The 57671-nt window shown below is 42.9% G+C and carries 48 protein-coding genes; 40 read left to right on the top strand and 8 right to left on the bottom strand.

Annotated elements, in window-relative coordinates; genetic code table 11:
- Positions 1-747: 747 nt before the first annotated feature.
- The 14 genes from ndhC to BLR43_RS09270 all read left to right on the top strand — a co-directional run bounded on the left by ndhC (position 748) and on the right by BLR43_RS09270 (position 18039).
- Positions 748-1371 (top strand): NADH-quinone oxidoreductase subunit A, encoded by a 624-nt coding sequence (ndhC, locus tag BLR43_RS09335; RefSeq protein WP_093070712.1) that lies wholly within the window; start codon positions 748-750, stop codon positions 1369-1371.
- 137 nt (positions 1372-1508) lie between these two features.
- Complete coding sequence (locus BLR43_RS09330; RefSeq protein ID WP_058024548.1) at positions 1509-2177, top strand: NuoB/complex I 20 kDa subunit family protein; 669 nt, start codon at positions 1509-1511, stop codon at positions 2175-2177.
- Positions 2178-2320: 143 nt separating this feature from the next.
- Positions 2321-4096 (top strand): NADH-quinone oxidoreductase subunit C/D, encoded by a 1776-nt coding sequence (gene nuoC / locus BLR43_RS09325; RefSeq protein ID WP_093070710.1) that lies wholly within the window; start codon positions 2321-2323, stop codon positions 4094-4096.
- Between the two features lie 167 nt (positions 4097-4263).
- The gene (gene nuoE / locus BLR43_RS09320) at positions 4264-4773 is read left to right on the top strand and encodes an NADH-quinone oxidoreductase subunit NuoE (RefSeq protein ID WP_093070707.1); all 510 of its coding nucleotides are present in this window, start codon (positions 4264-4266) and stop codon (positions 4771-4773) included.
- On the top strand, positions 4770-6194 hold the full coding sequence (gene nuoF, locus BLR43_RS09315; protein ID WP_093070705.1) for an NADH-quinone oxidoreductase subunit NuoF: 1425 nt from the start codon (positions 4770-4772) through the stop codon (positions 6192-6194). The genes nuoE and nuoF overlap by 4 nt, the downstream gene beginning before the upstream one ends.
- A 10-nt stretch (positions 6195-6204) precedes the next feature.
- Positions 6205-9285, top strand: a complete 3081-nt coding sequence (nuoG, locus tag BLR43_RS09310) for an NADH-quinone oxidoreductase subunit NuoG (RefSeq protein ID WP_093070703.1) — start codon at positions 6205-6207, stop codon at positions 9283-9285.
- Positions 9286-9337: 52 nt separating this feature from the next.
- The gene (gene nuoH, locus BLR43_RS09305) at positions 9338-10330 is read left to right on the top strand and encodes an NADH-quinone oxidoreductase subunit NuoH (RefSeq protein ID WP_201587841.1); all 993 of its coding nucleotides are present in this window, start codon (positions 9338-9340) and stop codon (positions 10328-10330) included.
- 55 nt (positions 10331-10385) lie between these two features.
- A complete protein-coding gene (gene nuoI, locus BLR43_RS09300) occupies positions 10386-10934 on the top strand; it encodes an NADH-quinone oxidoreductase subunit NuoI (RefSeq protein ID WP_010198902.1) in 549 nt (182 codons plus the stop codon).
- Complete coding sequence (gene nuoJ / locus BLR43_RS09295) at positions 10931-11650, top strand: NADH-quinone oxidoreductase subunit J (protein WP_093070698.1); 720 nt, start codon at positions 10931-10933, stop codon at positions 11648-11650. The genes nuoI and nuoJ overlap by 4 nt, the downstream gene beginning before the upstream one ends.
- A 98-nt stretch (positions 11651-11748) precedes the next feature.
- The gene (gene nuoK, locus BLR43_RS09290) at positions 11749-12057 is read left to right on the top strand and encodes an NADH-quinone oxidoreductase subunit NuoK (protein WP_025653102.1); all 309 of its coding nucleotides are present in this window, start codon (positions 11749-11751) and stop codon (positions 12055-12057) included.
- A 4-nt stretch (positions 12058-12061) separates the two neighbouring features.
- On the top strand, positions 12062-13936 hold the full coding sequence (nuoL, locus tag BLR43_RS09285) for an NADH-quinone oxidoreductase subunit L (protein WP_071003289.1): 1875 nt from the start codon (positions 12062-12064) through the stop codon (positions 13934-13936).
- 5 nt (positions 13937-13941) lie between these two features.
- Entirely contained in the window at positions 13942-15564 is a 1623-nt protein-coding gene (gene nuoM / locus BLR43_RS09280) for an NADH-quinone oxidoreductase subunit M (protein WP_201587839.1), read from the top strand.
- A gap of 3 nt (positions 15565-15567) precedes the next feature.
- Positions 15568-17046, top strand: a complete 1479-nt coding sequence (gene nuoN, locus BLR43_RS09275) for an NADH-quinone oxidoreductase subunit NuoN (RefSeq protein ID WP_071003293.1) — start codon at positions 15568-15570, stop codon at positions 17044-17046.
- A gap of 177 nt (positions 17047-17223) precedes the next feature.
- Entirely contained in the window at positions 17224-18039 is an 816-nt protein-coding gene (locus BLR43_RS09270) for a ferredoxin--NADP reductase (protein ID WP_093070694.1), read from the top strand.
- Between the two features lie 100 nt (positions 18040-18139).
- Here the strand turns inward: BLR43_RS09270 and BLR43_RS09265 are convergent, their stop codons facing one another.
- Positions 18140-18919: a hypothetical protein gene (locus BLR43_RS09265; protein ID WP_227674292.1), complete on the bottom strand. Its 780-nt coding sequence runs from the start codon at positions 18917-18919 to the stop codon at positions 18140-18142.
- 332 nt (positions 18920-19251) lie between these two features.
- Here BLR43_RS09265 and BLR43_RS09260 point away from each other — a divergent pair, with 332 nt between their 5' ends.
- Positions 19252-20139 (top strand): energy transducer TonB, encoded by an 888-nt coding sequence (locus BLR43_RS09260; RefSeq protein WP_167669401.1) that lies wholly within the window; start codon positions 19252-19254, stop codon positions 20137-20139.
- 176 nt (positions 20140-20315) lie between these two features.
- Positions 20316-21191 (top strand): mechanosensitive ion channel family protein, encoded by an 876-nt coding sequence (locus tag BLR43_RS09255; RefSeq protein ID WP_071003298.1) that lies wholly within the window; start codon positions 20316-20318, stop codon positions 21189-21191.
- 11 nt (positions 21192-21202) lie between these two features.
- Here BLR43_RS09255 and ybeY read toward each other — a convergent pair whose 3' ends face one another.
- Both ybeY and BLR43_RS09245 read right to left on the bottom strand, forming a co-directional pair.
- Positions 21203-21808, bottom strand: coding sequence for an rRNA maturation RNase YbeY (gene ybeY / locus BLR43_RS09250; protein WP_093070691.1), 606 nt, complete (start codon positions 21806-21808; stop codon positions 21203-21205).
- Between the two features lie 285 nt (positions 21809-22093).
- Complete coding sequence (locus tag BLR43_RS09245; RefSeq protein ID WP_093070745.1) at positions 22094-23179, bottom strand: PhoH family protein; 1086 nt, start codon at positions 23177-23179, stop codon at positions 22094-22096.
- A gap of 550 nt (positions 23180-23729) precedes the next feature.
- Here BLR43_RS09245 and BLR43_RS09240 point away from each other — a divergent pair.
- From BLR43_RS09240 to BLR43_RS09230, 3 genes are all read left to right on the top strand, one after another.
- Positions 23730-25037, top strand: a complete 1308-nt coding sequence (locus BLR43_RS09240; RefSeq protein ID WP_093070689.1) for a UbiH/UbiF/VisC/COQ6 family ubiquinone biosynthesis hydroxylase — start codon at positions 23730-23732, stop codon at positions 25035-25037.
- A gap of 166 nt (positions 25038-25203) precedes the next feature.
- The gene (locus BLR43_RS09235; protein WP_093070686.1) at positions 25204-26463 is read left to right on the top strand and encodes an FAD-dependent monooxygenase; all 1260 of its coding nucleotides are present in this window, start codon (positions 25204-25206) and stop codon (positions 26461-26463) included.
- A 27-nt stretch (positions 26464-26490) separates the two neighbouring features.
- Entirely contained in the window at positions 26491-27183 is a 693-nt protein-coding gene (locus BLR43_RS09230; protein WP_093070684.1) for an OmpA family protein, read from the top strand.
- 36 nt (positions 27184-27219) lie between these two features.
- On the opposite strand, the gene BLR43_RS09225 is transcribed toward BLR43_RS09230, so the two are convergent.
- From BLR43_RS09225 to nadA, 3 genes are all read right to left on the bottom strand, one after another.
- Positions 27220-28131, bottom strand: coding sequence for a LysO family transporter (locus BLR43_RS09225; RefSeq protein WP_093070681.1), 912 nt, complete (start codon positions 28129-28131; stop codon positions 27220-27222).
- A gap of 196 nt (positions 28132-28327) precedes the next feature.
- Complete coding sequence (nadB, locus tag BLR43_RS09220) at positions 28328-30298, bottom strand: L-aspartate oxidase (protein ID WP_227674290.1); 1971 nt, start codon at positions 30296-30298, stop codon at positions 28328-28330.
- A 1-nt stretch (position 30299) separates the two neighbouring features.
- Positions 30300-31439, bottom strand: a complete 1140-nt coding sequence (gene nadA, locus BLR43_RS09215) for a quinolinate synthase NadA (RefSeq protein WP_071003308.1) — start codon at positions 31437-31439, stop codon at positions 30300-30302.
- Between the two features lie 369 nt (positions 31440-31808).
- Here nadA and BLR43_RS09205 point away from each other — a divergent pair, with 369 nt between their 5' ends.
- The 3 genes from BLR43_RS09205 (at position 31809) to BLR43_RS09195 (ending at position 34732) form a co-directional block, all read left to right on the top strand.
- Positions 31809-32840 carry an NUDIX hydrolase gene (locus tag BLR43_RS09205; RefSeq protein ID WP_093070673.1) on the top strand — a complete coding sequence of 344 codons (1032 nt, stop codon included), beginning with the start codon at positions 31809-31811 and terminating at the stop codon, positions 32838-32840.
- Between the two features lie 170 nt (positions 32841-33010).
- Positions 33011-33871 (top strand): carboxylating nicotinate-nucleotide diphosphorylase, encoded by an 861-nt coding sequence (gene nadC / locus BLR43_RS09200; protein ID WP_093070670.1) that lies wholly within the window; start codon positions 33011-33013, stop codon positions 33869-33871.
- 219 nt (positions 33872-34090) lie between these two features.
- Positions 34091-34732, top strand: a complete 642-nt coding sequence (locus tag BLR43_RS09195) for a MarC family protein (protein WP_093070668.1) — start codon at positions 34091-34093, stop codon at positions 34730-34732.
- 119 nt (positions 34733-34851) lie between these two features.
- Here the strand turns inward: BLR43_RS09195 and BLR43_RS09190 are convergent, their stop codons facing one another.
- Complete coding sequence (locus tag BLR43_RS09190; protein ID WP_093070665.1) at positions 34852-35454, bottom strand: LysE/ArgO family amino acid transporter; 603 nt, start codon at positions 35452-35454, stop codon at positions 34852-34854.
- Positions 35455-35633: 179 nt separating this feature from the next.
- Here BLR43_RS09190 and BLR43_RS09185 point away from each other — a divergent pair, with 179 nt between their 5' ends.
- The 3 genes from BLR43_RS09185 to BLR43_RS09175 all read left to right on the top strand — a co-directional run bounded on the left by BLR43_RS09185 (position 35634) and on the right by BLR43_RS09175 (position 37863).
- On the top strand, positions 35634-36383 hold the full coding sequence (locus BLR43_RS09185; protein ID WP_093070663.1) for a hypothetical protein: 750 nt from the start codon (positions 35634-35636) through the stop codon (positions 36381-36383).
- A gap of 206 nt (positions 36384-36589) precedes the next feature.
- A complete protein-coding gene (locus BLR43_RS09180; protein WP_071003319.1) occupies positions 36590-37258 on the top strand; it encodes a hypothetical protein in 669 nt (222 codons plus the stop codon).
- Between the two features lie 53 nt (positions 37259-37311).
- Positions 37312-37863, top strand: a complete 552-nt coding sequence (locus tag BLR43_RS09175) for a hypothetical protein (protein ID WP_093070661.1) — start codon at positions 37312-37314, stop codon at positions 37861-37863.
- Positions 37864-38004: 141 nt separating this feature from the next.
- Here BLR43_RS09175 and rluB read toward each other — a convergent pair whose 3' ends face one another.
- Positions 38005-38931 carry a 23S rRNA pseudouridine(2605) synthase RluB gene (gene rluB, locus BLR43_RS09170; RefSeq protein ID WP_093070658.1) on the bottom strand — a complete coding sequence of 309 codons (927 nt, stop codon included), beginning with the start codon at positions 38929-38931 and terminating at the stop codon, positions 38005-38007.
- 276 nt (positions 38932-39207) lie between these two features.
- Here rluB and BLR43_RS09165 point away from each other — a divergent pair, with 276 nt between their 5' ends.
- From BLR43_RS09165 to BLR43_RS09095, 15 genes are all read left to right on the top strand, one after another.
- Entirely contained in the window at positions 39208-40296 is a 1089-nt protein-coding gene (locus BLR43_RS09165; protein ID WP_227674288.1) for a polysaccharide biosynthesis/export family protein, read from the top strand.
- Positions 40297-40308: 12 nt separating this feature from the next.
- Entirely contained in the window at positions 40309-40740 is a 432-nt protein-coding gene (locus tag BLR43_RS09160; RefSeq protein WP_093070654.1) for a low molecular weight protein-tyrosine-phosphatase, read from the top strand.
- 58 nt (positions 40741-40798) lie between these two features.
- Entirely contained in the window at positions 40799-43003 is a 2205-nt protein-coding gene (locus tag BLR43_RS09155; RefSeq protein ID WP_093070652.1) for a polysaccharide biosynthesis tyrosine autokinase, read from the top strand.
- A gap of 104 nt (positions 43004-43107) precedes the next feature.
- On the top strand, positions 43108-44385 hold the full coding sequence (gene tviB, locus BLR43_RS09150) for a Vi polysaccharide biosynthesis UDP-N-acetylglucosamine C-6 dehydrogenase TviB (protein ID WP_093070649.1): 1278 nt from the start codon (positions 43108-43110) through the stop codon (positions 44383-44385).
- A gap of 39 nt (positions 44386-44424) precedes the next feature.
- Positions 44425-45462 carry an NAD-dependent epimerase/dehydratase family protein gene (locus BLR43_RS09145; protein WP_093070647.1) on the top strand — a complete coding sequence of 346 codons (1038 nt, stop codon included), beginning with the start codon at positions 44425-44427 and terminating at the stop codon, positions 45460-45462.
- 25 nt (positions 45463-45487) lie between these two features.
- On the top strand, positions 45488-46990 hold the full coding sequence (locus tag BLR43_RS09140; protein ID WP_201587823.1) for an MATE family efflux transporter: 1503 nt from the start codon (positions 45488-45490) through the stop codon (positions 46988-46990).
- A 62-nt stretch (positions 46991-47052) separates the two neighbouring features.
- Positions 47053-48597 (top strand): asparagine synthase-related protein, encoded by a 1545-nt coding sequence (locus BLR43_RS09135; protein WP_093070644.1) that lies wholly within the window; start codon positions 47053-47055, stop codon positions 48595-48597.
- Positions 48597-49697: a nitroreductase family protein gene (locus BLR43_RS09130; RefSeq protein WP_093070641.1), complete on the top strand. Its 1101-nt coding sequence runs from the start codon at positions 48597-48599 to the stop codon at positions 49695-49697. Before BLR43_RS09135 ends, BLR43_RS09130 begins: the two co-directional genes overlap by 1 nt.
- Entirely contained in the window at positions 49694-50845 is a 1152-nt protein-coding gene (locus tag BLR43_RS09125; RefSeq protein ID WP_093070638.1) for a polysaccharide pyruvyl transferase family protein, read from the top strand. Before BLR43_RS09130 ends, BLR43_RS09125 begins: the two co-directional genes overlap by 4 nt.
- A gap of 333 nt (positions 50846-51178) precedes the next feature.
- A complete protein-coding gene (locus BLR43_RS09120; RefSeq protein ID WP_093070636.1) occupies positions 51179-52114 on the top strand; it encodes a glycosyltransferase family 2 protein in 936 nt (311 codons plus the stop codon).
- A 74-nt stretch (positions 52115-52188) separates the two neighbouring features.
- Positions 52189-53229, top strand: a complete 1041-nt coding sequence (locus BLR43_RS09115; protein ID WP_093070633.1) for a glycosyltransferase family 4 protein — start codon at positions 52189-52191, stop codon at positions 53227-53229.
- Positions 53230-53424: 195 nt separating this feature from the next.
- Positions 53425-54777 carry a phenylacetate--CoA ligase family protein gene (locus tag BLR43_RS09110; RefSeq protein WP_093070630.1) on the top strand — a complete coding sequence of 451 codons (1353 nt, stop codon included), beginning with the start codon at positions 53425-53427 and terminating at the stop codon, positions 54775-54777.
- Between the two features lie 208 nt (positions 54778-54985).
- On the top strand, positions 54986-55972 hold the full coding sequence (locus tag BLR43_RS09105) for a hypothetical protein (RefSeq protein ID WP_227674286.1): 987 nt from the start codon (positions 54986-54988) through the stop codon (positions 55970-55972).
- A gap of 57 nt (positions 55973-56029) precedes the next feature.
- Entirely contained in the window at positions 56030-57190 is a 1161-nt protein-coding gene (locus tag BLR43_RS09100; RefSeq protein ID WP_093070624.1) for a glycosyltransferase family 4 protein, read from the top strand.
- A 203-nt stretch (positions 57191-57393) separates the two neighbouring features.
- Positions 57394-57671, top strand: a 278-nt coding sequence (locus BLR43_RS09095) for a transposase (RefSeq protein ID WP_208855957.1), incomplete at its 3' end; no start/stop codon positions are given.

The following is a 57671-nucleotide window of genomic DNA, read 5'->3' as shown; positions in this document are numbered from 1 at the left end:
GACAAAAGCAAAAAGAGGGTAGCGCTGATATAGCACAATTGATATCTTAATAATGTTTGTTATAAGGATAATAGAATTTAAGGTTTGATGATGACATATCGTAAAATTAGGTGGGTCATTATAAAGCAAAAACGGTCACTTTTGGGGAGGAGTTGGGTGATGAAAATAGGGTATGAGCGCGCTTGATTTTTGATAAATAGCGTGACAGCGTTTGCGCATCGAACAAAGCATGGATTTGGGGTTAATATAAGGTAACGTCTATATCATAATTTTTGGTAAAAAAAACACATTTTGTTTCATAGAAAATGACCGTCGAATACAGTTAAAAACTAGCTTTTAGGCACTGATATGCGTATAGTACATAAATAATTTATGCCAGTTGTCACGTCATTATTAACCACGTGTAATGAGCTATTAAATCAATTAAGTACGCAGTCAGATATGATATTGATTTAATACGTTGATCTTACGTTGTTAGAAGATGCGTTGGGCGACCAGCCTTTATCCGCGTGCATACCGGAATCTCTACCGTTGGTCAGGTCTGACATCGTCGTTAATAAGCTTGATAATTGGTTATTACCAGCAAAATACCTAACATGTGACTCAATGACAGTTACTTAAACACAGTGTCAGTGAATGACAACTGCTTTGTGTTTTCGTCTGCGTTATACCTGTCGTGAGGCGGCCTTAATGGGTCAGTGCCTGCGCTGTGTCTAACACTCGATTGGGTGAGGAGCACGTATTATCATGTCTGCTTTTAATTGGTCAGCAGTTGCTTTTATCTTAGCCGCCATTGGGCTAGTTGTCTTTATGCTGGTGGTACCGCGTTTACTTGGTGGTCGCTCTCAAGGCTTACAAAAAGAAGAGATATTTGAAGCGGGTGTTGTCGGATCTGGCAACGCCCGTATTCGTTTGTCTGCTAAATTCTATTTGGTCGCGATTTTCTTTGTGATTTTCGATTTAGAGGCGCTGTATCTCTACGCGTATTCTGTGTCAGTGCGAGAGGCCGGCTGGCTTGGTTTTGCCGCTGCTGCTACCTTTATCACTATTCTGATTATCGGTTTGATTTATGAGCTGAGCTTGGGTGCGATGAACTGGGCACCTGCTGACAAGCGCCGCAAAAAACCTCGGCTACATGCTGCGCCAGCTGGTTTTAATTTGGCAGACATCACCAAGTTTGATGGTGCTCATGAGCTGATGGTCGATCCTACTGGTAAAGTACCCGCGCAATCATCCGGTCAAATCAATGTCTCAAACAATATCGAAGCCAACCGTCGCCATCTACAAAACATTGATCATATCAATACCACAGGTAATGTGACGTCTGTGGACTTTGCGACGTCTGCACAAAACGACAAGCCTGCGCACTAGTGAGTACTGCTGGCTTTCGCTGATCGCATTTTGTTGCAACGATTGCTTGTGATTGGCCCCTTATTAATAACGAAATTTTTGGCGACAGCGTATACAAGATGAGTATGACGCCAAGCTTAATATAAAGGTTGTATGTTATGAAATACACATTAACAAAAGCCAACCCTGATGCAGATACCTACCCTGCACAGACCCGCCAAACGGTCAATGATCCTATCGAAGATGAAGTCAATAAAAACGTCTTTATGGGTCGTCTCGAAGACCTCGTTCATTCGACAGCAAACTGGGGGCGCAAGCACTCGCTCTGGCCATTTAACTTTGGTACGTCTTGCTGTTATGTTGAATACGCCACTACCTTAACCGCCGTTCATGATTTGTCACGCTTTGGGGCCGAAGTTATCCGCGCCTCACCCCGTCAGGCAGATGTGATGATCGTTGCTGGTACATGTTTTGTCAAAATGGCCCCTGTTATTCAGCGTCTTTATGAGCAAATGCTTGAGCCAAAATGGGTCATCTCTATGGGTGCTTGTGCCAACTCAGGCGGCATGTATGATATCTACTCGGTCGTACAAGGGGTGGATAAAGTGATCCCTGTTGATGTGTATGTGCCAGGCTGTCCGCCGCGTCCAGAAGCATTGATTCAAGGCTTGATGTTGCTACAAGAATCTATCACCAAAGAGCGTCGTCCGCTGGGCATCCATGTCAATGAGCAGGGTATCTATCAACCGCAGATGACGCCTGAGCGTGACCGTAAGCAAGCAGATCGTATCGCTGTAAAAAACCTGCGTAGCCCAGACAGCATCTAAGTTTAGACAGTATCTAAATTTAGATAGCATTTAGATTTAGCAACCTCAATATTTTATGCGCTCATCATGGTTTGGTTATGACTGACATAGCCTCACTTTGATTGACATCGCTCAGTTATGATTAATGAAGGAATACATCATTCATGGTCACGGTAGTCGAAAACACAGATCCTAAGATCAAGCCCGTCCCAGCCGTCATTACAGAGCTGGAGCAAAAGTATGCTGGTAAATTTGTCGTACAGCACACTGTGGATGAGATTCCAACAGTCTGGGTGGCGCGTGCAGATTTATTAGACGTGCTTTTATTTTTGCGCAAACTGCCCAAGCCCTACGTCATGCTATTTGACTTGTCAGCGATAGATGAGCGTCTGCGTCAGCATCGCGCAGGGTTGCCTGACAGTGACTTTACGGTGTTTTATCACCTGATGTCGCTTGAGCGCAATAGTGATATACGTGTCAAGGTCGCACTGAGCGAAGATGACCTCAATGTCCCAAGCGCGACCAATATTTGGCCAAATGCCAACTGGTATGAGCGCGAAGTGTGGGACATGTTCGGTATTGTCTTTACAGATCATCCGCATTTGACCCGTATTTTATTGCCAAAATACTGGGAAGGTCATCCACTGCGTAAAGAATATCATGCGCGTGCGACTGAATTTACCCCGTATTTCTTGAATACCGCCAAGCAGCAATACGAGCAAGAAAACCTACGTTTTGTCCCAGAAGAGTGGGGCATGAAGCGCTCAGGTCGTGATGAAGACTTTATGTTCTTGAACATCGGTCCTAACCACCCCTCCGCTCACGGTGCGTTTCGTTTGGTACTACAGTTGGATGGCGAGGAAGTCGTCGACTGTATCCCTGATATTGGCTATCACCATCGCGGCGCAGAAAAGATGGCTGAGCGTCAAACATGGCACTCATTTATTCCTTATACCGACCGTATCGATTATTTAGGCGGTGTGATGAATGAGCTGCCTTATATCATGTCAGTCGAAAAGCTCGCTGGGATTACCGTCCCACCTCGCGCCGAGACTATCCGTGTGATGATGAGCGAGTTTTTCCGTATTACCAACAATTTGCTATACGTCGGTACATTCATTCAGGATGCAGGTGGTATGACCCCTGTATTTTATATGTTTACCGATCGCCAAAAAGCCTATGACGTCATCGAAGCCGTGACAGGCTACCGTATGCATCCGGCTTGGTTCCGTATCGGTGGTACGGCGGCTGATCTGCCACGTGGCTGGCAGCGTTTGGTGCGTGAGTTCTTAGATTGGATGCCTAAGCGCCTGGACGAGTATGTCAAAGCAGCACTACAAAACAGCGTGCTCAAAGGTCGTACCCAAGGCGTCGCTCAGTACAATGCCAAGCAAGCATTGGCTTGGGGCGTGACGGGCGCTGGTCTGCGCGCGACAGGCGTGGATTTCGATATGCGTAAAGCGCGTCCTTACATGGGCTATGAGAATTACGATTTTGCAGTGCCAGTTGGTTACAACGGTGACGCTTATGATCGCTGTATGGTCAAAGTTGAAGAGATGCGTCAATCATTACGTATCATTCGTCAATGTATGGACAATATGCCACAAGGTCCTTACAAAGCGGATCATCCACTGGCCGTACCACCGCCAAAAGACCGTACGCTAAATGATATTGAGACATTGATTAATCATTTTATCTCAGTATCTTGGGGTCCTGTGATGCCAGCAGGTGAATGTACGACGATCGTCGAGGCGACCAAAGGTCTGAACAGTTATTACATCACCTCAGACAAGGCCACGATGAGCTATCGTACCCGTATTCGTACACCGACATTTGCGCATTTACAGCAGATGCCATCGGTCATTAATGGCTCACTGGTTTCTGATGCCATTATGTATTTGGCATCGATTGATATTGTGATGGCGGACTGCGATCGTTAAGATTTTGATCTTTAAGGTTAAACCGCTGCTTCATAAGTATTTGTTCATCAATATATTATTGCCTGATGGCACACCAAAATGCTGTCGCTTGTCGATATAACCACGGTTTTAAGCAGACTGATATTGGCTTGTGATAGAGCAGGATGAGTGAGGAAAGACAGAAGATTATGAAAATTGTTTCCGACAAAATGCCAAAAGTAGATGTGGAAAGCATCCTCACCACTGAGGAAATCGCTGCCATTCATGAATATATGCATCACTATCCCCATGCGCGCGCCGCCTCGCTAGATGCGCTAAAAATTGTGCAAAAGCGCAATGGCTGGGTCGATGATGCGCAAGCAAACGCTATTGCCAACATCCTAGACATCCCGATGTCAGACATGGATGGGGTCGCCACTTTCTTTAACCGTATCTATCGCCAGCCTGTCGGTCGCCATGTGATTCTCATCTGTGACTCCGTGGCTTGTTATTTGACAGGTTATGAAGCGCTGTCAGCTGAGATCAGATCACAGCTGGGTATTGAGTATGGTCAGACAACTGCTGATGGACGTTTTACGCTATTGCCAATTTGCTGCTTGGGCAACTGTGATAAGGGACCAGCGGTACTGATTGATGAAGACACTTACGGCCCTGTCCAGCCATCTGAGGTCGCGCAATTATTGGAGCTATACGCATGAGTTTAACGATTTCAGAGCAGATTGCTCGTCGCGGTCAAGGCCAAGCGCCAAGCCAGCTAAATGCACAGCGTGTTCCAATCTATGGTGATAAAGCGACAGCCACTAGCGAAACTAAGCCATTGACGTGGCGTTTGGCGCATCATGATGCGGTGCTTGATTTAACCACTTATGAGTCTCTAAAAGGCTTCACTGGTCTAAAAGAAGCGCTATCTAAATCGCCTAAAGACGTCGGCAATATGATTAAAGCGGCCAATGTTCGAGGTCGCGGTGGTGCAGGTTTTAATGCGGGTCTAAAGTGGTCATTTATGTCGCCGCCAGATGGTTTGCCTCGCTATCTCATCTGTAATGCGGATGAAATGGAGCCGGGCACGTTTAAAGATCGCCTCTTAATGGAGCGCCTACCGTTTCAGCTGATCGAAGGTATGCTGATTACTGCGCATGCTATCGGCGCGACAGACGGTTATATTTTTATCCGCGGTGAGTATATCTTGGCCGCTGAGCGTTTGGTCGCTGCTATCGAAGAATGTTTGGCCAACAACCTCATGGGCGACAATATTTTAGGCTCAGATTTTAGTTTTAATTTGCACGTGCATACTGGCGCTGGACGTTATATTTGCGGTGAAGAAACGGCACTGATTAACTGTCTAGAAGGCCGCCGCGCCAACCCCCGTACCAAGCCGCCGTTCCCACAAATCTCTGGGGCATGGGGTCGTCCAACCGTTGTCAATAACGTTGAGACCTTATGTAATATGCCAGCGATTTTGAATCACGGCGTTGAGTGGTATCAGTCATTATCTGAAATCAAAGGTAAAAGCAAAACGCCGGGCACCAAATTATTTGGCTGTTCAGGCTTGGTCAATGATCCAGGTCTCTGGGAGTTACCCTTTGGTTATACCGCTCGCGAAATCATTGAGGATTTGGCAGGTGGCATGAAAGATGGTAAAACGCTCAAAGCATGGCTACCAGGCGGCGCCTCGACGGACTTTTTAACCGCCGATCATTTGGATGTGGTCGTAGATTTTGACACCATTCAAGAAGCGGGTAGCCGTATGGGTACTGGGCTTATCATGGTCGTTGATGAATCGCAAGATATGGTGCCGTTACTTCGTAACCTTGAGATTTTCTTTCAGCGTGAGTCATGCGGCTGGTGTACACCATGCCGTGATGGTCTACCGTGGGGCGTTAAACTGCTTACCGCTATCAATAACGGTGAGGGACAAGTGGGCGATGTCGAAAAATTAGAGGGTCTGACGCGTGATTTATGGATTGGCAAGACGTTTTGTGCCCATGCACCAGGTGCGGTGGAACCCCTCATGAGTGCGATTAAATATTTCCGTCCAGAGTTTGATCAAAAAATCGCGCAGGCGGTTGGTGTCGATGTGATTGATGCGGCAGCCAACCAACAGCCAGCAGTGAAATAAGGAGAGCGGCATGGCAGTCATACATATTGATGGAACCACTGTCGAAGTAGATAGCGCAGACAACTTACTACAAGCCTGCTTATCACTCGGCATTGATGTGCCGTATTTTTGCTATCATCCAGCCCTAGGCTCAGTAGGCTCGTGCCGTCAGTGCGCGGTCAAGCAATTCCAGAATAAAGACGATATGGAAGCAGGTCGTGGTCGTCTCGTCATGTCATGTATGGTCGCCCCTGGCGATGACATGTACATCTCTGTGACTGACGATGAAGCCAAAGCATTCCGCAAGTCGATGGTTGAGCTACTCATGACCAACCATCCACATGACTGTCCAACCTGTGAAGAGGGTGGACATTGTCATTTGCAAGACATGACTTATATGTCAGGTCATAGCCGTCGTCGCTATCGCTTTACCAAACGCACGCATCAAAACCAAGAGCTTGGTCCATTCATCGCGCATGAAATGAACCGCTGTATCGCTTGCTATCGTTGTGTACGTTTTTACAAAGACTACGCAGGCGGCGAAGATTTGGGTGTTTATGGCTCAAACAACCGCGTGTATTTTGGTCGTGATAAAGATGGTCAGTTTGAAAGCGAATTTTCAGGCAACTTAACCGAAGTGTGTCCAACTGGGGTATTCACTGACAAAACGCATTCTGATCGCTACAACCGTAAATGGGATATGCAGTATGCGCCAAGCATCTGTCATGGTTGCTCGGCGGGCTGTAATATCTCACCGGGCGAGCGTTATGGCGAGCTGCGCCGTATCGAAAACCGCTACAACGGCGACGTAAACCGCTATTTCTTATGTGACCGTGGCCGCTTTGGTTATGGTTATGTCAATCGCGCGGATCGTCCAACCCAAGCGCTTGAACGTATCAATGATAAGCATGTCAAAATCAATATTGACTACGCACTTGATGAAACCATCAAACGTATCAAAGATAAAAAAGTTATCGGGATTGGCTCACCACGTGCCAGTTTAGAGACCAACTTTGCGCTAAAAAATCTGGTTGGATTTGATAACTTTTCAACCGGCCTCAATCATCAGCAGCAAGCACTGGTCAATAAGTGCATCGAAGTGCTTAGCACTGAAGGCATTTATAACCCTAGCATGACTGATATCGAGACGCATGATGCAGTGCTCGTATTAGGTGAAGATATCACGCAAACGTCATCACGTGTCGCGCTGTCAGTACGTCAAGCCGCAAAAAATGAAGGTTTGAAAATGGCAGCGGCGCTGCAAACGCAACCTTGGCTTGCTGAACCCGTCAAACGTATCGCTCAAGATGCGCTAAGCCCAGTCTATGTCATCGATGTAACCCAAACCAAGCTAGAAGACATCAGTAAAGTGAGCGTAGTGGCAACCCCTGAAGACATCACTAAACTTGGCTTCAAAGTCGCTGATGAGATTGCGAGCTTCGCTGATGACTTAGCAGACATAGCAGATCCACAAGCAGCTGAACAAAATGCTGATGTTAGTACTGAGACTGATGGTATGCAAGCGTTGGCCAAACAAATCGCTTATGACTTGATTCAAGCTGATAAGCCGTTAGTTGTCTCGGGTAGCAGCTTATCTTCTACCGCATTGATAGAAGCAGCAGCACAGATTACCCAAGCGTTGACCCAAAAACGTGCAGCAATCAAAGCGACTGAGCAGCAGCAAGTTGAGGCACATAATGCCAAAGTACAGGCAGCGCAAGCGAAAGCGGCTAATGACCAACCTGAAGAAGACCAAGATTTATCTGCTAAGCCAAACAAACCGGAAACGGGCGTAAATACAGAAGCGCAGGATAATGTCGAACGCCCACCTGCTGAAAACCTTGAGTTAAAAGAAGTGAACGCACAGTATCAGGCACAAGCAGGTATCTATCTAACGGTTCCTGATGCCAATAGCATGGGCGTTTGTATGCTTGGCGGTCAGTCAGTTGAAGAGCTGCTAGCCTCTGATTACGATGTGGTTGTGGTTGCAGAAAACCAGCTAACAGATGCGATTGATGCCAATAAACTCACGCAGCTACTGACTGATAAAACGGTCATTGCGTTAGATCATCAGCTGCTTGATTGGCATAAGGACGTCGATATCGTACTGCCAGCGGCTAGCTTTGCAGAAGCGGATGGCACATTGATATCAGCTGAAGGTCGTGCGCAGCGTTTCTTCCAAGTTTATGATAACGAATACTACCATCCGATGAGCAGTATTAAAGAAGGCTGGCGCTGGATACATGCTGTGCATAGCAGTATTGAAGGTCGTGATGTCGACTGGACGCAGCTAGATGATGTTATCAATGCATTGATTGCCACCCATCCTAAACTTGCAGGTATCAAAGGCGCTGCGCCTGAAGCGGACTACCGTATGACTGGTCTGAAAATCGCGCGTCAACCGCGCCGTTACTCAGGTCGTACTGCTATGCGTGCGCCAATCTCAGTGCATGAGCCGATGCAGCCAAAAGATTTGGACACTGGTTTGACCTTCTCAATGGAAGGTTATAGCGGTAAAGAAGCACCAAGCTCGATGATTCCTTTTGCCAATGCGGCAGGTTGGAACTCACCACAAGCATGGAACAAATACCAAGACAAAGTCGGCGGACATCTGAAAAATGGTGATCCAGGGGTGCGTTTGTTCGATCAGCTAGAGCGCCTAGCCACTCGTCAATATGTGGCGCCAGAAGCCATGTCTTCGAATACAACTGACCTACAGCAAGGCCAAGCGAAGCTAGTACCGATTCATAATATCTATGCCAGCTCAATGATGGCATCACGTAGCCCAATCGTCGCAGAGCAGCTGCCAGTTGCAGCATGGCGTATCGGTATAGATGATGCCAAAGACTGGAATATTGCTACTGGTGATTACTTGGCGATTGAAATTGATAAGCAACAAATCACCTTGCCAGTACAGCTGGTTGGTTATTTGGCAGAAGGCTGTATCGGTTACCCAGTCGGGCAGGTGAGTATTATTCACCCATCAATGCCAGCGTCGGTACGGAAAGTAGACGCACCAGTAACGATGATGGGTAGCATGGCTAACGATATGATGAACAATAACGTCACAGCGCAAATGAACGCAGCGCCGACCACCACACAGGAGGTGTAATATGCAAGTTACCCGTATTATCCCTGATGTGCCAAGTTTTTTGGCGGGTAGCATGAGCTTTGATACTTGGTCTATTCTGTTTTTGGTGGGTCAATCGCTAGTCATCTTTTTGGTCGTGGTATTGGTTGCCGCAATGATGATTGTCTATGAGCGCCGCATGCTGGCATTATGGCAAGATCGTTATGGTCCAAACCGTGTTGGGCCTTTTGGTTCGTTGCAGTTAGTCGCTGACATGCTCAAAATCTTCTTTAAAGAAGACTGGACACCAAACTTTACTGATAAGTTTATGTTCACCTTGGCACCTGCGGTCGCAATGTTTACTGCCTTGGCTTCATTTGCCATTATTCCTATCTCGCCAACGCTTGGCGTGGTTGATTGGGATATTGGTATTCTGTTTTTCTTTGCTATGGCAGGCATTGCAGTATATGCCGTGATGTTCGGTGGCTGGGCATCTGCTAACAAATTCTCGCTACTCGGTGGTTTGCGTTCAGCTGCACAGACGATCAGTTACGAAGTGTTTTTGGGCTTATCGTTGATGGGCGTTGTTGCGCTAACAGGCTCCTTTAACTTGCGTGCTATTGTTGAGTCACAAGCGGACGGCTGGTATATCATTCCGCAGTTTTTTGGGTTTTTGACCTTTGTGGTCGCGGGTGTGGCGGTTACGCATAGACATCCATTTGACCAACCAGAAGCAGAGCAAGAACTGGCTGAAGGCTATCATGTCGAATATTCGGGCATGAAGTTTGGTATGTTCTTCATTGGTGAGTATGTCAACGTTGTCTTGATTTCTGCCTTGATGACGTGCTTGTTCTTTGGCGGTTGGCTTGCGCCGTTCAATTTAGATATCCCATTTATTCCACCAGCTTTTTGGTTCATGATTAAAACGCTGTTCTTTATGACCATGTTTATTTTGGCTCGAGGCTCACTCATGCGTCCGCGTTATGATCAGGTGATGAACTTTGGCTGGAAAGTATGTCTGCCAGTAACGCTGATTAATCTATTAATCACTGCTGCGGTCATTTTGATCTTTTCCCCAACGTTATAGTCATTACTAGCCATCACTGATGAACTAGGGTAAAGCTGATAAGGATAATAATCCCATGTTTACTACCATAAAAAAGACCGTCATTGGTATATTTACCATTGTCCGCAGCATGTGGATGGTCAATAGTCATGCGCTCAGACCGCGTGACACCATCCTTTATCCTGAAGAGCCGGTACCTGTGCCGCCGCGTTTTCGTGGACGTATTGTCCTTACGCGCGATCCTGATGGAGACGAGCGCTGTGTCGCTTGTAACTTGTGTGCGGTGGCATGTCCGGTAGGGTGTATCTCATTACAAAAAGCCGAGCGTGAAGATGGACGCTGGTATCCAGAGTTTTTTAGAATTAACTTCTCACGCTGTATCTTTTGTGGATTGTGTGAAGAAGCCTGTCCAACGACAGCGATTCAAATGACCCCAGATTTTGAGCTGGGTGAATATAAGCGCCAAGATTTGGTCTATGAAAAAGAGCATTTGCTCATTTCAGGACCAGGTAAATACCCTGATTATAACTATTATCGTGTGACAGGTATGGCGGTAGCAGATAAACCAAAAGGTGCAGCACAAAACGAGTCTGCACCGATTGATCTAAGGAGCTTGCTACCATGATGAATATTTTGAACCATCCTGAACTGGCTGGGTTTTATTCACTTGCAGCAGTGGCGATATTTGCCAGTCTGCGCGTCGTGACTCAGGCCAATCCAGTGCATGCTATCTTATCGATGATTGTATCGTTGCTGGCAATTGCTGGGATATTCTTTGTATTAGGAGCGCCGTTTGCAGGTGCGCTAGAGATTGTTGTTTATGCTGGTGCCATTATGGTGCTATTTGTTTTCGTTATCATGATGCTGAACTTGGGCATGAGTAATGACGAGCGCGAAGAGCGTTGGCTCGATGCTGGTACTTGGGCGATACCGACAGGATTGACGATAATCATTGCTGTTGTGCTCTATGCAATGATTGGTATGGGTCATGATGAAGCCGTTATGATGGGTGGCACGACTATCTCTGCCAAAGCAGTCGGTACGGTGCTATTTACCAAATATATCATGCTGGTTGAAATTGCAGCTTTGTTACTACTAGCGGCTTTGGTGGCGGCATATCACTTAGGTAAAGAGTCGATTGATGAAGAGATCGTCGGTCATGCGAGTCAAGACGTTCAGCCAAGTGTAGGCAGTATCAAACAATACGATAATGACAGTGCGCTTACACAGCATGATGGCGTAGAAATGGCTAAGCCTTACGAATATAAAGATGTTGACCCGCATGACTATGTTGGTAAGCAAGTAGGTGTACAACGAGTCACGCGCAAGGAGGCAGACTAATGGTACTAGCAGCAAGCGTGGCACAAGAGGTGTCAAACGTGCCGTTTGCCCACGAGGTGGCAGGCTTAGTACAGCCAGTTGCTGAGGCGCAAAATGTACTGGGTATGATACCCATGAGCCATGGACTTATTTTGGCAGGTATTTTATTTGCTATTGGTCTGTGCGGCGTCATGGTACGACGTAACTTCTTATTTATGCTCATGAGTCTTGAGATCATGATGAATGCGGCAGCACTAGCATTTGTCGTGGCAGGTAGTCGCTGGGTCGATCCAGACGGGCAGATTATGTTTATCTTTATTTTGACCTTGGCCGCGGCTGAAGCGTCGATTGGTCTGGCAATATTATTGCGTTTTTATCATCAGCGTGGGCATCTCGATGTCGATAGCGCCAATGAGATGAAAGGATGATGTCATGAGTTTATTACCATTAACCTTTATATTCCCGCTCATTGGCTTTTTGATTTTAGCCTTTATGCGCGACAAATTATCAGAGACGGTCGCAGCGTTTGTTGGCGTGGGTAGCATGCTGTTATCAGCATTATGTACGCTAGTCGTTAGCTATACCTTTTTGACCACCAATCCAGCTGGAACGGTAATTGAAGTTCCGCTATGGACATGGTTCCAAGTTGGCGACTTTGCGCCGCATTTTGGCTTGAGCTTTGATGGTTTGGCATTGACTATGACAGGCATCATTACTGGGATTGGCTTTTTGATTCATCTGTTTGCCTCTTGGTATATGAAAGGCGACACTGGCTTTGCCCGTTTCTTTAGCTATATGAACTTGTTTGTGGCCAGCATGCTGTTACTGGTACTCGCAGATGATTTGTTCTTGCTATATCTTGGCTGGGAAGGCGTGGGTATCTGTTCGTACTTATTGATTGGTTATTATTACCATGACAGAGCCAATGGTCGCGCCGCGATGAAAGCCTTTACCGTCACGCGTGTTGGTGATGTGTTCTTAGCCTTTGGTTTGTTCTTATTATTCCGCGAATTCGGTACGCTTAATATTCAAGAGATTATTACGCGCGCGCCAGAAGTGTTCGATGTAAACAACCCAACGATGATGCTAACTACCATGATGTTGGTCGGCGGCGCGATGGGTAAATCAGCGCAGTTGCCACTACACACATGGCTTGCTGATGCGATGGCAGGTCCAACACCCGTATCGGCATTGATTCACGCGGCAACAATGGTAACGGCTGGCGTTTATCTGATTGCCCGCTTGCATCCATTGTTTGAGTTGACCCCAGGCATCTTATTATATTGGGTTGGTGGCGTCGGGGCATTGACGCTGGTCGTTGCTGGATTCTGTGCGCTCGCGCAAACAGACATTAAACGTATCCTTGCGTATTCAACCATGAGTCAGATTGGCTATATGTTCTTAGCGCTTGGCGTGGGTGCGTGGCAAGGGGCAATCTTCCATTTGATGACCCATGCTTTTTTTAAGGCGCTGTTGTTCTTGGCATCAGGTGCGGTCATTCTTGCCGTACATCATGAGCAAGATATCTTTAAGATGGGCGGTCTGCGTAAAAAGATACCATTGGTATTTTGGTGTTATATCATTGGTGGCGGTGCGCTCGCGGCGATACCTTGGGTTACCGTTGGTTTTTATTCTAAAGAAGCGATTCTTTGGGAAACTTATGCCACAGGTCACTTAGTACTATTCTATATGGGTGTGTTCGGCGCATTCTTAACCGCAATCTATACGTTCCGTATGATTTGGATCATATTCTTCGGTGAAGAAAAAACCCATGCGCACAAGCTATCAGGGGTGTCGTACTGGTTACCTTTGACGGTATTACTTGTATTGTCTACCGCTGTTGGTGCTTGGATTACGCCGCCACTACAAGGTGTATTGCCAGAGAGCGTAGGTCACTTATTAGAAGTCGCGGGTCAAGACCATGCTAAGCACACCGCAGAGTATATCGCGATGGGTGCGATGGTGGCCGGTTTGATATTGGCAGCACTATTATATGTCGTCAATAAAGGTCGCATGCTCATAAGCTTTAAGCGCTCACGTATTGGCGGGGCGCTATATCATTGGTGCTATCACGGTCTAGGTTTCGATGTGCTATACGATATAATTTTTGTAAAACCCTTTTTGTTCATCGGCCGCTTATTAAAAGCCGACCCTATCGATAAAACGTGGCTATTCTTGCCTAAGCTGGCTTCGGCAGGTAATAAAGTATTGTCTGCGACGCAAACAGGGTCTCTTCGAGGTTATGCCACAAGCTTTGGCTTGGGTATGGCTGTATTGCTGGTGCTGGTAATGATAACGGTGGTGTAAAGATGATGGAGTTACAACAAACGTGGATGCTGCCAGCATTAATCGCAATTCCTTTTATTGCAGGATTGTTATGCTGGTTGGTGGAGCGATTTAATAAACGTCTGCCGCGCTGGATTGCCTTGATCGGTATGATGTTGACCTTTGCTTTGTCATTAGTACTTTGGCAGCAGGGTGATTTTAGCGGTATGAGTAAGCAGGTCATCGCGCCAGATGCTGCCGTGCCTTGGGTCGCTGAATTTAGTGTGCCGTGGATACCGAGCTTTGGTATTAGCTTTCACTTGGCGCTAGATGGTTTGTCACTGATGATGGTAGTCTTAACAGGCTTGCTTGGTGTGGCAGCTGTTGCCTGTTCGTGGAATGAGATTCAGCGCCGCGTTGGCTTTTTCCACCTAAACTTGCTATGGAGTTTGGGCGGCGTTATCGGGGTTTTCTTAGCGATTGATCTGTTCTTATTCTTCTTCTTTTGGGAGATGATGCTGGTTCCTATCTATTTCTTGATCGCGCTTTGGGGTCATGATGTGGTTGGCAAAACCAAAGAATATGCCGCAACCAAATTCTTTATCTATACCCAAGCGTCTGGGCTTATCATGCTCATCGGTATTTTGGTATTGGTCATTATCAGCTATGCCCAAACTGGGGTGGTCAGCTTTAACTATAATGACTTGCTTGGTACGTCACTTGGCGGCTGGGAATATCCCATCATGCTGTGCTTCTTCATTGGTTTTGCGGTGAAGTTGCCTATTGTACCTTTTCATGGCTGGTTGCCAGATGCGCATGCGCAGGCACCAACGGCAGGTTCGGTGGATTTGGCAGGTGTGCTCATTAAGACTGCCGCCTATGGTTTGATTCGTTTTGTGTTGCCGCTATTTCCAGTAGCGTCACAAGAGTTTGCACCGATTGCCATTACCTTGGGGACGATTGGTATCTTTTATGGGGCGTGGCTCGCGTTTATGCAGACCGACATGAAGCGTTTGCTAGCGTATACCAGTATCTCGCATATGGGCTTTGTGGTATTAGCAATCTATGCTGGAACATTGCTCAGCTTACAAGGTCTGATGATTCAGATGCTTGCTCATGGCTTGAGCTCAGCCGCACTATTTATCATGGCAGGGCAGCTATATGAGCGTCTGCATACACGTGATTTGACCTTGATGGGTGGTATGTGGGGACAGTTCCGTTACTATGCACCGATATTGATGTTCTTCTGTGCGGCGTTGCTTGGTATTCCAGGTACAGGTAACTTCATTGGCGAGTTCATGATTTTATTTGGCTCATTTGCTCAGTATCCTGTGTTTGTGGTATTTGCGACATTCAGCTTGGTGCTTGCAGGTCTATACTCGCTTATTTTGATTCATCGCGCGTTATTTGGTGAAAACAACATCGCTGCATTGGCAGAGCGAGAGACTAAGTCACATGGTTTGCCTGCACGTAGATTAAAAGATTTGGGCAAGCGCGAGCTGTCATTACTATTGATGTTAGCGGCTGGTTTGGTCTGGCTCGGATTATATCCACAGCCGTTCCTTGATACCTCAAGTCACGCGATGCAGTGGATCAACAATGCATATATATACAGTCAAGTGACACAGGTAGATGCGTCGCAACTGCTTGATGTAATGGAGGCACGTTAAGTCATGAATGAGATTACAATGAATGATTTGATAGGGCTTGTGCCTTACGCGCCGATTATCGCCGTAGTGATTACGGTACTCGTGGTGATGATTGCCATCACTATCAAGCGCTCGCATATGGTCACTGGTACAATCACCGTAGTCGGTTTGAATATTGCTCTGGTTACGTTACTTGGGCAAATGACGGGCTTTATTGAAAGCGGTGCTATTGCGCCAAATGCTGAGCAGTTATTTGTGATTGATAACTTTGCTCAGTTCAATATGGTGATAGTTCTAGTTTGTGCCTTGGCGTGTTGTACGCTATCGTATGCGTACTTGGCCGATCTAAAAGACAATAAAGAAGAGCTATACTTGCTCATGCTGCTGTCGACCATTGGTGCATTACTCATGGTAAGCGCGCAGCATATGGCATCATTCTTTATGAGTCTTGAGATGCTGTCAGTGCCTTTATATGGTTTGCTCGCTTATACTTATATGCGTAACCGCTCGCTTGAGTCAGGACTAAAATATCTAGTATTGTCGGCGACAGCGTCAGCGACTTTACTCATGGGTATGGCCTTTATCTATGCAGAAGTAGGCTCGTTGGCATTTAAGCCAATCAGCATGGTATTGGGCAATATTTTTGAATCGCCACTGTTGATATTGGGTGCGGCGATGATGATGTTTGGTATCGCCTTTAAGCTTTCTGCAGCGCCCTTTCATATGTGGACGCCAGATGTTTATGAAGGCGCGCCTGTCCCTATTGCGACCTTTTTGGCGTCTGTCTCAAAAGTTGCCATGATGGCGCTGGCGGTTCGATTCTTAATCGATACCTCTTTATTGGCATTGCCATCGGTGCAAATGTTATTAATGGTGATGGCAACCTTGTCTATCTTGGTAGGTAACTTGTTGGCTGTGCGTCAGACCAGCCTCAAACGTCTATTGGGTTATTCATCCATTGCCCATATGGGTTATGTGATGATCGTCATCGTTAGTATTGGCGCTGCTGCTGATAGCATTTCTAGTATGTATATGGCGGTGTATGCCTTTACGTCTATCGGTGCCTTTGGTGTGGTGACATTGATGTCGAGTCCATATCGCCTATCTGGTGAGGCCGATGAGCTGACACATTATCAAGGGCTATTCTGGCGTCGTCCAGTATTGACGGCAGTGATGACAATCATGATGCTGTCGCTGGCTGGTATTCCATTGACCGCCGGCTTTATCACCAAGCTATTTGCGATATTGGCTGCTGTACAAGGAACCAACTGGTTCTTAGCTGCGATGATTATCCTAGGTAGTGCGATTGGTCTATTCTACTACTTGCGCGTGTTACTCACACTGTTCAAGCGTCCTAAGCAGTTCATCGAGTTTGACGTGTCCGGACAATGGGGTATTCGTACCGGCGGTATTATGGTTATTGCGGTGACGGCAATTATCCTGTTCTTTGGTATTTTGCCAAATAGTATGATCGAATGGGCAAGCTTGGCTCGTATTTGGTAGATTCAATGATTTATGCGATAAGATAAGCCATTTGTTGCTTATCTGTTGTTACGGTTAAAAAACCAAGATGCGCCTGCTTTATGATAAGCTTGGCGCATCTTTTTTTGCTTAATTTTTGTATTTGGCAAACTTATCTTATAAAAATACCATTTAATAAAATATGAGTGATGAACAGTTATGAGTGATAATATTCAAACGGTAACGGTGCTCAGCAAAACCACATGGACGCCAAATTTATTTAGCTTTACCGTCAGCCGTCCTGATAGTTTTAAGTTTACTGCCGGACAGTTTGTGCGCTTGGGTGTCAATCCGAGTCAATTAAAATATTACCAACAGGTTGAGGCAAGTGATGAAGCATTGAATGAAGATATCTTTCGAGCGTATTCGATTGTGTCTTCGCCATTCGATGAGGTGCTAGAGTTTTTCTCTATTGTGATTCCTGATGGTGCCTTTACCTCACAGCTGCAACATCTACAAGTGGGCGATGAGTTACTGCTTAATACCATGCCATTTGGATTCTTAACGTTAGCGCGTTATCAAAAACCATTGCCAAAGGATTTGTGGCTGCTCGCGACAGGGACTGGTCTTGCACCGTTTTTGTCGATGCTACAAGACCTAAAGACATGGGAAGATTACGAGCGTATCGTGCTAGCCTATAGCGCACGCTCGACGGATGAGCTTGCGTACGTTGAGCAAATCGAGCGCTTGCAAGACGATTTTGGCTCGCTGGTTGATAATCCTGCAAAGCTGATTTTCATTCCTATCGTCACCCGAGAGACTGTCGACGGCGCGTTATCAGAGCGTCTGCCAAAGCTGTTATTAGAAGGCAAGTTGCAAGCGCGTGCGGGTATCGATTTGGATGTCGATACGACGCATGTCATGCTATGTGGTAACCCAGATATGGTGGATGATACCAAAGAGGCGTTGAAGACACTAGGATTGGTGATGAATCGACGCGGTGAGGGTAATATCGCTGTTGAGAACTATTGGTAGGGGCAGCTAACGATTGTCTTATTTAATAAAAAACGCTGCATCTATCAGGCTAACAACCTGTGAGATGTAGCGTTTTTTTGGAGACATCGTTTATGGATCGTTATTCTTGGCTGGGTTCGGTGGCATCGTCTACAGGGTTGATAGGGCCTTGCATCAATTGCGGCTCATCATCGTCGCTAATGATATCTTCGTTATTGCTTGAGGCCAATAAGTCACGATAGTTAATCTGCGCCTTCAAAACCATTTGCTCTTCTTCAAGCTTTCCATAGTTGACCTGTACTTTATACAACGTACTCATGATCTTTTTGTTGTTTTTTAGCCAGCGGTTAATATCGAGGTAAATCACTTCATCTTTTGGGCGAGCAATATTGACGTAGGAGAGAATAAAGCCCAATGGGTCTTTTTTGAGGACGCTATGATAAAACCAAATAGCAAGCTTGATCCCTTGGCGCTTAACAAAAGACTCGCAGCGTAGATTTAATATATCGGTATACGTCTGCTGACCAAACACAAAACGTTGAACATTACGATCGAGCTGCACATGTATCAAACTAAAGTTACTGGCCACTTCGGCGTAAATACCGCCAGCATCAACCGTACAGTATAAGCGAAACCAGTCATCATGCATTTCAACGCGCAGCTCTAGTATGGCTTTTACATTATCCGTCACAAAGCTTTGTAGCGCCTCGTTGACGTATTTTTGTGCGACTGGTAGGGATATCTCATCTTCGAGTTTGTCTGTCGTTTTATGATAGATGTCTTTAACCGATTGAGCGATACGCTCCCAACCACTATCAAGTGATTCGTCAAAACGATAGCCGATGTTCTCAAAGAACTCGTCAAAACTGTCTGAATTATTCACGTTATCAAAGTCGCTCAAACTTATTATCCTTATAATTATAGGGCTTAGCACCAGCGTTTTAAAACAGTATATAACAAATACCGTGGCTTCAAAATGGACACATGCGTTTTATGATAATTCATTTGATATTATAAAGACGATACCTGTTTTATAACATTTTTAGTGATAGGGATTTGTTTTAAGTAGATGAAAGGTTGTAAACACTGACTGATTAGCGCCATCTCTCGACACTATCGGTTGGGCTAGCGACATAGTTTTATGTCATGTTATGATAGCGCCGACATATATCGTGCATATCACTACATGCTCATTCATAAACCATACGCCTTACCTATCAGCTGAGACCCATTGTGGCCTATATCAAAGACTCACAGAGCTACCATTTTTCGGCGCAGCCTCCCAAGCGTGATGTGAGCTTACCTGTAGCGATTGTCATTGCGGTCGCCATACACGTATTGATTATTTTTGGCATCAGCTTTTCGATGGGTAAAGACCCGGCTGCTATGATGCAGGATGTGGCAAAGGTGCTCACCGATAATATGCAGCCAAACGAAGACGCGCATTTTATTGCCAACGCCTCACAAGAAGGCGGCGGTACCATAGAGGAGCGACTAAGACAAGAGAATGACCAAGTGAGTCCATTGTCTGCTGAGCAAATGAGTGAGACACAAGACGTCATCAATCTACAGCGCCAAGTGCGACAGCAGCGCTACCAAGAGAGCTATCTGCGCACCACGCTAAGCTGGCGTCAGGCGAGCGTAGAGTCGGATAATGATAGCAAACAAGCACAAGATGACATCATGGCACAAGAAGCGCGTCTGCGTAAGCAAATCGCTACTTTAGAAGCGCAATTGTCTCAACGTCAGCAAGTCTATGCGACCAAATCCAAAGTGGTCACTATGGATAGTAACTCGACCACGCGCGGGGCAGCAGCTGACTATATCAATACCTTCCGTGAGCATGTCGAGCGTGTCGGCAATCTGCATTATCCTGTGCAAGCACGGGCGCAAGGCATTACGGGTGAAGTGCGGCTCATGGTCATCATTAGTAATAATGGCAATATCAAAGCCATTCGTCTGCTAGAAAGCTCAAATTCGACGATACTGGATGAGGCCGCAAAACAGTCAGTACGACAAGCAGCACCTTTTGGACAATTTACCAAAGAGATGAGTGATATTGTCGAGTTACGACTGATACGTACTTATCGCTATAGCGACGAAGTGAATGTCACCTACTAACGCCACAAAACGAAAACTACAAAACTAAAGCGATAAAAAATCAGTGACACGATAAATAAACATAGAATATCAACGAATACGTCATAATATTTGACGACAATAATTAAGATTAATCGGCAATTAAGATTAATCGACACCCAAATTTATAACACACCGCTATCGAGTAAAGAGTTAGTATGGAATTTTTAGGTTTTACAGTAGATGTTGCAACGCTCACCAGCAATGCATTAGAGATAGTCATCAAGGTGGCTTTGGCAATACTTATATTTATCGTTGGGCGCTGGCTTGCCAAAAAAGCCGTCGACTTTTTTGGCCGTCTCATGGCGCGTAGTCATTTAGATGAAACAGTCTCTGGCTTTTTAAGCCGTCTGTTGTATGGCGTGCTATTGGTTGTCGTAGTCTTAGCCGCACTTAGCAAAGTTGGCGTACAGACCACCTCGGTCGTTGCTATCTTGGGCGGTGCCGCGGTTGCAGTTGGTTTGTCACTAAAGGATCAATTATCAAATTTTGCCGCTGGCATTATGATCGTGACTTTTCGCCCATTTGTACGCGGTGATTATGTGCAGATCAGCAGCTATACGGGTACAGTGACCGAGATTACCTTGGTCAACACGCATCTAACGACCATTAACAATCATGACATCATTATTCCTAACAGCGACATCACAACCTCAGCGGTGGTCAACTATACAGCACTACCCAATCGCCGCGTCGATATCACCGTGGGCATTGGCTATGATGCAGATATCAAAACGGCCAAAGATCTGATGCTGAGCCTCGCCAGAAATAACCCGTTGTCTTTCACCGATCCTGAGCCTATTGTACGAGTGACCAATCTTGGTGACAATTCAGTTGATTTGACATTGAACGTGTGGACAACCAATGCTGATTGGTGGACCATGCAGTGCCAGTTACTTGAGCAGTTCAAACACGCATTGGATGATGAGAATATTGAGATTCCATTCCCGCAGCGCAGTATCCATGTCAAAGGTTTGGATCAAATGATCAATCAAATGGGTCAAGCACAAAAGCTGCCGACCACTAAAGATTGATTGAGACCGAATCAAAGATAAGGGTTTGGTAGGTTTAGGCCTGCCAAAATCTCAATCTCAAAGCGCTCCATCTCATCTTGCTCGGCCTCTCCGAGCTCATGATCAAAACCCAGTAGGTGCAGCACGCCATGTATCAGTAAATGACTGATGTGCTGCACCACGGTTTTGTCTTGCTCTTGTGCCTCACGTACCATGACCTCATGACAGATAATAAGCTCACCAAGAGACAGTGTTGGCATTAGTCCGATGATGGCGACAGGCAACTCACTTGGATAAGACAAAATATTGGTCGCATAGTCCTTACCGCGTGCCTCTAAATTGAGGGCTTGGCCTTCGATTTCATCTGTAATATATATATCCAAGGTTTTAGGTTTTTCTTGCCACAGCTCAGAACCGATATCTGCAAAGTAGGGTAGTGTCAGCCCTTCATTGATGCGCGCGTTCATATAATCTAAAGTTGCCATCATGACAGATAATAGATACTTACGATCATAAAACGTATCAAGCGTCTCATCATCGATACTATCGGCTGCATTAATATCTAGTGCTACCAAGCTGTCATCGTCATTAGTGGCGCTATGATCTTGGTGGCTATTATTACTGTCAAATTGGTTCATATCGTTGTCCTGTTTTATTATAAATGGGCGTGTTTAGTTGGCTATACTCAATCTAGACCATGCCTCACCCAAGTAGTGCTAAACCTAAGCAATCTCTGCCAAGAAAAAACCGGACTACTTTAGTAATCCGGTTTTTCTATGCAATATAAATCTTTATAGTAAATTGTTCTAGCGTTATTATAGTTGATTCAATTTAAGAGCGGTACAAGGCAACCGAGTGCAGATGTATATGTCATACTTCAATCGAGGTTAACGCTGTAACGCTTTTATAGTGGATTGACTATATTATAGTTTGGCAGCAGCATTAGCCACAGCTTGTCTACGTTCTTGTTCTTTGATACGTTCAAACTTACGTTTTTCTTCTAGAGCCATTTGCTCTTCATCGTATACGTCATACGCTTCAACGATTTGTTGTACCAACTGATGGCGTACCACGTCTTTTGAATCAAATTTGGTGATATGAATCTCTTCGATGTCTTTTAAGATCTCCATCGCCTGCGCGAGACCTGACTTATGACCGCGCGGCAAATCGACCTGCGTGATGTCACCAGTAATCACAGCCCGTGAGCCAAAGCCCAAACGTGTCAAAAACATTTTCATCTGTTCAGGCGTGGTGTTCTGTGCTTCATCCAAAATGACAAAGGAGTTATTGAGCGTACGACCACGCATATACGCAAGTGGGGCGATTTCGATGATTTGTTTTTCGATCATCTTGCCAACTTTCTCAAAACCTATCATCTCATAGAGGGCGTCATACAATGGACGCAAGTAAGGATCAATTTTTTGCGTCAAATCACCAGGCAAGAAGCCTAGTTTTTCGCCAGCTTCTACAGCTGGACGTACGAGCAAGATACGCTCAATCTCGTTACGCTCTAGCATATCGACTGCACAAGCGACCGCAAGATAGGTTTTACCAGTACCAGCAGGGCCAATACCAAACGACACATCAGAGCTTAAGACGTTTTTTACATAGCGCTGCTGGTTGCCACCGCGCGGTATGATGCGACCTTTGCGCGTACGCAGACTGACGGGCGTAAACTCATTGGCCTCATCTGATTCTGCATCCTCGATATCATCATCCTGCTCATCGTTGTCCATATCCTCATCACGCGAGATGCTAGATTGAATAATCAGATGCAGCTCTTCTGCGCTGATATCCTTGGTGTTTTGGGCTTCATCGACCATCTTGTAGATGATACGTTCACCGCGCTCGACAGCGGTCACATCGCCACTTAAGCAAAAATCGCCTTGGCGTTGCATGATTTTGATATCGAGGCGTTCTTGGATGTATTTCATGTGATTGTTATATTCGCCAAGTACGGTTTTGAGCTGTGCTGGCGTTAGGGATTCGAACTTTATACGGCGGCTCATGGTATCAGTCAAGCGATTATCCTTGTATTGTATGCCCGGCGCTGTGATTTCATTTTGATAGCGTCACGGGTGTCAGAGATAAAGTAGTTAGTAGCGTTATATGGGTGTCGAGTAGTTATAGTGGATACTAAAAATAACGGTAATATTATTGTTGGTTTTGTGGAAGATAATAAATAAAAGTCTTGCCTTCATTATGGTAGAGAATTTTTAAAATTCAAGCGATACATTGAGCAGATAGCGTTGTTTTTGTATGTCGATTGCAATCAACACACAGGCCTACTCTAAATCGAGTCAACAGCATGTCTATTAAGTTCATTTATCAGTTAGATAACATCATTAGTGAAAAGTAACGCTCGCATTGAAATATTGATAAGTTAAGTTTTTACTGATTTTACTAATATAAACCTTGCTTGCGACGAGGATGGACGAACGATTTGTCTACGGTTAAGAGCGCAGCATGATAGGCAATTTGTGGTAATCTATGAGCGATATTACAGCACTCAATCGCTAAAGACGTGTCTGCCCAACAATTATAATAGGAACAACAACGATGCAAGAGACAGGTTCACCTTTATCCAATTCTAAAAGCCTACCTGAAAGAAGAGAAGCAGTCACCGACCAGCAAGTGCTTATCGTCGGTGGCGGTCATGTCGGTTTGTCTTTTGCCTTACTACTGGCGCATCACGGCATTGCTAGCACGCTATTAGAAAAAAACCGTTATCCAACCATCAGTCCGACCGATGACCGTACGCGCAGTCATTATTTGGACAGTCGTAACACAGCGCTATCGCGGCGTACGGTACAGATCTATCAAGAGATTGGATTGTGGGATGAATTGCAAAGCCATGCGTGCCGAATTGATAGCGTGCAAATTAGTGAGCAAGGTAGCTTTGGGCGCGCGCAACTGAACAAAGTCGAAGAGAAAGTAGAATCCTTTGGACAAGTCATTGAAAACGCGTGGCTCGGGCGTAAGCTCTTATTAGCCGCGCAGCAGTCGCCACTTATTACCTTGATTGATAATGCCAGTGTCAACGCCGTTGCCCAACAAGTGGATGGCGTGATGCTGAGCTTTAGCAACGATGACGCAGCAGAAAACGAGCAACAGCTACAAGCCAGCGTGTTAGTCGCTTGTGATGGGCGCGATTCTACGGTACGTCAGTTGTTAAATATCGGCACCACAACCTATGACTATCAGCAAACCGCTATCGTTGGTGTGGTAGAGACCGATAGACCGCATGAGCATGTAGCGATTGAGCGTTTTAGCCCAGCAGGGCCGCTAGCTGTGCTGCCACTGACAGATCCAGAGGGCGACGGCAATGATAAATATCAACACGGTTATAGACGATCTGTGGTTTGGGTCTGTCCAACAGGTGAAGAAACCAAATATCTAGAAGACGACGCGCAGTTCTTGCAGACGCTACAGCAAGCGTTTGGACAACGCGCGGGCACGTTTGTCGCCGCTGGTCGCCGCGGCGCGTATCCGTTATCGCGTGTGCTAGCAGATAAGCAGGTCGAGGGTCGCTGCGTTATCATGGGCAATGCCGCTCATACTTTGCATCCTGTCGCGGGTCAAGGCTTTAATCTTTGTATGCGAGATGCTCATGTATTGGCGCAAATGATGAGCGCACAAGTGCTCAAAGGCGAAGACATCGGTAATGCACAATTACTAAAGCGCTATGAGAAAGCGCGTCAAACGGATCAAAAGCGGGTGATTCGATTCTGTGATGCCGTGGTACATGGCTTTACCCATCCTAATCCCGCCATTAAGCTGGCACGAAATATGGCATTACTGGCCTTTGATAAATTGCCAAATATCAAGCCATTGGTGGCGACCTACGCGATGGGTTTAAAGTCATAGCGCTATAGTTAATCCTCTTTAAAAGAGTGACAGCGTTAACCTCGCTTGCAGTATTGCCTATACATCTGCACTCGGTTGCCTTGTCTCTCTTTTAAACTGAATCAACTATATGTAATTGAGATTGATAATAAGCATTCTAATATTGAGCAATATTGAGAGACACCTTATGAAAAACAATCATACGCTGATTATCGGTGGCGGTATCGTTGGCGCGACGCTCGCGCTAAAGCTGGTGCAGAACAAAATGCCAGTGACCTTGGTTGATGCCCGTCCTGCCCGTGACGAGTCTGCGTGGCAAGCGGTGCTGGGCAAACGTGACGCGCGTGTCTATGCGCTTAGTTTGGCGAGTATTAATTTGCTTACAGAGGTTGGCGCGTGGCAACACATTACCGCATCCAAGCGTAAAGCCGACTATTCGCAAATGCAGGTATGGCAGTTGAACGGCATGGGCGAGCTATTATTTGGTGACAGTCATGACCAAAGCGCTGCGCCTGAGATACTCGGTAGTATGGTGGAGCCAGCCGTTATTGAGCACGCCTTATGGCAGCGTTTGCATAAAGCGGATGTCAGCGACTATCTGACCGTTATCGCTGGGCATAAAGTGGTCAATATGGACTGGCTAGGTGCACAGCAAGGTTACCGTGTGACCTTGGATGATGGGACAGCGATTGATGCGCGTCTGTTGGTTGGTGCTGATGGGCGTGGCTCATTTGTCCGTCAACAAGCAGGCATTGGACTTGATACGCTCGATTATAATCAAACCGCGATTTGCTGTGCGATTCAAACAGAGAAACCACATCAAGCGACTGCTCGTCAAGCCATGTTGCCAACGGGGACGCTAGCGCTCTTGCCGCTAGCGGATATTACTGATGACGATAAGGCAAATCCACAACATTGGCAATCTATCGTATGGACCTTGCCGCCCAATCAGGCATTGGCATTGATAGAGGAAGACGACCGCTTTATCGCAGATAAACTCGCAGCGGCAAGTCATTACGAGCTGGGTGCTATAAAGCAGATTGAGTCCATCGCCAGTTTTCCTTTAGCAGCACAACAAGCAAAAAACTACGTCGCTGATAACTTGGTACTCATCGGTGATGCCGCCCATGGCGTGCATCCGCTAGCAGGCCAAGGGTTGAACCTCGGTATGCTAGATGTAAAAGTGTTGTGTGAGCAGTTGATGCATGACTTTACCCGTAGTGGCGGCACGCTGTGGGGCAGTAATCAAACGCTGCGTCATTATGAGCGCTCGCGTCGTCCGCATAATAGCCTGATGATGCACAGCTTTTCGGCACTGAATTGGTTGTTTGCAGGGTCGCTTGCTCAAGTGCGCCCCGTGCAGCAAATTCGTAATGAAGCCATGTACCGCGTCGGCAAAATCAAACCGTTGATGCGCTTGTTTGCAAAGCAGGCGAGTGGAATTTAGGGACAATAGCTTAAGGATGAGTAGCTTATGAATATTAAATCATTGAATATAGTGACGGTTGCTATAAGCACTTTATTGTTAATAGGCTGTCAAACCACAACCAGTGCGCCACCTAGCGATATACCTCAGATTGATAATATTGTTACTTTGATACCGGATATTCCTGATTCAGATGGCGATGGCGTACTTGATGATATAGACGAGTGTCCTGAAACGCCACCTAGCGTAGTGGTTGATGCTAAAGGCTGTCTTATAGAGGTCTATACCAGTGGGCTTGAAATGGAATTTAACGGCTTTTTCCCGCCAATGAGCAGTCAATTACCTGCTATTTATAATGAAGATTTTATAACTATGGTAAAAAGTCTCAATGAGTATCCAAAAGCTAATGTTTTTATTTTTGGTCATGTAGCAGCAAATGAAATTAATCAAGACTCTTTAGCGCGCAATCGGGCGCTTATCGTCAAGAATACTTTAGCATCGCAGCATGGAATTGATGCTAAGCGTATGCGTACTTATGATTGCTCAAATAATATTTTTGTTGAAAATACAGATAATATAGATCGTAACTTTAAAGCGCTTAATAATGAAAGTATTGAGTCAAAACACAGCCGAGTAACCTTAAAGGCCAGCAGTTCAGTACAGGACTTAACGAATCTTGAATATGACTATTATATAGAAATATATGGTGAGTACGCTAAGTACTGTGAGCTCTTCGAATAATAACGACTGATTTTCATCAACCTTTAAAAGTTAACCTTATCCCAACGCCGAAAAAAATACCATCAGCACTGGCGAGACAATATTAATCAAAAAGCCAAAACTAATCGCCAGTGGCACCACTTTTAGACCGCCAGATTGTTGAATAATAGGCAAGGTAAAGTCTAAGCTCGTTGCGCCGCCAAGCCCCACCGCAGCCGAAGGATATTTGCGCATAAATACAGGAATGAATAGCAGCGCAAAAAATTCCCGTATCAAATCATTAAATAGCGCGACACTGCCCCATACCGCGCCGTAAGCATCGGTCATGACAATCGCGGATAGCGAATACCAACCAAACCCCGACGCCATTGCCAAGCCTTTCGTCCACGACACATCGGTAAATAGTAAGGCAAACACAAGCCCACCAACCAACACCGATAGCGTAAAAATGACGCTCATCTCGACGCCGCGCTTGTTGAGCATGACTTCTTTTAGTGTAATGCCTGAGCCTTTTAAGCCAATACCGACCAACAAGATCAAAATCATCAGCATGACCGTCATAGAGTTTTCAGGCGGCATATAGTCAGCAGGCAAGAAGTAGCCAATCACCATCCCAATTACCACGCAGACGACCTGTAATAGGCTACCTCGAATACTGACACGATGCTCTTTAGATTTGACGCTTGGTTTTTTGGCATGCCACGGTCGTACATGATCAAAAACCATCAGTGCAAACAATCCTGTGCCTATCGTCAATATGGATAAGACAGTCACGTACAGTGCAATTTCGCCAACTTGGTTACCCAGCCCTTCTACCTGTGATAGCTCAATACCGATCAGTGCCAAGATAAGATAGACCAAATAAGACAAGCCCGTATCAGCAAGTTTGGTCAAGGTCGGATTAGACGGAATGGCAAAGCCAATAAACATTGGCATCAAGACCAAAACGAGGGTAATTAGGCTTTGCATGGTGGTCAGCTCGCAGCGATTTTAACAAGATATTTTAGGAAGCTTGCGATTGTACCATAACCCTGAGCGAATACTAAAAACCCACTAGGTAGCCTACATTGATTGATATTTTGTGAGCTGATAGGACTTACGACAAGTTAATCAATCTCTGCTATTGGCTGACTTTTTCTAGGACGTTGATGTGTACACTGCTCCGTTAAGCAATCAACGTTTTCCACATATTATTTAGCGTTTTCGATATATTTATAGATTGAGCAGCAGAGATATGTTGCTGATATGGCTCACGCTGCGGCTCAACCACACTTGCCCGAGGTATATCCGATAGCTTTGGATAATCATGGCGATAATGCCCACCGCGACTCTCCATACGCTGATAAGCAGACTGAATAATTAAGGTCGCTAAAGCAAGCTGTCTGGTTAATTGAAAATATGCCAGCTCATGTATGTTCGTGGGGCTGTCATTTTTAATGATATTTTGTTGTCCAAGCTCAGTACTGGCAAGCGAAACTTGCCACTTTTGTATTTGGGTTAATGCTTGTTCTAATTGTCCCGCGCTACGGGTGATACCCATGTTAGTGGTCATGAGCACTTTTAGTGCGGCAGTGATTTTGGTCATGTCCGCCTCAGCGCCAGATAGCTTGTCATCCTTATCATCATTGTCATATTCGGACGCTGTAAATAACGTATCAGTCAAAATAATTGACTGCGCATCTGTGAGCGTAGGCACTGACCAAGATTCAATGACGGATTGATTTATGTCACGATAAGCATCATTATTCATCTTCTCTGCGTTTGCTAAACGGGTGACATACTGAGGCAAATGGTCTGCGATATTACGACCAACCACCACACACTCCAACAGCGAGTTACTTGCTAAGCGGTTCGCCCCATGTAGCCCTGTATAAGCGACTTCACCAGCCGCATAAAGTCCTGGTACATCCGTCAATCCATTGGCATCAGTCACCACACCGCCACAACTATAATGCGCAGTCGGGGCAACTGGAATAGGGTCTGTCGTGATATCAATCCCGAGCGTTAATAGCGTTTGGTAAATCTGCGGGAAATGCGCTTTTACAAAGTCAGCAGGCAAGTGACTGACATCAAGATGCACGTAGCCAAGCCCATTGTTATCAATCTGCGCGGCTATCGCCCGAGCGACGATATCTCGCGGTGCCAATTCAGCACGTGCGTCCACGTCCAACATAAAGCGGACACCCGTCTTTGGACAATATAACCGTCCCCCTTCACCGCGCAGTGCCTCAGATATCAAAAAGCTGCTGTCATCTAGCGCTAAGCCTGTTGGGTGAAACTGAATGAACTCCAAGTTTGCCAAGCGGCAGCCTGCTTGCCATGCCATCATCACGCCATCACCGACGCAGACGTTAGGCGCGCTGGCACGCTTGAATAATTGACCCAATCCGCCACTAGCCAGTACCACTGCACGACTATGAAAGGTAAGCGGGCGCCCATTGATATGATCAAAAACAAGCGCCCCTCGGCAATACTTAGCATCGCTATTATTTGTAAAAAAAGGCTGACTGCTCGCTATAGGCAGTGTCAGTAACTCAAGCGCTTCATGATAAGGCAAAATAGTGATATTGGTAGCAGCTTGCGCTTTGATGGTTAATGCGTCCATCACGTGTCGACCCGTCGCATCGTCCGCATGGGCGACGCGTCTACAGCCGTGACCGCCTTCTTTTGTTAAATGCAAGTCGCTAGTCTGTAACTGAGAAAATTCCTGTGCGCTTGTATTATCCAAAGCGTTAGGTGAGTTCTGCGTAAAAGGGACACCTTGCGCGCATAGCCACTGAACCGCTTGCTGTCCTGCACCCAAGATACTGGCAGTATTATCGGGTGTGCAAAGCCCGGCACCAGCCACTAAGGTATCAGCAACATGGTCAGACACAGAGTCATCTTTGTCTAGACTAGCGGCAATGCCACCTTGAGCATAGTGACTTGAGCAAACCTCAAGTGCCGCTTTACTCAAAACCGTGATATTCAGTGACTTCGGTAGCGATAACGCTGTACTCAAGCCTGCCAGTCCAGCGCCAATGATAAGGACGTCAGTGTTGACAATATGGCTCATGCGACTACTCCTACAGTTATCAGGAATACAGTTATCAGGGATGGTGGTACGGGTTTGATTGGCTGAGTGCGGCTGACTCATGCTAGGCTGCCCCAACATTGGCAAACAATGCACGGTCTTGAACGATATCGCCACTGGCGGCCACACGTTGCTTTTGCGATTCAGCAAAATCAAGCATACGTTGTAAGGGTTTTCTAGCGGCGGCGGCAAGCTCAGGCGTCATTAGTACCTCACCGCTGTTATTGGTCAAGCATTGCTCGATACCTTTTAGGCCATTCATCGCCATCCAAGGACAAAAGGCACAGCTCTTACAGCTCGCACTTTCACCAGCGGTAGGCGCTGCCAAAAAGCGTTTGTTCGGTGAGCGTTTTTGCATTTCATGCAATATGCCTAGGTCAGTTGCAACGATAAAGGTGTCAGCATCCATCTCATACGTTGATTGCAACAGTTTACTGGTTGAGCCAACAACATCAGCAAGTGCCACCACGCTATCGGGCGACTCAGGATGTACCAAGACCTTGGCTTCTGGATGTTCGGCTTTTAATTGCAGCAATTCAGTGGCTTTAAACTCATTATGCACGAGGCAAGACCCTTGCCAAAGCAGCATATCTGCACCCGTCTCACGAGCGATGTATTTGCCCAAATGACGGTCAGGCCCCCAGATGATCGGCTCACCTTGTGCATGCAAATGACGGACGATATCGATACCGACCGATGATGTCACAACCCAGTCAGCGCGGGCTTTTACCGCGGCGCTGGTATTGGCATAAACGACCACGGTACGCTCAGGATGGGCATCACAAAATGCGGAAAACTCGTCAGCAGGGCAACCCAAATCGAGCGAACATTCCGCCTCCAAATCTGGCATGAGCACGGTTTTTTCCATACTTAAAATCTTTGCTGATTCGCCCATAAAGCGTACACCAGCGACGACTAGGGTCTGGGCGCTATGGGCTTGTCCAAACCGAGCCATCTCAAGCGAGTCACCGACGCAGCCACCTGTCGCAAGTGCTAAGTCTTGGATAAAAGGATCGACATAGTAGTGTGCCACTAGTACCGCGTTATTGTCTTTTAAGAGTTTTTTGATGTTTTCTTCAACCACGAGTCGTTCAGCACGAGGCAAGTCTGCTGGCATTTTTGCTCTGGCATATTCGATGTTCATCTGAGTGGCGATGCGATTGTCGGTACTCATGATGGGTGCGTCGTAAGGATAACTTTTCATAATGGCAACCTCTGTTGGCGCTATAGTGATAAATGGTGTGCTAAAACAAGATGTTTGGTTAAATAAATTTAATTGGTCTTTAATTATGCTCATTTTGAGTATAAATACAAGTGTTTTTTATAGGTTTACTGATTTATTTCCTCTGTTGTCATCATTTATTCTTAGTTATGTGATAGAGATTCTCTAGCATGTCTCTGCACCATCTTTCTTTGATAGTAGAAGGACCATTTTGATGTTGTCTGATTACAACGCCAGACTATGATATTTCAAGATTCACGTTATACTGTTTTAGATTTGAGGCGTACTATCACTATCAGCCTTGAGAACCCTTTTATGCCATTTTAAAGAGACAGGATAATCCCCAAAACTATGACGTTGTCTTATTCACATGCGCACCAGCAAGGTAGCGGCACAACAGAAGTGATCGCTGTATTGGTCGCGATTACCGATCATATCGCTCGTGTCCTAACCGTTGACCAAGGCAAACTGTTGCCAAATGGGCCGCTTATGCCATTACATCGCTCGCTACAGGCAGGCGTGCGTCAATGGGTAGAAGAGCAGACGCAGCAGCCGCTTGGGTATTTGGAGCAGCTATATACCTTTGTTGATACCAACAGACGTAATGTTGATGGTCATGCATTGGTGTACGTCAGCTACCTTGGTTTGGTACAAGAAACTCAAATGCAGGCATTGCAAAGCCAAGCGCTATGGCGAAATTGGTATGATTATTTCCCGTGGGAAAATCATTTGGATGGTATGCCCAGTATTATTACCGACTTTATCGTTCCTATGCTTTTAGAGTGGGCAGATACCGCCGAAGACTCTATTGCCCGGCAGCGCAGGCGTCAACGTATTGGTTTGTGCTGGGGACTTAGCGAAGAGTTTTTGACAGATAGCGAGTTCATAGAAACTGAACCAGTTGGCGATAAGGCTGATGAAAGCAGAGAATGGATCGCAGAGCATGTGCTGCTGCGCTACGAGATGCTGTATGAAGCAGGACTGATACCAGAAGCGCCCAATTATCCGCCTAATTACCAAACGGTTCAATTGCCAAGCGACTGGTCTCAGCGTATCGGCATACCGATGTATTACGATCATCGCCGCGTGATTGCCACCGCTATCTCCAGACTACGCGCCAAGATTGAATATCGACCGCTTATCTTTGGGTTGATGCCAGATGTGTTTACTTTATCCCAATTGCAGCAAAGTGTTGAGGCCTTATCAGGCATACGCTTGCACAAACAAAACTTTCGCCGTTTGCTGGAATCTCAGAATCTTGTGATGGAGACAGGAGAGAGTAGTAGTGCTCAGCGTGGTCGCCCCGCCAAACTCTATCGTTTTCGCCATGATATCGAGCTACAAAGCTTATTGATGGACAGCAAACTTCCTAAGCGTAAATAATTGCTACTAACAAATACAGCTAGGTCAATTTCATATAGAAATCGACTTGCTCAATAAAAACTTTTTCACCTTCCCTTGCAGGAGCGTCAACTTTACGCTATATTTATGCTCATTTTGAGTTTAAATATTTAGAAGTTTTTATTCATATTACGCCTACATAAGGGTCAAACATGACAATTGAAAAAGAGCCAGTATTGGATGACGTATTGCTTAAACCTTTGGTAGAAGATGCGCTAGCGGAAGATTTGGGCAGGCGTGGTGATGTCACCTCGCAAGCCACTATCCCAGCAGATATGCAAGCCCAGCTACAAATTAAGGCACGACAATCAGGTGTGATATGCGGTATGGATTTGGCGCGGTTGTCTTTTGCCTTAGTTGATGCAAGCATTGAGTTTGTGGCTCAAGTGCAGGATGGCGAAACAGTCGCTGCTGGTGCCGTATTGGCTACTGTAAAAGGTAATGCACGCCATCTGCTAACAGCAGAACGTACAGCATTAAACTTCATGACGCATCTTAGCGGTATTGCGACTGCGACCCGCCAGATCGTCGATAGCGTGGCGCAATATCCGGCGCAGATTACTTGTACGCGTAAAACCATCCCAGGTCTGCGTATTGTACAAAAATACGCGGTACGCTGCGGTGGCGGTCGCAATCACCGTTTGGGACTGGATGATGCGATTTTAATCAAAGACAATCATATCGCTATTGCCGGTGATATAAAGACGGCTATCGAGCAAGCGCAACACTTTGCTGGGCATCTGATTCCGATTGAGGTTGAAGTCGATACACTAGAGCAATTAGAGCAGGCGCTAGAGGCGGGTGTGAGTTTGGTATTGCTAGACAATATGTCGCCAGAAATCTTATCGCAAGCGGTTGCTATGTGTAAAGGTCGCGCAAAGACTGAAGCATCCGGTGGTATTACGCCTGAAACGGTACGAGCCGCCGCCAGTACAGGGGTTGATTTTATCGCGATGGGCTACCTAACGCACAGTACTACCGCTTTGGATATTGGCTTAGATTTTAGTGCATAGGCCATCAATTATTTCAGCTTTATCTGAGTCATAGCTTTTATATTAGCTGGATTTTTCGCCAAGATGACATAGAAGGGTAACCGAGCAAAGTTAATGATTTAACTCGCTTATCTGCCTATGTTACAATGCTATTATGAATTGCCTATTGGGTCATCGTCGCACTCGCACGATGGCCTTCTCTTTTTGCACCAGTGGTATCAATAGACAAGCGAGCGCTCAGTGAATACTGAAATTATCAAGATAATCCTAGCCTTTATGGTATTGATCAATCCATTTAGCGCATTGACGTTGTTCTTGGATTTGACTCGCGGCTATTCGATGAGAAATCGACGTAAGGTGGCACGCGTTGCCTGTCTGACCATTTTTATCACCATTAGCTTTTTTACGGTGGCAGGTGAGACGCTACTAAAGGCACTAGGTATTTCTATTGGCTCGTTTCAGCTGGCTGGTGGTATATTGGTGTTCTTGATTTCACTGAATATGATGAACGGTGAAGGCAACCCTGTTAAGCCTGATCAAGAGAACTTCGATGTCGACCACGTGCAAGATGCACCGCCGACGATGGCCTCAGCAGTGGTCCCCATTGCGATACCAATGATGATTGGACCAGGTGGTATTTCTACCGTTATTATCTATTCATCGCAAGTCTCAGGCATTTTGCAGGTATCTGCCATCATCATTGCTGGTCTCTTCATTAGTCTATTTTGCTACCTGGCATTGATGGCTGCTGGTCGTATCAGCCGCTTGCTCGGTGATACTGGTCTGAATATTATGAGCCGAATCATGGGTATGCTATTAGCAGCCGTGTCTATCGAGATTATCGTTAGCGGTCTGCGTACGCTGTTTCCTGCTTTAATCTAAGCTATTTATTCTGTGTCTAATATTGAGCACTTAAAATCCTAATAATTGAATTGAGAGGCCTTATCAGATAGCTGATAATGGCATCTTAGTTTAACTAGATTTAATGCCTAATGTTGTATTTAGCTTTGGTATAAATGCCAAGCCAAATACAACATCAGTAGTCCTACCAGCGCATCGAGTATGTTCCATGCTTTTGGCTTTCCAAATAACGGCCTCAGTAAGCGTGCACCGTAACCGAGTGCAAAAAAGAAAAAGAATGAGGCGCTAATTGCCCCAATGGCAAAGGTAAGCTTACTACTTGCGCCTGTTGAAACCATCCCAACGAGTACCAATGTATCTAAGTAGACATGTGGATTTAGCCACGTAAAGCCAAAGCAGAGCAGCAGCGCTTTTTTTAACCTACTCACCACTTGTCCCTCGACCGTCAGCGCATGAGATACGCGTACGCTGGCATACAGACTCTGTAAGCCGTAACCTAATAAAAATAAAACGCCTGCTATTTTTGCGATATCTATCACATGCGGATAGCGTGCGGTGACCGCACCAAATCCGCCAACGCCCGCTGATATCAAAAGCGCGTCGCTCACCGCGCAAAACAGACAAACAAAAAATATGTGCTCACGTTTGAGGCCTTGTTTGAGTACAAAGGCATTTTGTGAGCCAATGGCGATGATGAGCGATAACCCAAGCAAAAAACCAGAGATATAATCGGAAGTATTCATAACAAGGCGCTTAGCATTTAGGAAGTGAGCGGAGAGAGTAGGAATGTTGACACTTTGCGTACTGGCAGGTCGGCAAAAACCTGTTAAGATACGCTATTGAATGAACGTATGCAATACGAGCACAACGTGTGTGTACTGGATGAGGGGCAGAGCAAGTTATGGTCGTTAGTTTGACAAGAATGCTAAAGTCATTTGGGCAAGCGCAAGATGACCTACCAACGCTAGCTGCCAACAATGCGCAGGAGATGGGTGTTAACCATAATTTAAATGACAATAGTGATAATGTCGATATCCATCATAATAATGACGGCACTCAATCAAATCACGAGCGTGCTGCATTAACGCCACCTGAGCGGGTAGACCGTATACGTGATGCATTGGCGCAAGTAAATGATATTCACTCATCAACCCCGCTGACTGATCGCTATTTGTCCAATCGTGCGCACATGCGCCCGACCAATAGACCACCTTTTGACCCCGATACCTTGTGGTATCTCAAACATGGACGTTGTCCGATTATGACTGAGCTTGTTGATGTGGTCGATGAGGCCACCCTAAATGCGATGCCTATCGAAGCCGTTGCGATATTAGATCGTATCAATGGTAAGCTAAAACGCTATCGTGAGTGGAGTAGTGAGCTAAACGAGCAACAGCAGCAGCAACATAATGAGCGTCAGTTTGTCATTGACAAGCTGGTGTCCGAAAGTATCCCAGAAGCGCTACATCATTACGAGCAGTTGCAGCGCTTTAGTCCGCATCGCACCAAAAACAATATGGCTCAGGGAAAAATGACCGCAGGTGATATGCTGACCGATTTGTTTTTAGAAATTGATTATGAGCTTGATGAGCTATTAGATGAGCTGCATCAAACCGTTTTAAATCGTCTTGCCTCAACCCATCGTTACGTCAAGAGCCGCACGCAAAGCTAGCGTATTTTATAAAATAAAAGATTATCCAAAAACACAACAGACTCAATGTATAACAATATAAGGCTTTCATAGAGCCTTATTTTTTTGTTTAATAAAAGCAGTGCTAAGCAATAAAGTTGACGATACTAAAACCGCATAGTTTAAAATACTGATTAAAATAATAAGAAATTTGCCAAACTATTCTGTCAAATAATAAGGAAAACCTGATGACCCAAGTGACTGCTATGTTAGTGATGTTTGTATTATACGGAGTGCTGCCGGCCGCTGGGTTATATCTGGGGTATCGTGGTATCAAAAAAGTGACCGCGCCCAAAATGCTGGAATATACTGCCATGCCGCAACTGGGCTATATACCAGAAAAGAGCCTACCCGTTGAAGTCAAATCAGCACTTGAGCAACTCAATCGAAAAGGCAAAAAACTCCGCTTGATCTATGGTGATACCAATAATGACGGTAAAATTGATGATAAAGACACTGTCACTGAAACTTATATTATGATCCAAAATCTGATGGACCGACACATTCCGCAAGCTGTGGCAGACTATCGCCGCTTGCATGATTTAGATGTGGCAGATGGCGCGCGTGCTGATACCACCAAAATCAAACATTCAGATGTCACTGGCAAACAAGCATTGTTAGAAGTGCTTAAGACGATCAATACCCAGTTTGACGATTTACTCAATGCTTCATACCATCAAGATGGGCAAAAACTGCTCGCGACCAATCGCTATCTGCAAACGCGTTTTGATCAACCAAATATGGATTCAACAATGCAGCCGCTGAGTAATCTCAGTAAGGAAACAGAGGCTATTGAGTCACCTACTTTGAGTAGCACGGATGTGAAAAATCCAGTAGCAGAAGATATTAAACGCTAAGTGCCAACGATAAGTAGTCATACATAGAATTGAGTGATGAGTAGCGAGCAGTTATGAGTATATTAATAGGCATCGGTATTGTAACGACCGTCACGACTTTTTATCTAGGTAGAAAAGGCTGGCATGCATTGCACAAAGCGGTCGGTATTACTCCAGGTGTGCTTATATATCAAGATGATCATGCGCCATTGTCACTGGTTACGTTAAGTTGGGAACAGCTTAACTTGAATAAAAAGCACTTAAAAAGCTTGTCAGATCAGCAGCTACGGCAATTAAAGCGTATCGATAACAAAGTGAGTAGCTATCAAGCTTATCAGGCAGCATTACAAGCTCAACATAAAACACCTGCTATAACAGAAGCGCAGTTTGTATTGAACAAAATGCTGCAAACTCGGCTACCTGAAATGCTAGCCACTCACTACCAATTCACAAATATAAATGTCACTAATGAGAATAGTGAAAAGAGGTTAGAGGCTAGTGAGTTATTGCAAAGTGTTTTAGATAACATCGAACAGCGTTTGGATAGACTACTGGCACAAATGGACGAGGAACAGCTAAAAGAGCTGCGAGTCATGAAGCATTATATTAATAGCCACGACAGCTGAGCCGTTATTTTTATACTGAGTAACTGTGAGGCCTGTAAAAAAGACATAAAAAAAGCGGTCAATGATGCATAGTCATTGACCGCTTTTTTTATGTTTATTCTAAATCTATCAAAAACTTAGAATAATGTTAAATAAATTGAATTAGCGCTTATCATTGCGGTCACGACTATTACGCGTGCCGCGGTTGGCAGGGCTAGCACTGCTTTTAGGCTTCGCGCTGCTGTTGCGATTGTCATTACGAGTGTCCGTGCGACGCGCTTTAAGCGGCTTGTTTCTGATACGCTCTTGCTTTTTTTTAGCCGCACCATGTAGACCTGTGCCATAACGTGGGCGTAAGCTCACCAAATCGGTCAATGTATTGATCTCTTTTTTATCGAGTTCTAAGAAACGACCTGTACGTAACTCTTTTGGCAAGGCAATCGTACCGTAACGTGTACGCAATAGGCGGCTAACTTTCAGACCTTGTGACTCAAACAAGCGGCGTACTTCACGGTTACGACCTTCTTTGAGCTGAACGTGATACCATTTATTAACCCCTTCACCGCCGCCTTCTTTGATGTCGTCAAACTGCGCCATGCCGTCTTCTAACATGACACCAGCAGTCAAGTTGCGGGCGATATCAGGAGTAACTTCACCCAACACACGAACGGCATATTCACGCGTCACTTCGCTAGAGGGATGCATCAGGCGATGCGCCATCTCGCCATCATTGGTAAATAGTAGTAAGCCAGTTGAATTGATATCCAAACGTCCAACCATGACCCAACGATCATGAGTGAGCTTTGGCAAGCGCTCAAACACAGTCGGACGACCTTCTGGATCTTTGGCTGAGCAGACTTCGCCTTCTGGCTTGTAATAAGCGATCACTCGGCGACGCTTTTCATTTTCGGCAGTATATTTGATCTGACGACCATCCACACGTATTTCATCGCCTGGTGTGACACGGTCACCAATCGTTGCTGGACCGTTATTAACAGATACGCGACCTGCTTTAATCACTTCTTCCATTTGGCGACGTGAGCCAAGGCCCATACGAGCGAGTGCTTTTTGTAGTTTTTCATCTTTCATAATATATCCTTGAATCGGGTAGGTGTGTACATTTCTCAATGTAAAAAGTTAGATTGGCTATTTTACGCTACTTTGAACGACAAAGCAGTAGTCAGTGACTATAATATCTGCAAACTAGGGTAGATAAAAGTGAACAAAAATAATAACAATAGATGAAATTTTAACCAATTATGTTATTATGGCTTTTTTTATAGTATAAATGCCTTACTAAATTAGTAATATATCGTTGTTATCTATACTTTTTATCTGTCATCATGCTCTATAAAGGTCTTCATTATGCGCCAATCCTTTAAACTATTAAGCACCTCGGGCTTATTGCTCATGACTTTATGGTCTGCAGGATGCGCGACGACGACGATAAATTCAGGCTTACAAGCAGGTGATTTGCCGCCAGTAGGGGACTTCACTGCCGAGAATGGTTTACAGTTTAATATTCAGCCGCTTAATTTAGCGACCTTGCCGCCTCCGCAAGTCAGCCGTCCTACTAATGACATTTATCAGCTTATAGCGAGCTCCACTAAGAAACAGTATCGTATTTCAGAAGGTGATATTTTAAATATCATTATAAGCGGTTATACAGATGTTGCTGCCGGAGTGTCAGGGGAGGCAGGACATTCTGTTGATCAGCAAGGCTACATACAATTTCCTTTGATCGGTCGTATTAAAGCCGCTGGTCTTAGTGTACCTCAGTTTACTCAGAATTTAAAAACTCAATTACAGCGTTATCTAAAGTTCCCTGATCCTCAAGTCAGTGTTGCCGAGTATCGAGGCAACCGTTTTTTCATTGATGGTGAAGTTTCCAAGCCTGGTGAATATCCTATTGCTGATGCACCAGTATCTCTTTATAGTGCTATTTCTATGTCTGGTGGTGCGACGCCAACTGGCGACTCTAATAGCATCGTGCTCAATCGCAATGGCCGCAACTACAATATTGGCTTGCAAGATTTGCGTCAAATAGGCGCATCAGGTAATCAGATCTATATCCAAGACGGCGACTCTATTCATGTTAATAGCCAAGATCGAAACACTGTCTATGTCTTAGGCGAGTTTGGTCAAATTGAGCCGGTGCCTATCTTGGAGCAAGGACTGAGCTTAGCGCAAGTCTTAGGCAGATCTAAAGGTCTGAACTCTGCTACTGCTAATGCGGCCAAAGTATATGTAGTCCGTGACAATCCAAACTATCAGCGTACCAATATTTATTATGCTGATATGCAAAATCTGACTAGCCTCGCACTGGCCAATCGCTTCGAGATGCAGCCTAATGATATTCTCTATGTGGATCCAACTGGCCTGACGCGTTGGAACCGTGTGATCAGTGCATTGCTTCCTTCAACCTTAGCAATTAGAAGCGTTTCAAGCTTATAGGTGGCAAATATTATGGCATTTGATAATATTTTGGTGGTTTGCGTAGGCAATATTTGTCGCAGTCCTATAGCAGAGGCACTACTAAAAGATCAGTTCCCACATAAGCACATTGATTCTGCAGGTCTTGGAGCATTAGTTGGTAATCCAGTGGATCCAAAATCACAAGCAGTAATGGACCCATACGATATCGATATGTCGAATCATATCGCAAAGCAGATAAATGAAAAGCTGGTTATGAATGCAGATCTTATATTTACTATGTCAGATGGCCAAACCAAATGGATAGAGGAGCGGTGGCCACATTGCCGTGGCAAGACCTTTAAGATAGGGCATTGGATTAATAAAGAAATTGCTGACCCTTATAGACATGACATATCATTATTTGAGATAGCCAGGCAAGATATTGTCAACAGTCTCACGCCTTGGGCCGATAAAATTAGTTGAACGAAAAAACTAACTGATTGGTATCAGATAATTAACCTAATACGATGAATATATAGTTATGACCCTAGATTCAGATAATCTATCGAAACCTTCTGCAGAATCAAATAATGATATAGACATACTAGCCATTATATTTTCAATATTACGCGGCTGGAAGACAATATTGTTTCTTGCGTTACTAGGTTTGTTAATAGGCGTGCTTTATAGTCGTTATGAAACGACTATTTTTAAATCGGATGCTTTGATACAGATCGAATCCTCTTCTGGAGGCGTCTCGGCATTGGGGTCAAGTATTTCTGATTTGGTAGCTACAGAATCTAGTCTTGCGCAAACAGAAGCTGAGCTGATTAAGTCACGTATGGTGCTAAGGCCTGTGGTAGATATACTCAATTTATCTATTCGCTTAAATGATCCGACAGTTGATGCAATAGATAAAATCAGAACCAATCGCATTGATAGTCAAGAGAATATGCCTGAGGGTGTATTCCTTGCTACTAGTGATGGGAATGCCCAAGTCAGTCAGTTTGAGGTATCAGAAGACTATCTAGACAAGTCATTTACTTTAGTCGGTTCAAGTCAAGGCTTTACAATAACCAATGGACTCGACACGTTTAAAGGTCGATTAAATACGCCACATCGTTTTAACGGAATAGATGGTTTTATTGAAATTACGGTTGATAACTTACCAGCTAATGAACGTCCTATCAGTATTACCAAGCAGTCACTACAAAACACAACAGATGCAATAAAAGGTGCTTTGACCGTATCAGAACTCGGCGCCAAGACAGGTATTATTCAGTTATCTATGATCGGCCCTAATCAAGAGCAGGTCAGTCGTATTTTACGTCAGATTATTTTATCTTACATTGATCAAAATAATTCTCGCGGTTCGGAAGAAGCGACTAGAACAATTGCATTTATGGAAACTCAAATTCCAGAGTTGAAACAGACGCTTGAAGCGTCTGAAAAAGCATTTAATGCTTTTCGTACTGAGAACGGTACTATCGATATCGGACAAGAATCAAGCATACTGTTAGCAGAAAATGCCCGAATTGATAGTCAACTCAGTGAGCTTAGACTCAAAAAAGCTGACTTGACAACTTACTATACAGAAGAACACCCTCTAGTCATTCAAATTGATGATCAGATAGCAGAGTTACAAAGCCGCATACAAGTTATCGATAACCGGATTGAAGGCTTACCCGAAGTACAGCGCGAGTTTTTAAAATTGTCAGAAGATGTGAATATTAATAGAGAAATATATTTGAACTTGCTAAAAAACTACCAGCAGCTACAAATTGCTCAGGCAGGACAGGTTGGGTTTGCACGTATCATTGATCTACCGATTAATACCTATCGCGCGATTGCACCCAAGAAATCACTTATTATATTGCTGGCAACGCTCACTGGTCTACTACTTGGTATCATGCTCGTACTACTAAAAAATCTACTGAAAAATGTGGTCAAAGATCCTGAACGCCTTGAATCAAAAACAGGCGTCCCTGTCATTGCAACAGTGCCGCGCTCTCCGCTACTAACTAGAATTGGTAAAAATAGCAAATCTGCTAATCGGCTATTGGCCTACAGCGATAGCAACAGTTTGAGTTATGAGGCAATCAAGAGCTTAAGAACGAGTTTGATGTTCGGTATGCCGTCGGTCAGTAAAACAGGAAATCGTGCCAAAATTATTTTAATAACTGGTGAAAGTCCTGGTGTGGGTAAATCCTTTATATCATCGAACTTATCTGAAGTGTTTGCTCAGTTGAACAAAAAAGTGTTGATTATTGATGCAGATATGCGTTTGGGTGAGCTACACAAAACATTTAATATGACACAAGACAATGGTCTTGCAGACTACTTCCAGCAAGACGGTCATTCAATAGTAGATATCGTTCATCCTACGACATTAGACAATGTAGACTTTATACCTAGAGGTAAGCAGCCTCACAATCCTGCTTCGCTACTATCGAGCGACAAGTTCAGTTCACTAATGACTGAGCTTAATACACATTATGATTATATTATTATAGACACACCACCAGTACTAGCAGCGTCAGATGCTATGATCATATCGCAATATGCGGACAAAGTGCTGATGGTCACTAGGTACGATAAGTCTATAGAGGGTCAATTAGTCTATGCGGTCAAACAGCTAAACAAAGCTAATGTTCAGGTCGATGGTATTGTTTTGAATGAAGTTAAACAAGGTCTGACTAGTAAATACAGCTATCACTACAGTTATGCTTATGGCAATGACAAGTAATCACTGCTGGGCGAACTGCATAATAGATACTATCTTATTAACAAATGTATATCTTTAGATATGTAGCAATTATCTAAAATTTTAAAAACAGCTTGAGAGTAACTATGTATAATATTAATAACTTGAAAATAGCAGTAATAGGTTTGGGCTATGTGGGACTACCATTAGCAGTAGAGTTCGGTAAAAATCACTCGGTTATAGGCTTTGATATTAATGCTGAGCGTATTTCAGCACTTAATACAGGTATTGATCATACTTTAGAAGTCAGTGAAGAGGAGTTAGCAGAAGCTACACATTTGAGTTATAGCTCAGATATCCAGATGCTTAAAGACTGCAACTTCTTTATCATCACTGTACCGACACCGATTGATGACTACAAACAACCTGACTTAACACCGCTTATAAAAGCATCGGAAGCAATCGGCGGCGTATTGAAGCAAGGTGATATCGTCGTTTATGAATCAACCGTATACCCTGGCGCAACTGAAGAAGTGTGTATCCCTGTGCTAGAGAAAGTGTCAGGATTGAGCTTTAACCAAGACTTTTATGCAGGTTATAGCCCTGAGCGTATTAACCCAGGTGATAAAGAGCACCGCGTGACTAACATCCTGAAAGTCACAGCTGGTTCAACGCCTGAGATTGCGGACTTTGTCGACGAAGTCTATAACTTAATCATCACTGCGGGTACACATAAAGCTGCCTCTATTAAAGTGGCTGAAGCAGCAAAGGTGATTGAAAATACCCAGCGCGATGTGAATATTGCCCTTATCAATGAGCTTGCCGTTATCTTTAATAAAATGGGTATCGATACGCAGGCAGTACTAGAAGCTGCAGGCACCAAATGGAACTTTTTGCCATTTCGTCCAGGTCTGGTTGGTGGGCATTGTATCGGTGTCGACCCGTATTATCTTACCCATAAAGCACAAGCGATCGGTTATAACCCCGAGATTATATTGGCTGGCCGCCGTCTAAATGACAGTATGGGTGAGTATGTTGTCACTCAACTAGTCAAAACCATGATTAAAAAACGTATTCAAGTTGAAGGTGCCAAAGTTCTGGTATTAGGCTTGAGTTTTAAAGAAAACTGTCCTGACGTACGTAATACTAAGGTTATCGATATCGTACACGAGCTGCAAGAATACAATATCGAGGTCGATGTTTACGACCCATGGGTAGATGCTGTAGAGGCCCAAAGAGAGTATGGTATTAAGCCTGTCAATGAGCCTACAGCCAATAGCTATGATAGTATTATTTTAGCAGTAGCTCACAGTGAGTTTGTCGATATGGGCGTAGCGCATATAAGAAGTTTAGGTAAACATAATCATGTGCTCTATGATCTGAAGTATGTGTTCGCCAAAGAAGACACAGATATCCGTCTATAAGCCCATATAGTCTTACAATAACAACATGCGAGCAATACTATGACAGCGACAACCTACAATAAAGTGAAAGAAACATTAGTACAGACGCCTAAAACTTGGCTTATCACAGGAGTAGCGGGCTTTATTGGCTCTAATCTGCTTGAGACACTATTATTGCTTGATCAAAAAGTGGTGGGGTTAGACAATTTCGCCACAGGTTTCCAGCATAATTTAGATGAAGTAAAAAGTTTAGTAAGCGCTGAGCAGTGGGAAAGGTTTACTTTCATAAAGGGTGATATTCGTCAGTTAACTGATTGTTCGAAAGCCTGTCAAGGCGTTGATTACGTGCTGCATCAAGCAGCGCTAGGCTCAGTACCGCGCTCTATCGCTGATCCTATCGCAACCAATGAGACTAATATCTCAGGCTTTTTAAATATGCTGGTAGCCGCTCGTGATGCTAATGTAGCTAGCTTCACCTATGCGGCGAGTAGCTCAACATATGGTGATCATCCGGCACTGCCAAAAGTAGAAGATGCTATTGGTAATCCGTTATCGCCGTATGCGGTAACAAAGTACGTTAATGAGCTGTATGCGGATGTATTCTCTCGAACTTATGGCTTTAAGACGATTGGCCTACGTTATTTTAATATCTTTGGTAAACGACAAACACCAGATGGTGCCTATGCAGCGGTGATACCGAAATGGACGGCCGCTATGATCGCAGGTGATGAAGTATTCATCAATGGCGATGGTGATACCAGTCGCGACTTTAACTTTATTGAAAATGCAGTACAAGCTAATATTCTGGCAGCGACTGCTACTGAACAAGCCAAGAACCAAGTATATAATGTAGCTGTGGGCGGCCGTACTACCCTTAATACGCTGTTTTCAGCACTTAAAGAGCATTTAAGCGCTAATGGCGTTAGCTATACTCAAGCTCCAGTTTATCGAGATTTTAGAGCAGGAGATGTGCGTCATAGTCAGGCTGACATTAGCAAAATACAAAACGCTCTAAGCTATGATCCGCAGTTTGATATTGTTCAAGGTATTGAAAAAGCGATGCCTTGGTATGTAACTAGCATTAATACTGTTAGCTAACGTGGAAAGTAACAAATACAAACGCATGGCTAAAAATGCGGGCATGCTGTACTTTCGCATGCTGCTAACTATGGCAGTTTCTCTTTATACTTCAAGAGTTATATTACAGACATTAGGGGTTGAAGATTTTGGTATCTACAATGTAGTCGCTGGATTCGTGATTACGTTAGGATTTTTAAATAGCGCAATGTCTTCTGCAACTCAGCGCTTTCTTGCATTTGAGTTAGGCAAACCTGATGTTAAGGATGTGCGCGGTATATTTAGTATGAGTCTAAATATACATAGCCTTATAGCCTTATTTGTATTTTTGTTAGGTGAAACCGTTGGGCTTTGGTTTGTAAGGACGCAGCTGACCATACCTATAGATAGAATGTACGCTGCTGAATGGGTATTTCACTTAGCGCTGTTGTCATTTATGGTAACCATAGTTAGTGTGCCCTACAATGCGCTAATAATTGCTCATGAGCGAATGAAAGTATTCGCATGGGTTAGCATTTTAGATGTGACGTTAAAACTTCTGATCGTATTTATGCTAAGTTGGTTCGGAATAGATAAGCTAATTCTTTATGGAATACTTAGTCTTGCCGTTGTACTTATAATAGCCATGGTATATCGAGTTTACTGTAAAAAGAAATTTATGGAATCACGATTTAGACTGTATTGGGATAAGAAGCTGTTCCATATTATGCTATCTTATACTAGCTGGAATCTATGGGGCAATATTTCTTTTGTAATGAATACACAAGGTTTAAATATTTTACTCAATATATTTTTTGGGCCATCAGTTAATGCTGCTAGAGCAATCGCTATGCAAGTATCTGGAGCGCTAAATAGTTTTGTACAAAACTTACAAGTAGCGATTAATCCTCAAATAATAAAGTCTTATGCCGCAAAAGACATGAATTACATGCATCAGCTTGTATGTTATGGAGCAAAGTATAATTTTTTTCTCTTATTCTTTTTAGCAATGCCAATATTGATAAATACAGATTTGATTTTAAATGTATGGCTAGGATCTGTACCTAAATATACCTCAATATTTGTAAAACTTATTATAGTTAATATTCTTTTTGATGGCATATCTGCGCCTTTAATGACATCTGCGCAGGCAAGTGGGAAAATTAAGTTGTATCAAAGTGTAGTAGGTGGTCTCTTATTACTAAATGTTCCTTTTTCATATCTTGTTCTAAGAATGGGATATGAGCCTTATGCAGTTGTATATGTTGGTATAACGCTATCTATATTTGCACTTATAGCAAGATTATTTATAGTCAAGAATCTAATATCGCTTTCAATAGTAGAGTATCTCAAAGAAGTTGTTGGCCGCGGGATTTTAGTGGTCATTACAGTTGTGACAATATACTATTTAGTACTCATACGTACATTAGAAGATTCTGGCTTTTGGTGGGAGTCGACTATTATATCAATAGGTGTACTATGTGCTGTAGCAGCTTTTGGGTTCAATAAATTTGAAAGAAAAGCAATATCAAAACAAGCTAGAAATATACTAAATAAGATTCATCAATAGATATAATCTGACAAGTCGTGATTTGGATCAATGCCATTATTCAAGAAGGACCAAAAATTATTATGATAGCAAATATTAAAGGACTGTTTGGAGATGTCCAAAAAAATGAAAGTGGTCATTTTATTCTAATTGGAAATTGCTTCCTTGATGATAAGCTATTAAATTTAGAACTGTTAGAACAGTTCGTTGTTAGCACCTTATTAAAAGATGATTTCAAAGCTTTTGAAAAAATAAATGGATTTTTTACAATTATTTATTCTCTAGATAACGCTACATATTTAATAAGCGATAAAGTAAGAAGTCGACCACTTTTCTACTACTTAAATCATGGTATCACTGTGTCTGATGACTTTGACTACTTGGTTGATACCTACAGTGACTTGAGTATTAATGATATATCTAAAGAAGAATATATACACACGGGCTACGTGACCTCGCATGAAACACTTATAAATGAAATTCATCAACTGGAAGCTGCGCAGGTAGTCAAGATCACACATGATGTAAATATCCAGCGGACAAATTATTGGAATTTCTTACCTGAGAAGACTCTAATAGACAATGATGGACAAGACTTTTGGTTTAGTAAAATGGATAAGGCGATGACAGCTATTATTGACAAGTTAATAACTGTGGCTGACGGACGGCAGATTGTAGTTCCTTTAAGTGGAGGATATGATTCTCGTGCTATAGCACTTTATCTAAAGAAGAGCGGATATCAAAATGTTATCTGCTTTACTTTTGGTAAATCTGATAGCCATGAAGTAAAAATGAGTAAACACATAGCAGACTCCTTAGAGTTCGAATGGTACAATGTCACTTATTCTAAAGCAATGTGGAAGACCATCAAAAAGAGTAAGGAATTTGGTCAGTATATAAAATTTATAAGCTCAGGTACTTCCGTAGCTAATGTACAAGTCTATCCAGCCATAAAAAAATTATTAGAGTTAGGTGTTGTTCACTCAGATGCAGTTCTATGCCCAGGACATACTGCTGATTTTGTTGCTGGAGGTCATTTTAATAAAAAAGATTTTCTAACTGTAAAAAATGAAGAAAAATTATTCGACCATGTAATTAAAAGGCACTACAAGCATACTTCTGAGGTATTAACCTCTGCTTTGGTTTTGAAGATAAAAACAGAATTAAGGCTATTGCTTAAAGAGTCCGGAGGCACGTTTTTACAAGTCGCTGAAATATGGAATTCAAAGGAAAGACAGAGCAAGTTCATAGTAAACTCAAACCGCTATTATGACTTTTTTGATTTAGATTGGTGGATGCCATTCTGGGATGACGAATTCATAGCTCTGTGGGAGTCAGTCCCTTATTCATTGCGTCTCAATACTGTACTTTGGAACGATTTTGTTAATTATAGTTTGGTAGATACTGTTGGCAAAAATGCACCTGTAGGTCGTTCAAATCCTCCTGTCAATTTTATTAATAAAGTTAAAAACAGATTGGCATATTTCACTGACCCAAATGCCTTGTATGTTCTCGTTCCTTTCAATCGGTGGTTTTTACAGCGTACTAAATTATCTAATAGACCGGGTACAGTGTTCGGCATACTTTCAGAAGATTATATTAAATTAATTCGTAAAAGGCTAAGCTAATGATAAAGCCATTCATAAAGAAAATTATACCAGCTTCATTTGTTTCTTCAGCGAATACAACAAAAGTCGCTTTAAAGAAGAAAGTATTAGGAGTATCACATAGAACCCGTTTTCTATCTGATTTTCATTATTTTGTATCGAATGACTTTTCTAATGAGCATCAAGCTGTTCTTAAGGGACGCAAAGCTTACTACGACTCTTTAAATGATATAGGTAAGAGCTGTGCGCTTTTGAGAAGAAATATTCATCGTCTTGAAAAAGGTCTCATCATGAAACCGAGACGGGATGTGTTTGGAGAGGGTTTTATTCAAGAGACAGTAGATTGTTATAGAGAGGCGGTAAAGTCTACAATATTGGCTACTGCAGAAAAAAAATGGGCTACAGACGTTTTAGATGAGTACTTTAAAATTGTCGGATCCACACCTAAGATCGATCAAGCGAGAGATTTCTACGAAAAAATACGTTTAGCAATGACCGATTATTATGACATAAATACAGAGTTCCCAAGTGGGAGCAAAGCGTTCAAACCTTATACTTATAGTAATTTGCCATCAACAAGTATCGAATTTAGCGAAATAAGACAGTTGTTTATTCGTAGACGTTCTGTACGGTGGTATCAGGACAAACCAGTACCACTCGATTTAGTACAGAAGGCATCAAATATAGCTAGTTTTGCACCATCTGCCTGCAATCGTCAGCCTTATCGCTTTATTTTCTGTAATGAAAAAGAAAGGACAGTCGCAATTGCAAAGTGTGCAATGGGCACAGTAGGTTTTTCAGAAAATTTGCCCGCTATTATTGCGATAGTTGGCGACCTTTCAGCTTATCCATTTGAGAGAGATCGTCACGTTATATATATAGATGGCTCTCTAGCGGCAATGCAACTAATGCTTGCTTTAGAAACGTTAGGATTGTCTACTTGCCCTATTAACTGGCCAGAGATTGATGCTAATGAGCGTAAACTAAGAAATGTAATTAAATTAAAAGATTATGAAAGAGTTGTAATGCTTTTAGCGGTTGGTTATGCGGAAGATACAGGTGGTATTCCTTATTCACAAAAAAAAGAAAACAATCTTATATTAGAGGATATTAGCAAATGATTATTGAAATAAGAGAAGTAGGTTTTGTTAATAAAGGGGCTGAGCTAATGCTTCATGCCGTAGTACAGAAATTAAGAGAGCGTTATCCAGATGCAATATTAACAATGGCACCTTCTTATGGTGGATCAGACGATACTTATAAGAAGATGCGGGATTTGAATTTACATCCAAAGGTTTGGTTATGGCGTAAAGGATTTGACTTCGGTAAATTTATAGAGTTCTTTCCTAGAAGAAAATTTTTGAAGCAATATGGTTTAGTTTTTACTGATGAAATAGATGTTGTCATTGACGCTGCAGGGTTTGCTTATAGTGATCAGTGGGGAACCAAAAATAGTAGAGAATTAAGTATATCTAGTGCCAAATGGAAAAAGAACGGTACAAAACTGATTATGTTACCACAAGCATTTGGTCCTTTCGAAAAGGATAATATTGGAAAATATGTTAAACGATGGACAAAAAATGCTGATTTAATATTTGCGCGTGAATTAGATTCTTACAACTATATTACAGATTTGGTTGGCAACAAAGATAAGATAAGATGCTTTCCTGACTTCACTAATCTAGTTGAAGGAGTAGTACCAGAAGGCTACGATAGTAGCAACAAACGAATTGCATTAGTGCCAAATTATCGTATGATCGATAAGACAAGTAAAGCAGAAAGTAAGGCTTATTTACCATTTTTGATTCGTTGTGCGAAATACTTGATGGAGCAAGGAATGCAACCTTTTATACTAGTACATGAAGGTGCTAAAGATCAGATGTTAGCTGAAAAAATATCAGAGGCTGTAGGTGGAATACCGATAGTCAAGGAAGCTAATCCAATATATATCAAAGGCATATTAGGTACATGTGACGCTACTATTGGAAGTCGTTTTCATGGTTTAGTTAGTGCTTTATCACAGGGAGTACCTTCCCTTGCTACAGGATGGAGTCATAAGTATTCTAGATTGTTTGAAAACTATGATTTCAAAGAAGGAATTGTTACAGTACTAGATTCAGACGAAATATTGGAAGAAAAAATAGACCTACTAATAAAACCTGTAACAGCAAAAAAACTTAGAAAGCATTTGCAAAAAGAGTCTAATAGACTTAAGGCATTATCAGAAGAAATGTGGTCTCTTGTATTTGTTGAGATTGATAAAATTTAGGTCTATATTTGAAAACTTATATGTCACTTTGTAGTGGCATAATAAAATTGGACAGCTTATAAGAGGTTATACTAACTCAAAGAGTATTTATATTGTTTGAAATTAAATATAGTTAAATCACTATAAAATCGAGACAGGGCTTCTGAGATGAATTTTATGCAGCCTCTATGTTAGCAGCACGCCAGTAAAATTCATACCAGTAATACGTAGCTATGTATGAATGCGTGTACCAATTCTATTTCGAACTGACTACACTGCACTCGTGAACTCTGTTTTGAGAAATTTAAAGTATAGGAAGAATTTTATCTTATTAAAATATAGCGAAGAAGAAAAATGAATGTATCAGTAGTTATACCTAGTTATAAATCAGAAAAACTTATATCGCGAACTATACACTCTGTTATCAATGCCGGAGTTGCACCCAATAATATATATGTGATAGAAGACGGAATATTCGATAATACTAGAAAAAAAATAGAAGATATAAGTGGTATTAATCATATTTCCTACTCAAAAAATAAGGGTGCACCTTATGCTAGAAACTTAGGACTAGATAGAGTAAACACCTCCTATGTTATGTTTATTGATTCAGATGATTTTGTTTCAACCCAACTTATTAAAGGCTTAGTTGATTCTTCCAATCTTCATAATGCTGATATTTCGTTTGGACCATGGAGACTCGATGGTGATAGCATGCGAAAAGGTGAAATTCGTCAACCACCGTATCTAGATAGTGAAGATTGGATTTTTAATTGGATAAACAATGAGTGTGTACCGACCTGTAGTGTTTTATGGAGAACTGAAAAATTAAAAAAAATTGGTGGATGGGATGAGAGGTTGAAAAAAAATCAAGATGGTGAGCTTGCGATAAGAGGTTTAATAAATACTAAAAATATCTCCATCAGCCAAGAAGGTTATAGTACCTATTGGCAGCATAATTCGCAACTTAGAGTAAGTAAGGCTCCAATAGAAGACAGACTTTTTGCTTCAGAGGTCGTATATGAACATATATTGAACTGGATAAATAGTAATAATAACCTAGTTGAATACAAAAAATCTTTAGGAAGATATTGTTGTAAAGTAGCATGGATAGCTCAATCAGAAGAATATGAAAATGATTCAGATAAATGGATATCGAGAGCAAAGAGATTAGGCTATGAAAATGATGGGTATAATAAAAAGACAATACTTCTATCACGAGTATTTGGTTTTGATACTGCGATCAAAATAAAGTCGGAATTACGTACTTTAACGAGCTATTTGAAGTAGTTAAAGTTCCAATCCGACCACAGCAACTGATTTTACTAATTTAGAGATTACTTAGCTCAGAGGTAAAAATTGTGATGAAAGTTATACATTTGATTCCACACGATGGTCTCGGAGGTGTAGAGCAAGCAGCACGCTCGCTAAAACCAAATGGTAGTTTGAATATTGAGGTAGCTTTTGTATGTGGTAAGACTTTGAGCGAAGAGTCACACATTAAGGTGATAAGTCAAAATAGTAATTTAAACTCTTTTAGCTTCTATATCAACGCATTCGAATATTTGTTAGATAATAAACCAAACCTGCTTATCTCTTCACTATGGCGAGTCAGTCTAATAGCTACAGTTTATACTATATATAGAAAAGTATTTACTAAAGAGCCCTTAAAGTTAGTCGTGTTTATACATGCTAACAAATTTGCTCACGTTGCTGATAAGATAGTTACTAGTATCGCTATGTCTTTAGCTGATGAAGTATGGTGTGACTCTCAAGCTAGCAAAGTCGGTATATTCTCAAGTAACAAAACCAGTAATAAAGTAAAAGTGATTTCCTTTTTTACTGGTTTAAGCAAGCATGTTTCAAACCATGATAGAAAAAACAACTTTGTATTTTGGGGAAGAATTGCAAAGCAAAAAAGGCTAGATAAAGCTATTCGGTTTTTTGAGAATATAAATAAACATGTTCCCGAAGCAATGTTCTATATTTTTGGACCAGACCGTGGGGAACTATCTAGTCTACAAGAATTGGTTAAAAAACTAGGACTAGATAATAATGTCCTCTTTATGGGTGAAAAAGTGCCCAATCACTATCCTGAGGAAGCTTTAAATTCTAAGTTCTTTATCAACACGTCAAGTCATGAAGGCATGGCTATAGCCGTCACTGAAGCCATGCAACTTGGACTGGTTCCTATTGTCACCCCTGTCGGAGAGATAGCGAATTATTGTACTGATAGTTTAAATTCCATCTACTACCAAGATTCTGCTCATGAAAAGGTTTTAAGTGCCATCAATGATCAAACAGTCTATGATAGTTTGAGTAGTAGCGCTCGTACATACTGGAACCAAAAAGTAGATTACTCTACGGATTTCAACCAAAACTGTCTAAGAATTCTTTCTGTTTGATGAGAAACATTTTATTAGTGCAAAACATTTTAACTTTCTAGTATAGGTAAGTTATCTAATAGATATTAAGATTATCAAGGTTACGTGAGGTATGCCTGAGACCGATTAGAGTAAATACTATTCACAAAACAACTTATCGTATACCCCATACAAAATCATATGTAGTTATAAATATGGAACTAACAGGTATTTAGCATGTCTTTAAAAGAAGATCTAGGACGTCGTAGTCCACATCTGGTACAGAACTTAGCCATTAGTGTTTTTAACACCTACCAGTATAGAGTCCGACACGGAGGCAACTACCAGAAGTATCGAGAGTATTTTTCAAAATTCTCAAACGCGTCACTATCTGAAATCGAATCAGAGCAAAGTAGTCGATTGCATAATTTTTTGGATAAAAGTACCTCTAATTCAAAATGGTATAGTCGTTTTAAAGACTATAAAGATTTAGGTGATTTCAATATACTCCTTAAGAAAGATATTATTGAGAATTTGGATGCAATTGCTACCATAAAAGAAAAAGATGCCGTTGTAAATTTTACAGGTGGTACCACTGGTGCCTCTATGAAGGTGCTTTATACCAAGGACAATGTCCAAGAGCGTAATGCATTATTGGACCATTTTAGAGCTCAGTATGGATATAAGCTAGGTAAAAAGTGTGCTTGGTTCAGTGGCAAAAACATAATCACTGAAAAAGATCTTAAAAAAGGCATTTGTCACAAAGACGACTACGTCAATCGTATACGCTTTTTTTCAACTTTTCATATTACTGATGCCAATTTTGATATATATTGGACAGCATTTTGTAAGTTTGCGCCTGAGTACATAGTAGGTTTTCCGTCTAGTGTTTATGAGCTATGTGCAATGGCCGTAAGTCGGAATTTAAAACTTAAAAGTAAAGTAAAAGCTTTTTTTCCGACTGCTGAGACACTACTACCTGTTCATCGCGAAGTTATTCAATCTGTGTTGGGATGTAAAATCGCTGATCAATATGCATCGTCAGAAGGTGCGCCATTTATTTTAGAATGCATAGAAGGTAATCTACATATCCATCCATTAACTGGAATATTTGAAGTAGTTGATGATAGTCTGCAACCAGCTCTAGAAGGCGAAATTCTAGTCACTTCATTTGCAACTGAGGGTACACCACTTATTCGCTACCGCATTGGCGATCGTATTACGCTTGCTCCAAAGGAATACAAGTGCAATTGTGGTTCGGTATTTCCAGTGGTAAAAGCTATAGAAGGACGTTCTACTGACTATATCTCAACTCCTACGAATGGTAAAATTAACTACGTAAATATAACCAATAGTACCAAAGGTGTTGCAGGTATCATTCAGTTTCAAGTGGTTCAAAACGAGTTGGAAAGAGTAGAAGTCATGGTTGTTGGCAATAAATACTTCGATGAAAAACAACAAGAAAAGTTTCATCATGCGCTAACTGAACGTTTTGGCAAAGATGTACTAATCAGCATAGAGGTAGTTGATAATATACCTAAAGAAAAGAGCGGTAAATTTAGAGTCGTTAAAAACAATATCAAATCATAGAGATAACTGAATGTCAGACCTAAGTTGGATCTATAGTTACGGTTTTTTAGGTGTTAGGCTGTTCGAGTTGCCTAGTCTACTGATATGCTTACTAATGGTGTTTTTACTTGGGTATAAATTTCAAGTAAAGCAGAAATATCAAGTGTTATTAGCTTTACATTGTTTTTTACCTTTCGTTCTAAACGACGTCTTATTTAGTACCTCTTATATGCCAGATCAATTTAAATATTGGCGTGCTGTTAATAGCTTAAGAAATGGCGAATTGAGTTTCATTCAGGCATTCATAAGTGACGGTAATGTAAATCAGGCTAGTGTGTTCTTCGCACTAATGCCATTTCCTACTCCCGTATCCCCCATAAGCTTAGGGTTTTATAATACTTTTTTATATATTATCCTGTTCTTTGTATTATATGTAAAAAGAGTCTTTACTAACGTATCTATATGGTTTTATTTACTATTTCCTAGTGCAGCGCTCTATACAGCGCTAAGTTTAAGAGAGACTTTGATTTTCTTTTTTATGACACTTACTATAATATATACACGCGAATCTAAAATTTTTAAAAGTGCTCTTTTTGTCATACCCATATATCTAATAAAATTTCAAAACTTTTTTATTCTTGGTCCTATCGTTCTAATATATTTCATATTCAACGTAGCCAGAAAAGGTATGAGTTTGGCTAAAGCATTGATGATTGGTGCTATTAGTTTAGCTGGCTTACTGCTATCTGCTCCTATTGCTATCCCGCTAGTAAACTTTTTTAGGGTTGCTATGTTTGTGGAAGATGGTGGTGATAGAGATGACATTAGTCTGATTACAGGTGCAGGTGACTTTGTTTTCCAAGGCTTGACCTCAGCATTGTACTTCTTGGTCAAGCCATTACCATGGGAAGCAACTAGTGCCTTACAGTTAATACAGTCACTTGAAAATGTATTTGTTTTGGGTGTTTTATTTTTAATTACTCGACAAGCTTGGAGGAAAAATTTAGATAAGCTTGCTTTTTGGTTACTGTTTTTAGCTTTCTCAATGTCTATATACGGCCTCGTGGTATTTAACTACGGTACTGCCGTACGCTACCGCTACCCATTTGTAATGATTTACGTGTTGTTTGTCTGCGCAGACTGCAATATTACTAGACTGAGAAGTAATAAAAGAATAAAGAACTATACTCAACCTATATTTAAATCTTCAGAATAAACTTAAATTTTGTGGCCTAAATTTTATTATCTATATCCAATATACTGTGTACTAACTATGAAATTTTTAATATGTGCCAACTACTTACCTCATGTACTGAACTTTCGCGGTAAGCTATTACAAGACATCGCTGCACTAGGCTATGAGATACATGTAGTAGCACCAGATTTAAAGACTTATGCTACAGATTATAATACCTTAAGTGAGCTTGGATACAGTCTACATGAAGTACCTATGCAACGTACTGGTACTAATCCTATTGCGGATATGAAAATGATAATGGCGATGTATAGTCTATTACATGAGATACAGCCTGACTTTATGCTCTCATATACTATCAAGCCCGTTATATATGGGACGTTAGCTGCTTGGCTTGCTAAAGTACCTAACCGTTTCGTATTGATCTCTGGACTGGGTTATACCTTTCAGCAGGTGGAAGAAACGAGTAAACGTACAGTATTTCAAAAACTCGTCCATGGTATGTATCAACAAGCACTAAAAAAATCATCAAAGGTATTTTTTCAGAATACAGATGATCGTGACTTATTTAAAAGTTTAAAGTTGTTGAGTTCTAAAACGCCCAGTGTGGTAGTAAATGGATCAGGTGTTGACGTCACTGATTTTGATGTCTTACCGTTTCCTAGAGATACAACAGGCAGTATCAAACCCTCTTTCTTATTAATTGCTAGATTACTCAAAGATAAAGGTATATTAGAGTATGTAAGGGCAGCTAAAAGGATAAAGGCAGAATATCCTAATGCTGAATTTCATTTGGTAGGCTGGATAGACGAGAACCCTGCAGCCATCAGTCAGACTCAGCTAGATGATTGGATAAAGGACGGTGATATTAACTATTGGGGTAAGCTTGACGATGTTCGTCCGGCAATACAGGAGTGTTCTGTATATGTACTGCCCTCATACCGTGAAGGCACGTCGCGTTCTGTGTTAGAAGCAATGTCGATGGGTAGAGCAATAATTACTACGGATGCTCCAGGGTGCCGTGATACTGTGATATCTGGTGAAAATGGCTACCTTGTTCCTGTCAAGGCTGTTGATGAGTTAGTCGATGCCATGAAGCAATTTATAGACAACCCTAGCTTATATGAGAGACTGGGTCAGGCATCTAGAAGTATTGCTTTGGAAAAGTACGATGTGAAAAAAGTAAATGCACATATGATCTCTGAAATGGGGTTAATGTCATTAAGTAATAAGTTATAAACGTATGATGTTGTAATATATTAATTATTATATATACTCTTGTATTTCCTACTTACTTAAAAGCGATACTTTTCAATTTTTTATTAATAAGAAGTTATTCAAAAGTAAAGATATTAAATATGAATTGCTACTACAAACGTTAATTAAGAGCCTTTCCCAAACTCTGTGTAACTGCTTATAATCCATTAACCGGAGAATAAGCAATGACTACTCAATCTGACATTAAAAAACTGGCCGAGCAAATGGCTGGTAGCATGAACAGCTTCGATGACATCAAAGACTTTCAAAAGCAGCTCATGCAGTCGTTTATCGATACTGCCCTTGAAGCTGAGATGGAAGACCATCTCGGCTACCCCAAGCATGAGAAAGCAGACAAGCCTAATAAGCGCAATGGACACACTAAAAAAACCGTCCGTAGCGACACAGGCGATCTTGAAATCTCTACCCCAAGAGACCGTGATAGCAGCTTTGATCCTGTACT

This window comes from Psychrobacter pacificensis, assembly GCF_900101915.1.
Taxonomy (GTDB): Bacteria; Pseudomonadota; Gammaproteobacteria; order Pseudomonadales; family Moraxellaceae; genus Psychrobacter; species Psychrobacter pacificensis.
Note: the sequence above shows the minus strand (reverse complement) of the source record. Positions and strands in the feature narration are given on the sequence as shown.

Bases quoted from the DNA above. Each gene is read 5' to 3' on its own strand.
- ndhC (WP_093070712.1), top strand. From the start codon at position 748: ATGTCTGCTTTTAATTGGTCAGCAGTTGCTTTTATCTTAGCCGCCATT.
- BLR43_RS09330 (WP_058024548.1), top strand. From the start codon at position 1,509: ATGAAATACACATTAACAAAAGCCAACCCTGATGCAGATACCTACCCT.
- nuoC (WP_093070710.1), top strand. From the start codon at position 2,321: ATGGTCACGGTAGTCGAAAACACAGATCCTAAGATCAAGCCCGTCCCA.
- nuoE (WP_093070707.1), top strand. From the start codon at position 4,264: ATGAAAATTGTTTCCGACAAAATGCCAAAAGTAGATGTGGAAAGCATC.
- nuoF (WP_093070705.1), top strand. From the start codon at position 4,770: ATGAGTTTAACGATTTCAGAGCAGATTGCTCGTCGCGGTCAAGGCCAA.
- nuoG (WP_093070703.1), top strand. From the start codon at position 6,205: ATGGCAGTCATACATATTGATGGAACCACTGTCGAAGTAGATAGCGCA.
- nuoH (WP_201587841.1), top strand. From the start codon at position 9,338: ATGAGCTTTGATACTTGGTCTATTCTGTTTTTGGTGGGTCAATCGCTA.
- nuoI (WP_010198902.1), top strand. From the start codon at position 10,386: ATGTTTACTACCATAAAAAAGACCGTCATTGGTATATTTACCATTGTC.
- nuoJ (WP_093070698.1), top strand. From the start codon at position 10,931: ATGATGAATATTTTGAACCATCCTGAACTGGCTGGGTTTTATTCACTT.
- nuoL (WP_071003289.1), top strand. From the start codon at position 12,062: ATGAGTTTATTACCATTAACCTTTATATTCCCGCTCATTGGCTTTTTG.
- nuoM (WP_201587839.1), top strand. From the start codon at position 13,942: ATGGAGTTACAACAAACGTGGATGCTGCCAGCATTAATCGCAATTCCT.
- nuoN (WP_071003293.1), top strand. From the start codon at position 15,568: ATGAATGAGATTACAATGAATGATTTGATAGGGCTTGTGCCTTACGCG.
- BLR43_RS09270 (WP_093070694.1), top strand. From the start codon at position 17,224: ATGAGTGATAATATTCAAACGGTAACGGTGCTCAGCAAAACCACATGG.
- BLR43_RS09255 (WP_071003298.1), top strand. From the start codon at position 20,316: ATGGAATTTTTAGGTTTTACAGTAGATGTTGCAACGCTCACCAGCAAT.
- ybeY (WP_093070691.1), bottom strand. From the start codon at position 21,808: ATGAACCAATTTGACAGTAATAATAGCCACCAAGATCATAGCGCCACT.
- BLR43_RS09245 (WP_093070745.1), bottom strand. From the start codon at position 23,179: ATGAGCCGCCGTATAAAGTTCGAATCCCTAACGCCAGCACAGCTCAAA.
- BLR43_RS09240 (WP_093070689.1), top strand. From the start codon at position 23,730: ATGCAAGAGACAGGTTCACCTTTATCCAATTCTAAAAGCCTACCTGAA.
- BLR43_RS09235 (WP_093070686.1), top strand. From the start codon at position 25,204: ATGAAAAACAATCATACGCTGATTATCGGTGGCGGTATCGTTGGCGCG.
- BLR43_RS09230 (WP_093070684.1), top strand. From the start codon at position 26,491: ATGAATATTAAATCATTGAATATAGTGACGGTTGCTATAAGCACTTTA.
- BLR43_RS09225 (WP_093070681.1), bottom strand. From the start codon at position 28,131: ATGCAAAGCCTAATTACCCTCGTTTTGGTCTTGATGCCAATGTTTATT.
- nadB (WP_227674290.1), bottom strand. From the start codon at position 30,298: ATGAGTCAGCCGCACTCAGCCAATCAAACCCGTACCACCATCCCTGAT.
- nadA (WP_071003308.1), bottom strand. From the start codon at position 31,439: ATGAAAAGTTATCCTTACGACGCACCCATCATGAGTACCGACAATCGC.
- BLR43_RS09205 (WP_093070673.1), top strand. From the start codon at position 31,809: ATGACGTTGTCTTATTCACATGCGCACCAGCAAGGTAGCGGCACAACA.
- nadC (WP_093070670.1), top strand. From the start codon at position 33,011: ATGACAATTGAAAAAGAGCCAGTATTGGATGACGTATTGCTTAAACCT.
- BLR43_RS09190 (WP_093070665.1), bottom strand. From the start codon at position 35,454: ATGAATACTTCCGATTATATCTCTGGTTTTTTGCTTGGGTTATCGCTC.
- BLR43_RS09185 (WP_093070663.1), top strand. From the start codon at position 35,634: ATGCTAAAGTCATTTGGGCAAGCGCAAGATGACCTACCAACGCTAGCT.
- BLR43_RS09180 (WP_071003319.1), top strand. From the start codon at position 36,590: ATGACCCAAGTGACTGCTATGTTAGTGATGTTTGTATTATACGGAGTG.
- BLR43_RS09175 (WP_093070661.1), top strand. From the start codon at position 37,312: ATGAGTATATTAATAGGCATCGGTATTGTAACGACCGTCACGACTTTT.
- rluB (WP_093070658.1), bottom strand. From the start codon at position 38,931: ATGAAAGATGAAAAACTACAAAAAGCACTCGCTCGTATGGGCCTTGGC.
- BLR43_RS09165 (WP_227674288.1), top strand. From the start codon at position 39,208: ATGCGCCAATCCTTTAAACTATTAAGCACCTCGGGCTTATTGCTCATG.
- BLR43_RS09160 (WP_093070654.1), top strand. From the start codon at position 40,309: ATGGCATTTGATAATATTTTGGTGGTTTGCGTAGGCAATATTTGTCGC.
- BLR43_RS09155 (WP_093070652.1), top strand. From the start codon at position 40,799: ATGACCCTAGATTCAGATAATCTATCGAAACCTTCTGCAGAATCAAAT.
- tviB (WP_093070649.1), top strand. From the start codon at position 43,108: ATGTATAATATTAATAACTTGAAAATAGCAGTAATAGGTTTGGGCTAT.
- BLR43_RS09145 (WP_093070647.1), top strand. From the start codon at position 44,425: ATGACAGCGACAACCTACAATAAAGTGAAAGAAACATTAGTACAGACG.
- BLR43_RS09140 (WP_201587823.1), top strand. From the start codon at position 45,488: ATGGCTAAAAATGCGGGCATGCTGTACTTTCGCATGCTGCTAACTATG.
- BLR43_RS09135 (WP_093070644.1), top strand. From the start codon at position 47,053: ATGATAGCAAATATTAAAGGACTGTTTGGAGATGTCCAAAAAAATGAA.
- BLR43_RS09130 (WP_093070641.1), top strand. From the start codon at position 48,597: ATGATAAAGCCATTCATAAAGAAAATTATACCAGCTTCATTTGTTTCT.
- BLR43_RS09125 (WP_093070638.1), top strand. From the start codon at position 49,694: ATGATTATTGAAATAAGAGAAGTAGGTTTTGTTAATAAAGGGGCTGAG.
- BLR43_RS09120 (WP_093070636.1), top strand. From the start codon at position 51,179: ATGAATGTATCAGTAGTTATACCTAGTTATAAATCAGAAAAACTTATA.
- BLR43_RS09115 (WP_093070633.1), top strand. From the start codon at position 52,189: ATGAAAGTTATACATTTGATTCCACACGATGGTCTCGGAGGTGTAGAG.
- BLR43_RS09110 (WP_093070630.1), top strand. From the start codon at position 53,425: ATGTCTTTAAAAGAAGATCTAGGACGTCGTAGTCCACATCTGGTACAG.
- BLR43_RS09105 (WP_227674286.1), top strand. From the start codon at position 54,986: ATGCCAGATCAATTTAAATATTGGCGTGCTGTTAATAGCTTAAGAAAT.
- BLR43_RS09100 (WP_093070624.1), top strand. From the start codon at position 56,030: ATGAAATTTTTAATATGTGCCAACTACTTACCTCATGTACTGAACTTT.